The organism is Rhodococcus sp. NPDC004095 (genome assembly GCF_053604015.1).
In genome coordinates this window covers 1-57,671 of record NZ_JBSGGS010000006.1, presented here as the reverse complement: position 1 = coordinate 57,671, position 57,671 = coordinate 1, and the positions used below count along the sequence as shown (strand labels likewise).

General features: G+C 69.9%; 47 protein-coding genes (1 of these 47 running past the window's edge). 32 read left to right on the top strand and 15 right to left on the bottom strand.

Annotation, left to right across the window (positions count from 1 at the left end; all coding sequences use genetic code 11):
* Positions 1 to 1,525, bottom strand: partial view of an N-acetylmuramoyl-L-alanine amidase gene (locus ACWEPG_RS13300; protein WP_452594559.1) — the 5' portion only. It extends 596 nt beyond the left edge of the window; only the first 1,525 of its 2,121 coding nucleotides appear in the window; the start codon lies at positions 1,523 to 1,525; the stop codon falls past the left edge of the window.
* A gap of 244 nt (positions 1,526 to 1,769) precedes the next feature.
* On the opposite strand from ACWEPG_RS13300, the gene ACWEPG_RS13295 reads away from it, so the two are divergent.
* From ACWEPG_RS13295 to ACWEPG_RS13280, 4 genes are all read left to right on the top strand, one after another.
* Positions 1,770 to 3,296: a SpoIID/LytB domain-containing protein gene (locus ACWEPG_RS13295; RefSeq protein ID WP_452594558.1), complete on the top strand. Its 1,527-nt coding sequence runs from the start codon at positions 1,770 to 1,772 to the stop codon at positions 3,294 to 3,296.
* A gap of 70 nt (positions 3,297 to 3,366) precedes the next feature.
* Positions 3,367 to 4,353, top strand: a complete 987-nt coding sequence (locus tag ACWEPG_RS13290; protein WP_450112632.1) for an AraC family transcriptional regulator — start codon at positions 3,367 to 3,369, stop codon at positions 4,351 to 4,353.
* A 144-nt stretch (positions 4,354 to 4,497) separates the two neighbouring features.
* On the top strand, positions 4,498 to 5,694 hold the full coding sequence (locus tag ACWEPG_RS13285) for a serine hydrolase domain-containing protein (RefSeq protein WP_452594557.1): 1,197 nt from the start codon (positions 4,498 to 4,500) through the stop codon (positions 5,692 to 5,694).
* Positions 5,695 to 5,726: 32 nt separating this feature from the next.
* Positions 5,727 to 6,371, top strand: coding sequence for a TetR/AcrR family transcriptional regulator (locus ACWEPG_RS13280; protein ID WP_450112634.1), 645 nt, complete (start codon positions 5,727 to 5,729; stop codon positions 6,369 to 6,371).
* A 3-nt stretch (positions 6,372 to 6,374) separates the two neighbouring features.
* Here ACWEPG_RS13280 and ACWEPG_RS13275 read toward each other — a convergent pair whose 3' ends face one another.
* Positions 6,375 to 7,799 (bottom strand): lipase family protein, encoded by a 1,425-nt coding sequence (locus tag ACWEPG_RS13275; protein WP_452594556.1) that lies wholly within the window; start codon positions 7,797 to 7,799, stop codon positions 6,375 to 6,377.
* Positions 7,800 to 7,931: 132 nt separating this feature from the next.
* Between ACWEPG_RS13275 and ACWEPG_RS13270 the strand changes: the two genes are divergently transcribed.
* Both ACWEPG_RS13270 and ACWEPG_RS13265 read left to right on the top strand, forming a co-directional pair.
* A complete protein-coding gene (locus tag ACWEPG_RS13270; RefSeq protein ID WP_450112636.1) occupies positions 7,932 to 9,167 on the top strand; it encodes a cytochrome P450 in 1,236 nt (411 codons plus the stop codon).
* Positions 9,164 to 9,745, top strand: coding sequence for a TetR/AcrR family transcriptional regulator (locus tag ACWEPG_RS13265; RefSeq protein WP_450112637.1), 582 nt, complete (start codon positions 9,164 to 9,166; stop codon positions 9,743 to 9,745). The genes ACWEPG_RS13270 and ACWEPG_RS13265 overlap by 4 nt, the downstream gene beginning before the upstream one ends.
* On the opposite strand, the gene ACWEPG_RS13260 is transcribed toward ACWEPG_RS13265, so the two are convergent.
* A complete protein-coding gene (locus ACWEPG_RS13260; RefSeq protein WP_450112638.1) occupies positions 9,721 to 10,467 on the bottom strand; it encodes a VIT1/CCC1 transporter family protein in 747 nt (248 codons plus the stop codon). The genes ACWEPG_RS13265 and ACWEPG_RS13260 overlap by 25 nt on opposite strands.
* Positions 10,468 to 10,519: 52 nt before the next feature.
* Complete coding sequence (locus tag ACWEPG_RS13255; RefSeq protein WP_452594555.1) at positions 10,520 to 11,326, bottom strand: arylamine N-acetyltransferase family protein; 807 nt, start codon at positions 11,324 to 11,326, stop codon at positions 10,520 to 10,522.
* An 86-nt stretch (positions 11,327 to 11,412) separates the two neighbouring features.
* Between ACWEPG_RS13255 and ACWEPG_RS13250 the strand changes: the two genes are divergently transcribed.
* The 7 genes from ACWEPG_RS13250 (at position 11,413) to ACWEPG_RS13220 (ending at position 20,035) form a co-directional block, all read left to right on the top strand.
* On the top strand, positions 11,413 to 12,162 hold the full coding sequence (locus ACWEPG_RS13250; protein WP_450112640.1) for a TipAS antibiotic-recognition domain-containing protein: 750 nt from the start codon (positions 11,413 to 11,415) through the stop codon (positions 12,160 to 12,162).
* Positions 12,163 to 12,326: 164 nt separating this feature from the next.
* Positions 12,327 to 13,550 carry a UDP-galactopyranose mutase gene (glf, locus tag ACWEPG_RS13245; protein ID WP_450112641.1) on the top strand — a complete coding sequence of 408 codons (1,224 nt, stop codon included), beginning with the start codon at positions 12,327 to 12,329 and terminating at the stop codon, positions 13,548 to 13,550.
* The gene (locus ACWEPG_RS13240) at positions 13,547 to 15,466 is read left to right on the top strand and encodes a glycosyltransferase (RefSeq protein WP_450112642.1); all 1,920 of its coding nucleotides are present in this window, start codon (positions 13,547 to 13,549) and stop codon (positions 15,464 to 15,466) included. The genes glf and ACWEPG_RS13240 overlap by 4 nt, the downstream gene beginning before the upstream one ends.
* 28 nt (positions 15,467 to 15,494) lie before the next feature.
* Positions 15,495 to 15,965 (top strand): phosphatase PAP2 family protein, encoded by a 471-nt coding sequence (locus tag ACWEPG_RS13235; RefSeq protein WP_452594683.1) that lies wholly within the window; start codon positions 15,495 to 15,497, stop codon positions 15,963 to 15,965.
* Positions 15,962 to 16,867, top strand: coding sequence for a decaprenyl-phosphate phosphoribosyltransferase (locus ACWEPG_RS13230; protein ID WP_450112644.1), 906 nt, complete (start codon positions 15,962 to 15,964; stop codon positions 16,865 to 16,867). The genes ACWEPG_RS13235 and ACWEPG_RS13230 overlap by 4 nt, the downstream gene beginning before the upstream one ends.
* Positions 16,845 to 18,752, top strand: coding sequence for a flagellar motor control protein ZomB (gene zomB, locus ACWEPG_RS13225; protein WP_450112645.1), 1,908 nt, complete (start codon positions 16,845 to 16,847; stop codon positions 18,750 to 18,752). The genes ACWEPG_RS13230 and zomB overlap by 23 nt, the downstream gene beginning before the upstream one ends.
* 287 nt (positions 18,753 to 19,039) lie before the next feature.
* Positions 19,040 to 20,035: an alpha/beta hydrolase gene (locus ACWEPG_RS13220; RefSeq protein ID WP_450112646.1), complete on the top strand. Its 996-nt coding sequence runs from the start codon at positions 19,040 to 19,042 to the stop codon at positions 20,033 to 20,035.
* Positions 20,036 to 20,286: 251 nt separating this feature from the next.
* Here ACWEPG_RS13220 and ACWEPG_RS13215 read toward each other — a convergent pair whose 3' ends face one another.
* Positions 20,287 to 20,730 (bottom strand): hypothetical protein, encoded by a 444-nt coding sequence (locus tag ACWEPG_RS13215; protein WP_450134210.1) that lies wholly within the window; start codon positions 20,728 to 20,730, stop codon positions 20,287 to 20,289.
* On the opposite strand from ACWEPG_RS13215, the gene ACWEPG_RS13210 reads away from it, so the two are divergent.
* From ACWEPG_RS13210 to ACWEPG_RS13180, 7 genes are all read left to right on the top strand, one after another.
* Positions 20,624 to 22,405: an alpha/beta hydrolase-fold protein gene (locus tag ACWEPG_RS13210; RefSeq protein WP_452594682.1), complete on the top strand. Its 1,782-nt coding sequence runs from the start codon at positions 20,624 to 20,626 to the stop codon at positions 22,403 to 22,405. The genes ACWEPG_RS13215 and ACWEPG_RS13210 overlap by 107 nt on opposite strands.
* Before the next feature lie 150 nt (positions 22,406 to 22,555).
* Entirely contained in the window at positions 22,556 to 23,101 is a 546-nt protein-coding gene (locus ACWEPG_RS13205) for a DUF732 domain-containing protein (RefSeq protein WP_450116733.1), read from the top strand.
* Between the two features lie 3 nt (positions 23,102 to 23,104).
* Positions 23,105 to 24,070, top strand: a complete 966-nt coding sequence (locus tag ACWEPG_RS13200; protein ID WP_450116734.1) for a cutinase family protein — start codon at positions 23,105 to 23,107, stop codon at positions 24,068 to 24,070.
* Between the two features lie 103 nt (positions 24,071 to 24,173).
* Positions 24,174 to 25,166, top strand: a complete 993-nt coding sequence (locus ACWEPG_RS13195; protein ID WP_450116735.1) for an LLM class F420-dependent oxidoreductase — start codon at positions 24,174 to 24,176, stop codon at positions 25,164 to 25,166.
* 171 nt (positions 25,167 to 25,337) lie between these two features.
* The gene (gene fadD32 / locus ACWEPG_RS13190; protein WP_450116736.1) at positions 25,338 to 27,224 is read left to right on the top strand and encodes a long-chain-fatty-acid--AMP ligase FadD32; all 1,887 of its coding nucleotides are present in this window, start codon (positions 25,338 to 25,340) and stop codon (positions 27,222 to 27,224) included.
* A 68-nt stretch (positions 27,225 to 27,292) separates the two neighbouring features.
* On the top strand, positions 27,293 to 32,293 hold the full coding sequence (pks13, locus tag ACWEPG_RS13185) for a polyketide synthase Pks13 (protein ID WP_452594681.1): 5,001 nt from the start codon (positions 27,293 to 27,295) through the stop codon (positions 32,291 to 32,293).
* Positions 32,294 to 33,838 (top strand): acyl-CoA carboxylase subunit beta, encoded by a 1,545-nt coding sequence (locus tag ACWEPG_RS13180; protein ID WP_450116737.1) that lies wholly within the window; start codon positions 32,294 to 32,296, stop codon positions 33,836 to 33,838. It abuts the gene before it with no gap.
* A gap of 59 nt (positions 33,839 to 33,897) precedes the next feature.
* On the opposite strand, the gene ACWEPG_RS13175 is transcribed toward ACWEPG_RS13180, so the two are convergent.
* The 5 genes from ACWEPG_RS13175 to ACWEPG_RS13155 all read right to left on the bottom strand — a co-directional run bounded on the left by ACWEPG_RS13175 (position 33,898) and on the right by ACWEPG_RS13155 (position 44,507).
* Entirely contained in the window at positions 33,898 to 34,878 is a 981-nt protein-coding gene (locus tag ACWEPG_RS13175) for a hypothetical protein (RefSeq protein ID WP_452594554.1), read from the bottom strand.
* A 178-nt stretch (positions 34,879 to 35,056) separates the two neighbouring features.
* Positions 35,057 to 38,410, bottom strand: a complete 3,354-nt coding sequence (locus ACWEPG_RS13170) for an arabinosyltransferase domain-containing protein (protein WP_452594553.1) — start codon at positions 38,408 to 38,410, stop codon at positions 35,057 to 35,059.
* Positions 38,411 to 38,502: 92 nt separating this feature from the next.
* Positions 38,503 to 41,763 carry an arabinosyltransferase domain-containing protein gene (locus ACWEPG_RS13165; RefSeq protein ID WP_452594552.1) on the bottom strand — a complete coding sequence of 1,087 codons (3,261 nt, stop codon included), beginning with the start codon at positions 41,761 to 41,763 and terminating at the stop codon, positions 38,503 to 38,505.
* Positions 41,764 to 42,226: 463 nt separating this feature from the next.
* On the bottom strand, positions 42,227 to 44,005 hold the full coding sequence (locus ACWEPG_RS13160; RefSeq protein ID WP_450116741.1) for a glycosyl transferase: 1,779 nt from the start codon (positions 44,003 to 44,005) through the stop codon (positions 42,227 to 42,229).
* Between the two features lie 103 nt (positions 44,006 to 44,108).
* Positions 44,109 to 44,507 (bottom strand): DUF7144 family membrane protein, encoded by a 399-nt coding sequence (locus ACWEPG_RS13155; RefSeq protein WP_450116742.1) that lies wholly within the window; start codon positions 44,505 to 44,507, stop codon positions 44,109 to 44,111.
* A 198-nt stretch (positions 44,508 to 44,705) separates the two neighbouring features.
* Here ACWEPG_RS13155 and ACWEPG_RS13150 point away from each other — a divergent pair, with 198 nt between their 5' ends.
* The gene (locus ACWEPG_RS13150) at positions 44,706 to 44,888 is read left to right on the top strand and encodes a hypothetical protein (protein ID WP_452594551.1); all 183 of its coding nucleotides are present in this window, start codon (positions 44,706 to 44,708) and stop codon (positions 44,886 to 44,888) included.
* Between the two features lie 18 nt (positions 44,889 to 44,906).
* Here the strand turns inward: ACWEPG_RS13150 and ACWEPG_RS13145 are convergent, their stop codons facing one another.
* A complete protein-coding gene (locus ACWEPG_RS13145) occupies positions 44,907 to 45,176 on the bottom strand; it encodes a helix-turn-helix domain-containing protein (RefSeq protein WP_450116744.1) in 270 nt (89 codons plus the stop codon).
* 46 nt (positions 45,177 to 45,222) lie between these two features.
* Here ACWEPG_RS13145 and map point away from each other — a divergent pair, with 46 nt between their 5' ends.
* From map to ACWEPG_RS13130, 3 genes are all read left to right on the top strand, one after another.
* Complete coding sequence (gene map, locus ACWEPG_RS13140; protein WP_452594550.1) at positions 45,223 to 45,990, top strand: type I methionyl aminopeptidase; 768 nt, start codon at positions 45,223 to 45,225, stop codon at positions 45,988 to 45,990.
* 70 nt (positions 45,991 to 46,060) lie between these two features.
* Complete coding sequence (locus tag ACWEPG_RS13135; RefSeq protein WP_450116746.1) at positions 46,061 to 47,089, top strand: sigma-70 family RNA polymerase sigma factor; 1,029 nt, start codon at positions 46,061 to 46,063, stop codon at positions 47,087 to 47,089.
* Positions 47,086 to 47,676, top strand: coding sequence for a TIGR03086 family metal-binding protein (locus ACWEPG_RS13130; protein WP_450116747.1), 591 nt, complete (start codon positions 47,086 to 47,088; stop codon positions 47,674 to 47,676). The genes ACWEPG_RS13135 and ACWEPG_RS13130 overlap by 4 nt, the downstream gene beginning before the upstream one ends.
* Positions 47,677 to 47,689: 13 nt before the next feature.
* Here the strand turns inward: ACWEPG_RS13130 and ACWEPG_RS13125 are convergent, their stop codons facing one another.
* The gene (locus ACWEPG_RS13125; protein WP_450116748.1) at positions 47,690 to 48,241 is read right to left on the bottom strand and encodes a carboxymuconolactone decarboxylase family protein; all 552 of its coding nucleotides are present in this window, start codon (positions 48,239 to 48,241) and stop codon (positions 47,690 to 47,692) included.
* Positions 48,242 to 48,322: 81 nt separating this feature from the next.
* Between ACWEPG_RS13125 and ACWEPG_RS13120 the strand changes: the two genes are divergently transcribed.
* From ACWEPG_RS13120 to ACWEPG_RS13105, 4 genes are all read left to right on the top strand, one after another.
* Complete coding sequence (locus tag ACWEPG_RS13120) at positions 48,323 to 48,793, top strand: MarR family winged helix-turn-helix transcriptional regulator (protein WP_452594549.1); 471 nt, start codon at positions 48,323 to 48,325, stop codon at positions 48,791 to 48,793.
* Positions 48,794 to 48,913: 120 nt separating this feature from the next.
* Positions 48,914 to 49,345 carry a DoxX family protein gene (locus tag ACWEPG_RS13115; protein ID WP_450116750.1) on the top strand — a complete coding sequence of 144 codons (432 nt, stop codon included), beginning with the start codon at positions 48,914 to 48,916 and terminating at the stop codon, positions 49,343 to 49,345.
* 160 nt (positions 49,346 to 49,505) lie between these two features.
* The gene (locus ACWEPG_RS13110) at positions 49,506 to 49,706 is read left to right on the top strand and encodes a PspC domain-containing protein (protein WP_450116751.1); all 201 of its coding nucleotides are present in this window, start codon (positions 49,506 to 49,508) and stop codon (positions 49,704 to 49,706) included.
* A gap of 151 nt (positions 49,707 to 49,857) precedes the next feature.
* The gene (locus ACWEPG_RS13105) at positions 49,858 to 51,189 is read left to right on the top strand and encodes a lipase family protein (RefSeq protein WP_452594548.1); all 1,332 of its coding nucleotides are present in this window, start codon (positions 49,858 to 49,860) and stop codon (positions 51,187 to 51,189) included.
* Here ACWEPG_RS13105 and ACWEPG_RS13100 read toward each other — a convergent pair.
* Positions 51,135 to 51,935, bottom strand: coding sequence for an IclR family transcriptional regulator (locus ACWEPG_RS13100; RefSeq protein WP_450116753.1), 801 nt, complete (start codon positions 51,933 to 51,935; stop codon positions 51,135 to 51,137). The two genes, ACWEPG_RS13105 and ACWEPG_RS13100, sit on opposite strands and share 55 nt — an antisense overlap.
* A 116-nt stretch (positions 51,936 to 52,051) precedes the next feature.
* Between ACWEPG_RS13100 and ACWEPG_RS13095 the strand changes: the two genes are divergently transcribed.
* Positions 52,052 to 52,867 (top strand): SDR family NAD(P)-dependent oxidoreductase, encoded by an 816-nt coding sequence (locus ACWEPG_RS13095; protein ID WP_450116754.1) that lies wholly within the window; start codon positions 52,052 to 52,054, stop codon positions 52,865 to 52,867.
* A 24-nt stretch (positions 52,868 to 52,891) separates the two neighbouring features.
* Positions 52,892 to 53,815, top strand: a complete 924-nt coding sequence (locus ACWEPG_RS13090; protein ID WP_452594547.1) for an NAD-dependent epimerase/dehydratase family protein — start codon at positions 52,892 to 52,894, stop codon at positions 53,813 to 53,815.
* A gap of 73 nt (positions 53,816 to 53,888) precedes the next feature.
* On the opposite strand, the gene ACWEPG_RS13085 is transcribed toward ACWEPG_RS13090, so the two are convergent.
* Positions 53,889 to 55,730, bottom strand: a complete 1,842-nt coding sequence (locus ACWEPG_RS13085) for a galactan 5-O-arabinofuranosyltransferase (protein WP_450116760.1) — start codon at positions 55,728 to 55,730, stop codon at positions 53,889 to 53,891.
* A 113-nt stretch (positions 55,731 to 55,843) separates the two neighbouring features.
* On the bottom strand, positions 55,844 to 56,470 hold the full coding sequence (locus ACWEPG_RS13080; RefSeq protein ID WP_450116756.1) for a TetR/AcrR family transcriptional regulator: 627 nt from the start codon (positions 56,468 to 56,470) through the stop codon (positions 55,844 to 55,846).
* Between the two features lie 112 nt (positions 56,471 to 56,582).
* On the opposite strand from ACWEPG_RS13080, the gene ACWEPG_RS13075 reads away from it, so the two are divergent.
* The gene (locus ACWEPG_RS13075; protein ID WP_450116757.1) at positions 56,583 to 57,374 is read left to right on the top strand and encodes a 3'(2'),5'-bisphosphate nucleotidase CysQ; all 792 of its coding nucleotides are present in this window, start codon (positions 56,583 to 56,585) and stop codon (positions 57,372 to 57,374) included.
* Positions 57,371 to 57,671: phosphoadenosine phosphosulfate reductase domain-containing protein (locus tag ACWEPG_RS13070; protein ID WP_452594546.1), on the top strand; the 301-nt coding region annotated here is incomplete at its 3' end. The genes ACWEPG_RS13075 and ACWEPG_RS13070, both read left to right, overlap by 4 nt.

Here is a 57,671-nt window from a genome sequence, read left to right as displayed (position 1 = left end):
CCGCGGCGAGGATGCCGGAGCCGGCGGAGCCGCCGTCCGGGTTGGCCTTCGCGATGGCGCGGATCTGGTCCATCTTCGAGTAGGCCGCGTCGCCCGGGCAGCTGGTGTTGCCGACGTCGCGGTGCGCGAAGATGACCGGCAGGTCGATCGCCTGACCCTGCGGGACCGGCGTGAACTCGGTGCCCTCGGACCACATCGTGGTGTGACCCTGCGGGTCGAGGCCGGCCTTCGCCAGCCGCCAGCCGAGGAAGCGGCCGACGGAGTCGATCGTGGCCTGCGGCGGGGCCGTGGTCGAGAAGTCGCCCATCATCGCGATGCCGAAGGTGTTCTCGTTGAATCCGCCGGCGTGCGCGCCCTGCACGTTGCGGTCCAGGCCACCGGCCCGGCCCTCGAAGATCTGTCCGTACCTGTCGACCAGCACGTTGTAGCCGACGTCGCACCAGCCCAGCGTCTGCGCGTGGTACGCGTAGATCGACCGGACGATCTCCGCGGACTCGGCGCGGGTGTAGTCGTTGCTGCCCGCGGTGTGGTGCACGGTCGCGCCGCCGAGCATGTCGTCGTAGGTCGGTTCCTCGCAGCGCAGCGCCTCGTCGGCGCCCCACTGGGCGCGGGTGATCACGCTCGGCCCGTTACCGCCGAGCGGGGTCGCGATGTCGGACAGTGAGGCGTCCACGTTCCCGGAGCCGGGCGCGATCAGCACCGCGGTGACGGCGTCGGCAAGCTGCTGGGCCGGGTCCTGGCCACGCAGGGGAGTGCTGACCGCGGCGGGCGCGAACGCGACCGGATCCTTCGTCGGGTCCGTGGGGGTCAGCACATTGGGCAGCGTCTGGTCGGCGGAGCCGGTCGGCAGCGCGGCGACGGCCTGGGCGGCCTTCGTCACCAGCACCTGTACGGCGGTGGTGTTGCCGACGTACACGGGCTCGGTGCCGGTCTTGCCTGCCGGCGCCTGGTCGGTCTTGCCGGTGTCGAGCTGCTCGGTCGCGAACCACGGCCCCCACGAGCCGTCGGCCAGCTTCGCGCGCACCTTCGCCGCCGTCGTTCCCAGCTCGGACGTCAACGCGATCATGCTGAACGGGGTGTCGCGGACGATCTCCTTGACCGCGGTCCCGAGATCCTGCTCGGGGACGGCCGCCGGCGGTGCCGGGGTGACCGGCTCGGCGACGTCCGCGGGCGCCGACGGCAGCAGCTCGGTCGGAATCTTGATGGTCTCCGGGAGGGTGATCCCCTCGGGCAGGGGCAGGCCCTGCGGGATGGCGATCTCGGTCGGCAGCGGCAGCTTCTTCAGATCCGACAGGCGCAGATCGGGCAGGTCGAGCCCGGTCAGTTCCTTGATCGGGATGACGACGTCGGGGATCTGGGCGAGGCCGATCTCGGCGATCTGGGTTGGGATCGCGACCGGAGAGGAGTCGGCGGTCGAACGGATCCCGGAAGTGCTGGTCACGCCCCAAACCGCGAACGGGGCTGCGATGGCCACGGCGGCGACCGTCCCCAGGACGATCGACGACTTCGGTCGACGGTGCGGCAAAACGGCTCCCTCGGTTGCTACTGGCGTGTGCGGTCTGCGCCGGCCGTCAAGACGTTACGTCCGACTGTCTGGTGTTGCTGGTGTTACCAATGTGACAGATGTTGCCAATGCCGAGCACTCTTGCAACACTAGCCACAGATTACCTAAGCCTCAACTTTAGATTGAGACTTTGGTTGAGCCCGGCCGACGACCACTTCACGGTTCCGCGACCGGGTGATGACGCCGCCGACGAGGAGAGCAGAAGATGGCGAAGCTCCGTCGCACAGTGACCCTGCGAGGACGAAACCGAGGGGGCAGCAAGTCCCCGTTGCGGCGGGCACTCGCCCTCGGGGCCGTACCGGCGCTCGTCGCGGCCGGCGCGATCGGCGTCGTCACGGTCGGCTCCGGCGACCCCGAGGTGACCCCGGCGGTCGCGGCCGACACCCCGTTCACCCTGTCCGGCCACGGCCACGGCCACGGGCGCGGGATGGGGCAGTGGGGCGCCTACGGCTACGCCAGGAACGAGGGCTGGTCCGCCGAACGTATCGTCGGCCACTACTACGGCGGCACCGAACTTGGCGACGTCACGGACACGCGGATCGGTGTCCGGCTGGTCGGTCTCGACGGCCGGGTGCTCAGCGCGTTCTCCGACGCAGGCGCGCGGGTGGCCGGACAGAACGTGGAGCCCGGCCAGGCGGTGCACCTGACCGCGACCCCGGGCGGCGGCGCAGCGGTCGTCGTCACCCAAGGCTGCGACGGCGCCGTGGTGTGGCAGGCGGCCACCGACCACCCGTGGGTCGATCCGATCGACCTCGGCACCGACCGTCCCCCGAACGAGCATCTGAAACTGTGTGGCGGAGAAGCCTTCCGCGGATCGCTCGGCGTCGCGCTCGACGGTGCCGAGGGTCGGGTCCTCAACCACGTGGACCTCGAGGACTATCTGCTCGGCGTCGTGCCCGTCGAGTCGAAGGCCGAGTGGGCCGACACCGGCGGCAAGGAGGCACTGCGCGCGCAGGCGATTGCCGCCCGGTCCTACGCCGCCGCCGAACGCCGGTACCCCTACGCGGAGACCTGCGACACCCAGGACTGCCAGGTGTACGGCGGGTCGAGCAAGGAGGACCCCCGCACCACCGAGGCCGTCCGGACCACCGCGGGCAAGGTCGTCACGAAGAACGGCCAGCCGGTGTCGGCCGAATTCTCCTCCTCCACAGGTGGATACACCGCCGGTGGTGAGTTCGCCTCGGTCGAGGACATCGGCGACGCCCTCTCGCCCACCCACGACTGGACGCAGACCCTGACCGCCGGTGAGATCGGCAAGGCGTTCGGTGTCGGCGACCTGCACTCGATCGCAGTGGTCGGCCGCAACAACCTCGGCGCCGACGGCGGCCGGGTCACCGAACTGGAGGTCGTCGGGTCGGGTGGCACCGCTCGGGTGTCCGGCAAGGACGCGCGGACCAGGCTCGGCATCAAGTCCGACTGGTTCACCGTCACGGAGGGACTGGTCCCCGGTGCCGGACCGAGCCCCGCCCCCGGCCCGGAGTTGCAGGCCGAGCCCGCGCCGCAGGACGCGCCGGTCGCACCCACCGAGATCGAGAAGAAGTACGCCGAAATCGGCGGTGCGGCAGGACCTCTGGGCAAGCCGATCGGACCTGAAATGTCCATGCCGGATGAGAGCGGACGCTTCCGGATGTTCGAGGGCGGCGCCATCGTGTGGACCCAGACCCTCGGCGCGCAGGTCATCGACGCCAGTGTGGTGCTCTCGGAACTGCCCGGCACCGGTAGCGCCGGCTGACACGCGTGCCGGCGAGAGCCAGTACGGCCGAGGGTTTCCCTGCGCGGTCGGTCCCGCTAGCCTCGGGGGCATGCTGTCGGGACTCGACCCCCGCACCGCGGCGGAACGTGCCGTGGCGCCCATCGGCGACTGGGACGAGATCCGCCATTTCACCGACGCCGCGTACATGCCCTTCACGGTCCGGCCGACCGGGCGGGCGACGCCCGCTTCGCTGATGTACTCGGCGCAGGTGGGGGACATCACCCTCACTCACTTCAGCTACGGCGTCCCCGTGGATCTCGGGAACTTCGCGCCCGAGGCTGGGCGCATCCTCGTCCTGACCACGTTGCGTGGAGGCACACGGCACTGGGTGGACCGACGCAACTCGGTGGAAATCGGTGCGGGACAGTCGTTCGTCGCGGACTGCAGTCGCACCCGGTACCGGCTCGAGGCCGACGACGACCACCTGCAACTGAACCTCACCATTCCGCACGATCTGGTCGCCGACTTCGTGGTCCGCTGGTCGGGCCGGCCGGCCGACGATCGGTTGTGGACCCACAAGTGCGAGATCGGCGGCCCGACAAGTCCGTGGCCCTCGCTCATGCGGTACATGGTGGCGACACTCGCGTCCGCGCCGAGTCCGGTGCCGACCGGCCCGTTGGCGAAGAACCTGCAGGAACTGATCGTGACCCAACTCGTCACCGACTGGACCCGCGGCGCAGGAGTCTCACTCGCCGCGGATTCCGCGCGGTGCGGCCCCGGCTACGTGCGGCGTGCCGCGGCGTACATCGACGCGAACGCGCAATCGCTTCCGACGGTGGCCGACGTCGCGCGCGCGGCGGGCGTCGGCGTGCGCACTCTGTCCGGCGGATTTCGCGAGTATCTCGGCACCACACCGCGGGAGATGCTCCGAGACCGCCGCCTCGACGGGGTGCGCCGGGCACTGCTCGCCGATCCGCCGGCGACAGTGGTGTCGGCGGCCGGCGCGTGGGGCTACGTGAACATGGGCGTGTTCGCAGCCGCCTATCGGCACCGGTTCGGCGAGAACCCGTCGGACACCCTGCGCCGAGCGCACTGAGCCGGGGTGCGCCGGGCGGAGAGGATTCCGCCGCTCGCAGACGGGCGCTGCCGATCGCAGACGTGACCGCGGGCACAGCGGTTCTAGCGTGAGCCGGACATCACGGTCACGTCCGGACAAGGACGTTCCGACGAAGGGACAGACATGCTCACGTGCGATTCGCTCGACGCCGCCCTGCCGCCCCTCCTGGACGCGGTCACCAGTGGCGACATCACCGGCCGTGTACCGGGAGTCGTTGCCGCGGTCACCGATCGGGAGTCGACGCGGTTCACCTCCGCGGCCGGAGTGCAGTCATTATCCACCGGTACCCCGATGACGGCGGACACGGTGCTCGCGATGTTCTCGACCACGAAGGCGGTGGCGGGCACCAGTGTGCTCCAGTGCGTCGAGGAGGGGCTCGTCGATCTCGACGCCCCCGCGTCCACGTACGTGCCTGAGCTCGGCGCGGTCGAGGTGATCGACGGCTTCGACCACGAGGGACAGCCCGTCCTGAGGGCGCCGAAGCGCCAGATCACCACCCGAATGCTGTTGCTGCACACCGCCGGATTCGGCTACTCGTTCTTCGATGAGACCTATCACCGGCTGGCCGCCGAACACGGCCTGGTCAGTCCGATCGCCGCGACTCGGGCCGCGCTGCAGACCCCGCTGCTGTTCGATCCGGGCGACGGCTGGAGCTACGGAACCAACATCGACTGGGCGGGCAGGGTGGTCGAGGCGGTACGCGGCAAGCGGCTCGGTGAGGTGATGGCCGAGCGGATCTTCGCCCCACTCGGAATGCACGACACCGCATTCACCATGACCGCGGCGATGACCGGACGGCGTGCCTCGATCCACCAGCGAGGCTCGGACGGCGCACTCGAGCCGCTCGACGACATGGTGCTCCCACAGGATCCGGAGCAGCACATGGGCGGGCACGGCCTGTACTCGACGGTGGGCGACTACGCGAAGTTCCTGCGCATGTGGCTCAACGACGGCGACGGGCCCGGCGGCCGGGTGCTCCGGCCGGAGACGGTGCAGGCAGCGGTCCTGGACGGTCTGGGCGGCCGGAAGATCACCGCGTTCCGCGCGGTCGAGCCGGAGTACACCAATCCCGCGGAATTCTTTCCGGGGCAGTCGAAGTCGTGGTCCTACACCTTCATGGTCAACGACGAGCAGGCGCCCACCGGGCGTCCCGCGGGCGCACTCGGTTGGGCCGGGCTGGCCAATCTGTACTACTGGATCGATCGGACGAACGGTGTGGCCGGGATCTGGGGGACACAGATCCTGCCGTTCGCCGACGCGGTGTCCTTCGGCGGGTACCTCGACTTCGAGACGGCGGTCTACCGCACGCTGGTCGGGTGAACGTTCCGCCTGAGACGGTCTAGGCTCGCCTGGTGCATGCCGCGGACTCGAGTCGGAACTATGCCGGCCGGTCGCTCACCGAGCGCCGCGCCGAGCGGCGGGCCCGGTTCCTCGACGCGGCAATGACGGTGTTCGCCGAAAAGTCCTACGCGCACAGCACGATCAGCGACGTCTGCGCCGAGGCAGGGCTGTCCCGGCGGCAGTTCTACGAGGAGTTCTCCGGTCGCGAGGACGTCCTGGTCGCGCTGTACGACCAGATCCAGGCGGAGGCGGGCGCCGCGATCGCGGCCGCGTACGAGTCCGTCGAGTCGACGGATCTGTGGCAGGCCGCGTCGACGGTGATGACCGCGTACGTGACCACCATCGGGACCGACGCCCGCCGGGCCAAGATCGCGTTCGTCGAAGTGGTGGGAGTCAGCGAGCAGGTCGAGCGGCACCGGCTGGCCCAGCGGCGGGCGTGGGCGGCGATGTTCGAGACGCTGATCGGCGCGCTCGTCGGTTCCGAGGTCAGTCCGCCCGGCGGCTACGAGATGTCGGCAACCGCGTTCATCGGCGCGGTCAACGGCCTGGTGCACCAGTGGAGCATCACCGAGCCGCGGCCGCCGGTCACGGACCTCGTCGGCGTGCTGAGCACGATCCTGGTGGCGCTCGTCGGCGAACGCCACCGGGACCGGTGACCGTCAGCCCCCTGCTCCGACCGGCCTGCTCGGGGAATCGGCGCCGACGGGCTTTCCGAACAGCCCGGCGACGACCTCGCCGACCGCGGCTGTGAAGTTCGGCCACGCGGCCCGGTCGAGGGCCATGGACCCGACGTCGGTGGTCCGGCAGCCCGGCTCCACCGGCGCGCCGGCGAGGCGGTCGCGCATCCACAGCAGTGCGCTCGGCGCGGCGGTCGCCTCCAGCGAGAGGTGCTCGCTGAAGTGGTCGCGCGTGTACTGCACGCGCGCGGCCGGGTCCCGGCAGTAGTCGTCGACGAGGGTGTTCACCTGACCCACCGGGACGATCCAGTCGGGATTGGACTGGTAGACGTACATCGGCGCGGTCGGAACCGATCCGCCCATCCGGGTGCGGTCGATGACCGAGCGCACCACCGGCTCGTCGAGCGGGTCGCCGGGAACGTCGAGCATGCCCTTGTTGTTCGCGAACGGAACCAGCGCGGCGTGGTACGCCACGCACAGCGGATTCTTGGCGGCGGTCAACGCACGGCCGAGGGGGTTCATCCGCTCGTCGAGGAACTGCTGGAAGTCGGGGTACTCCCGGCCCAGGCCGAGCACCGCACCGAGGATCAGGCCGGCCGGCGCCGCGTTGTCGGCGTTGTTCAGCAGGGCCGACAGGTCGGCGGGGACACCACCCATGGCGACCCCGACGACGTTCAACTCGGGGGCGTAGCTCGGGTGAAGCTCGGCGGCGTGGCCGGTGGCGATCGCACCACCCGAGTAGCCCCACAGCCCGACCCGGGTGTCGTTACCGGGGAGCTCGAGCGGGGCGAACCGCTGCGCGGCCCGGACACCGTCGAGGGTCAGGCGGGCGCCGAGCGGGCCCGCGGCGTAGGCCGAGTTGGGTCCCTGGTAGTCGGGCACTGCCACGGTCCAGCCCTGCGCGAGCGCGGCTTGGGCGGAGAGGAACTCCGCCGGGATCACGGCAGACCCGGTGATCGGGGCCGGTACCGAACCCAGTTGCAGCGCATACGACGGTGCGCAGTATTGGGCGGTCGAGTCCTCGGCCATCTGGAAGGAAACCAGCCTTCCACCGTCCCGCGCCGGGCCGCGCGGTTTCAGCACGGTGGTGACGGCGGCGACCGGCTCACCCCGGGTGTCGGTCGAGCGGTACGACAGCTGCCAGGCGTCGACGTTGACCGGAACAACACTGAGGTTCGCGACGGTCACCGGTCGAACCGCGATGACCTCGCCCGGGGCGAGAGCCTCGTACGCGGCCCGCGGCGGCGCGTAGAAGCCGGGGTCGAGCTCCGGCGGGACCGGGAGTCCGGGGATCGGTGGCCACGCGGGCTCGGCGACCGCCGCCCCGGTGCCGAGAGCGACGGCGAGACCGGCCGCCGCCACCACCGCACACACCCGACCGAACCGTCCCCACCGCGTTTGCGCCACCGTTACCCCCACGTCTCAATGTGAGACCCATTCGTCTCACATAATGCTCGCAGAGGCTACCGATGTGACTCGGGCTGCACAATCCCCCTGTGCGGGCTTGACACATCCTTAAATGTGTCTCACTCTCGACACATGACGACGACTATGTCCGGCAAGGCGGCGTACGTACCGCCCTCGGGGGAGACCTGGCGCGACCCGTTCGGCATGTACGCGGCGCTGCGCGACCACGACCCGGTGCACCACGTGGTGCCCGCGTCGGCGCCGCACGACGACTACTGGGTGCTCACCCGGCACGCCGACGTGTTCGCCGCGGCCCGCGACCACGAGACCTTCTCGTCGGCGGACGGCCTGACCACCAGCTACGGCGAGCTCGACAAGATCGGCCTGCGCGACAATCCACCGCTGGTGATGCAGGATCCGCCGCAGCACACCGACTTCCGCAAACTCGTCGCCCGCGGCTTCACGCCGCGGCAGGTCGAGGCGGTCGAGCCGGCGGTGCGCGAGTTCGTCGTCGAGCGCCTCGAGGGATTGCGTGCGGCCGGTGAGGGCGACATCGTCACCGAACTGTTCAAGCCGCTGCCGAGCATGGTGGTCGCGCACTATCTCGGTGTGCCGGAGGCGGACCGGGGCCGGTTCGACGGCTGGACCGAGGCGATCGTCGCGGCCAATGCCACCGGCGATCCGCTCGAAGCGGCCAACGCGGTCGGCGAGCTGATGGCGTACTTCGGGGAGTTGATCGCCCGCAGGCACGCGGACGCAGCCGCAGGGGACCTCGGCGACGACACCATCTCGCACCTGGTGTCCGCCGGGATGGGCGCCGACGGCGACATGTCCGGGCTGCTGTCGATCCTGGGCTTCGCGTTCACCATGGTCACCGGCGGCAACGACACCACCACCGGCATGCTCGGCGGCTCGTCGGCGCTGCTCACCCTGCACCGCGACCAGCGGGCGCTGCTGCTCGAGGACCCGTCCCGAATCCCGGACGCCGTCGATGAACTGCTGCGGCTGACCTCGCCGGTGCAGGGGCTCGCCCGCACCACCACCCGCGACGTCGACCTGCACGGCGTCACCATCCCGGCCGGACGAAAGACCTTGCTGGTCTACGGTTCCGCGAACCGCGACCAGCGGATGTACGGGGACGACGCGGAGGAACTGAACGTGCTGCGTGCGCCGCGGCAGATCATGACCTTCAGCCACGGTGGGCACCACTGCCTCGGCGCCGCGGCCGCCCGGATGCAGGCCCGCGTCGCGCTCGAGGAACTCCTCGCCCGGTGCCCCGACTTCGAGGTCGACGTCGACGGAATCGTCTACGCCCCGGGCAATTACGTCCGCCGCCCGATGCACGTGCCGTTCCGGGTGCGCTCGTGACCTGGTTGCGGGACGAGAGGTCCGAGGCCGCCGCCGAGAAGATCCTCGACGCGGCCGCGGACCTGTTCGTGCAGCGCGGGGTCGCGACCACCGGGATGGGGGAGATCGCCAAGGCGGCGGGCTGCTCCCGGGCCACGCTGTACCGCTACTTCGACGGCCGGCAGGCCCTGCACCGGGCATTCGTGCACCGGGAGGCCCGGCGGGTCGGTGAGCGGGTCGTCGCCGACGTCGCGTCGATCGTCGACCCCGCGCAGCGAATCACCGAGGCGATCCTCGCCGCGGTCCGGAGGGTTCGCGAAACACCCACGCTCGCAGTGTGGTTCGCGGTCGGGGATGCCGGTATCGCCTCGGAGCTGGCGAGCACCTCCGAGGTGATCGAGGTGCTCGGGGTGACGTTCCTCGCCGACGCCGCACGCGGCGGTGTCGGCGAGCTGCCTCGGCAGGCGCGCTGGGTGGTGCGGGTGATCGTCTCGCTGCTCACCGTTCCCGGCCTCGACGCCGAGGACGAACGGGCGATGGTCGAACAGTTCGTGGTGCCGGCGCTCGTGCCGCGTCAGGCGAACGTGCCGAACGCCTGACCGATGGCGTAGGTCACGATCATCGCGAGGGCGCCGCCGATCACCACCCGCAGCACCGCCCGTCCGCGCCGCGCTCCGCCGAGCCGGGCGCTGAGGCTTCCGGTCAGCGCCAGGGCGACCAGGACCGCCGCGAACGTGACCGGAATGCGCACGGTCGCCGGGGTCGCGAGGATGGCGATCAGCGGCAGCAGCGCACCGATCGTGAACGACACCGCCGACGAACCCGCCGCCTGCCACGGATTGGTCAGCTCGTCCGGGTCGATGCCCAGCTCGGCGTCCGCGTGCGCGGCGAACGCGTCGTGCGCGGTCAGCTCCTCGGCGACCGTCCGCGCGGTGGCGGGGGACAGGCCCTTCGCCTCGTACAGGACCGTCAGCTCCTGCAGTTCGGCGTCGGGAACCTCACGCAGCTCGGCGCGCTCCTTCGCGAGCAGCGCCCGTTCGGTGTCACGCTGGGTGCTCACCGACACGTACTCGCCGAGTGCCATCGACACCGCACCCGCGGCCAGGCCGGCCATGCCTGCCGTGAAGATCGCGCCGCGGTCCACGGTCGCGGCCGCGACGCCGACCACGAGACCCGCTGTCGAGACGATGCCGTCGTTCGCGCCGAGCACGCCCGCCCGCAGCCAGTTCAGCTTCGCGTTCAGGCCCTGGCCGTGCGGTTCGGACGGGTGGCTAGGATCGGAGGGGTCGCCGTCGTTCGGTGTGTGCACTGAGGCGCTCATGCCGGAAACGCTATCGGCCTCAACCGAATCCGGCCAGCAATGTAAGGCTGGCCTACGGCAGTCGGTCGAACGCGGCGTCCAGCCCCGACAGCCCGGACGTGTCGATCAGCAGGTCCCGCTCGAGGACCTCGCGAAACTCCCCGGCGTCGGCGATCACTCGCCGCTCCGTCGCGCCGTCCGCGTGATGGACCGTCAGCCGACGGCCCGCGAGCGCGAACCGGCGGTCGGGGGTGGCGCGGGCTGCCATCAGCCCGGTGACGAACCGGGACTGCGGCCACGTCGACAGGTACCAGTTGGTCGGCTCGTAGTCGATCGGGTGCTGGGGGTGCAGGTCGAACCGGTAGGTGGTGCGCCACTCGTCTTCGACGCGTGCCTGCATCGCCCAGTCGCCGTCCAGGTCGACCAGCCGGAACGGCTCCAGTGGCGTCGGCTGCACGGTGTCCTGCTCGAGCCGGAGCGTCCCGGTCAGGGTCATGCCGCCGAACCCGGTGTCGATCACCCGCCGCTCGTCACCCAGATCCACGAGCAGGAGCATGTGGGTGCGGCCGGTGATCGCGTCGATGTCCGACCCCCACAGCACCCGCGCGGCGAGCGCAGTGACCGTGAAACCGAGATCGAGCAGCGCCGCCCGCAGTAGCAGGCCGTGCTCGAAGCAGTAGCCGCCGCGGCCACCGTCGACGAGCTTGGCCTGCAACGACGCCAGGTCCAACCGGTTCGGGGTGCCGAGGAACGGGTCGAGGTTCTCGAACGGGATCGTGCGGGTGTGGTGGGCCGCGATCGCGTCGAGCGTCGGGCGAGTGGGCGTCCGGGCGCCGTCGTAGCCGATCCGGGACAGGTACGCGTCGAGGTCGAAGGTCACGGCGGCCACGCTATGCGGCCCTGCGGCCGCGCGGGTGACGCAGCCGCCTTGACATTGACGCAGCGTCAACCTGCACGCTTGTCGACATGAACGAATGGTCGATCCAGGAGCTGGCCAAGGCGGCCGGCACCACCAGCCGCACCCTGCGGCATTACGGCGACCGCGGACTGCTGACGCCGAGCCGCATCGGTGCCAACGGGTACCGCTACTACGACCAGGACGCCCTGGTCCGGCTGCAACGGATCCTGCTGCTCCGGGAACTCGGGCTCGGGCTGGACGCGATCGGGGAGGTCCTCGCCGGGCAGCGGGACACCGCCGCCGCCCTGCGCACCCACCTGGAACTGCTCGAACGCGAACGCGAGCGACTCGGCCGCCAGATCGACTCGGTGCGCACCACCCTGCGCAAGACACGGAACGGAGAACCACTGATGGCGAACGAGATGTTCGACGGCTTCGACCACACGCAGTACAAGGAGGAGGTCGAGCAGCGGTGGGGCCGGCAGGCCTACGCCGACAGCGACCGCTGGTGGACGTCGATGTCTCCAGGGGAGCGCGGCGACTGGAAGGCCCTCGCCGAACGCCTCGGCGCGGACTGGACGGCGGCCGCCGCGTCGGGCGTCGCCCCCGACGGCCCGCAGGCGCAGGACCTGGCCCGCAGGCACGTCGAATGGCTGGCCGCGGTGCCCGGCACGCCCGGGTACGGCGGTGCCCCGGTCCGCGAGTACGTCCTCGGCCTCGCGGACATGTATGTCGAGGACGAGCGGTTCGCCGCCAACTACGGCGGCCGCGCCGGTGCCGAATTCGTCCGAAATGCCCTTCACGCATACATGCAGTAGGCGGATCGCCGTGCCGACGGCGCGTGACGCCCTGCGCCCGGTGCGTTTCTGGTGGTCCCGGCCACCAGAGGCACGCACGGGCGGCGCCGCGGCCGCACGCACGTGCGGCGCCGCCGCCGCACACACAGGCGGCGCCGCCGCCGGGTCCGATACCCTGGTTGCCCGTGACCTCCGTATCCCCAGGCTCCGCGACCCCCGGCCAATACGACCTGATCATCGTCGGGTCCGGATTCTTCGGACTCACCATCGCCGAACGGGCGGCGACACAGCTCGGCAAGCGTGTGCTCGTCCTCGATCGTCGGCACCACATCGGCGGCAACGCCTACTCGGAGGCCGAGCCGGAGACGGGTATCGAGGTCCACCAGTACGGGGCGCACCTGTTCCACACCTCGAACAAGCGGGTCTGGGACTACGTCAACCAGTTCACCGACTTCACCGGCTACCAGCACCGCGTCTTCGCGATGCACAAGGGGCAGGCGTACCAGTTCCCGATGGGCCTGGGTCTGGTGTCGCAGTTCTTCGGGAAGTACTTCACCCCGGACGAGGCGCGCGCGCTGATCGCCGAACAGTCCGCCGAGATCGACACGAAGGACGCGAACAACCTCGAGGAGAAGGCGATCTCGCTGATCGGCCGCCCCCTGTACGAGGCGTTCGTCCGGGACTACACCGCCAAGCAGTGGCAGACCGATCCGAAGAACCTGCCCGCGGGCAACATCACGCGGCTGCCGGTGCGGTACACCTTCGACAACCGGTACTTCAACGACACCTACGAGGGCCTGCCCGTCGACGGCTACACCGCGTGGCTGGAGAACATGGCGAAGGACTCGAACATCGAGGTGCGCCTGAACACGGACTGGTTCGACGTCCGTGACGAGCTGCGCGCCGCGAGCCCCGACGCCCCGGTCGTCTACACCGGCCCGCTGGACCGGTACTTCGACTACGCGGACGGCGAGCTGGGCTGGCGCACCCTCGACTTCGAGACCGAGGTGTTGCCGACCGGCGACTTCCAGGGCACCCCGGTGATGAACTACAACGACGCGGACGTCCCGTACACCCGCATCCACGAGTTCCGGCACTTCCACCCGGAGCGCACCACCTACCCGGCCGACAAGACGGTCATCATGCGCGAGTTCTCCCGGTTCGCCGAGTCCACCGACGAGCCGTACTACCCGATCAACACCCCCGAGGACCGGTCCAAGCTCGAGGCGTACCGGCTGCGGGCGAAGGCGGAGACCGAGAACTCGAAGGTGCTGTTCGGCGGCCGCCTCGGCACCTACCAGTACCTGGACATGCACATGGCCATCGCGAGCGCGCTGAGCATGTTCGACAACACGCTGCGCCCGCACCTCGAGTCGGGCGCGCCGCTCGCGGGCGGGACCGGCGAATGAGCTCGAAGAACCTGGTCGAACAGGACACCCTGTTCGACGACCACGGCCTGCTCGGCAAGGCGCTGCTGCAGCGGGTGATCCTCCCGCGTGCCGGGGAGCCGCTCGACGTGCGCACCCTCTACCTGGAGGAGTCGCCGACCAATGCCGGGCGGGCGCACTCGCTCTCGCGCACCGCACTGGCACTGGGCGCCGAGTCCGAGGTGTCGATGTGCAGTTACTTCAACGCGTTCCCAGCCAGCTACTGGCGCCGGTGGAGCGTGCTGACGTCGGTGGTGCTGCGACTGGAACTGTCCGGGCACGGCCGCGTCGACGTCTACCGCTCCAAGGCAGATTCCTCGCGTATCCACGTGCAGGGCAAGGAGTTCCGCGGTGACGCGCAGTCGGCGACCGTGGAGTTCGAGGTGGAGCTCGCGCCGTTCGAGGACGGCGGCTGGATCTGGTTCGACATCACCACCGACACCGAGGTCGAGCTCGTCGCCGCCGGCTGGTACGCCCCGATCGAGGCGCCCGGCGCCGGCCGCGTCGCCGTCGGCATCCCGACCTTCAACCGGCCCACCGACTGCGTCAAGGCGCTCACCGCGCTCGGTTCGGACCCGCTGGTGCTCGGTGTGATCGACGCCGTCATCATCCCGGACCAGGGCACCCGCAAGGTCCGCGACGAGCCCGGGTTCACCGAGGCCGCCGCCGTCCTGGGCGACCGCCTCGCGATCCACGACCAGGCCAACCTCGGCGGTTCCGGCGGCTACAGCCGCGTCATGTACGAGGCGCTGAAGACCACCGACTGCGAACACATCCTGTTCATGGACGACGACATCGAGATCGAGCCCGACTCGATCCTGCGGGCGCTGGCGATGTCCCGGTTCGCGAAGTCCCCGATGCTCGTCGGCGGGCAGATGCTCAACCTGCAGGAACGCAGTCACCTGCACACGATGGGCGAGGTCGTCGACCGCTCGATCTTCATGTGGTCCGCCGCCCCGAACGTCGAGTACGACCACGACTTCTCCAAGTACCCGCTCAGTGACCGGGAGAACTCGAAGCTGCTGCACCGGCGCATCGACGTCGACTTCAACGGCTGGTGGATGTGCATGATCCCGCGCGTCGTCGCGGAGGAGATCGGCCAGCCGCTGCCGCTGTTCATCAAGTGGGACGACGCCGAGTACGGCTTGCGGGCCCGCGCCGCCGGCTATCCGACGGTGACCATGCCCGGCGCCGCGATCTGGCACATGGCCTGGTCCGACAAGGACGACGCGATCGACTGGCAGGCGTACTTCCACCTGCGCAACCGGCTCGTGGTCGCCTCCCTGCACATGCCCGGCAACGGCCGCGGTCTGGTCGTGAACACGGTCAAGGCGACGCTCAAGCACCTGCTGTGCCTCGAGTACTCCACCGTCGCGATCCAGAACCAGGCGATCCGCGACTTCCTCGGCGGTCCGGAGCACATCTTCGACCTGCTGCCCACCGCCCTCGGCGAGGTCCACGCGATGCGCCGGGAGTACCCGGACGCCGTGGTGCTGCCGTCGTCGACGGATCTGCCGCTGCCGTCCGGTGCCGGCGTCGGCGCCGTCGGTGAGCCCGGCAACCCGCTCGCCAAGCTGGTTCGGCTCGGGAAGGGGCTGGTGCACAATGCGACTCCCGCGAACGACGAGCACCACGAGCGCCCACAGCTGAACGTGCCGACGCTCGACGCCCGCTGGTTCCTGCTCTCGCAGGTCGACGGCGTCACCGTCACCACCGCGGACGGGCGCGGCGTCGTCTACCGCAAGCGTGACCCCCGGCAGGCGTGGGGGCTGCTCAAGGAGGCCATGCGACTGCGTCGCGAACTGGCCCGCCGGTTCCCCGATCTCAAGCGCGAGTACGCCGCGGCGGTGCCGTCGCTGACCAGTAAGGAGAGGTGGGAGCGTGTCTTCGGCATCTGAGGTCAAGGTCCTCAACCAGGTGCAGTCCATGATCGGCGCGAACCCCGCCGTGATCAAGGCCGCGCGCGGGATGTCCCACTTCGGTGAGCACGCCCTCGGCTGGGTCGCGGTCGCCGGTGTCGGTGCCGCGCTCGACCGGCCCCGCCGCCGGCAGTGGGCGGGGGTCGCCGTCGGTGCGGTTGGCGCACACGCCGCGTCCATCGTGATCAAGCGGGTGGTCCGCCGGCCCCGGCCGAACGACCCGTCCGTGCAGGTCAACGTATCGACGCCGAGCAAGCTGAGCTTCCCGTCCTCCCACGCCACCTCGACGACCGCCGCCGCCGTGCTGCTCGGTCGGCTGACCGGGCTACCCTTGCCCGCGGTGCTCGTGCCCCCGATGCTGCTGTCGCGGCTCGTGCTGGGCGTGCACTACCCGACCGACGTGCTTGCCGGGTCCGCCCTGGGAGCAGCCTCGGCCGCAGCGCTGCTGCGCGCCGAGCGGAAGTTTGGAGAGAGATGAGCGAGCACCCGACCGAGGTCACTGCCGCCCCGAAGTCGCTGGCCGCGGGAATCGTCAAGGCGGTCCGCCCGCGCCAGTGGGTGAAGAACGTTCTGGTCCTCGCCGCACCACTGGCCGCGGGCTCGGTCACCGAGGCCGACGTCCTGCTGCCGGTCGCGCTGGCGTTCGTGGTGTTCTGCATGGCCGCATCGGGCATCTACCTCGTCAACGACGCGATGGACGTCGAGGCCGACCGCCAGCACCCCACCAAGCGGTTCCGGCCCATCGCGGCCGGGGTGCTGCCCGTCAACATGGCCTACGGCATGGCGGTCGTCCTGCTGGCCGGCTCGATCCTGCTGTCGTTCGTCGCCAACTGGCAGCTGGCGCTGGTCATGGCGGTCTACATCGTCATCCAGCTGGCCTACTGCTTCGGGCTCAAGCACCAGGCCGTGCTCGACATCTGCATCGTGTCCTCGGGCTTCCTGATCCGCGCGATCGCAGGTGGCGTGGCCGCCGAGATCCCGCTGTCGCAGTGGTTCCTGCTGATCATGGCGTTCGGCTCGCTGTTCATGGCCGCGGGCAAGCGATACGCCGAACTGCAGCTCGCCGAACGCACCGGCGCGAAGATCCGCAAGTCCCTCGAGTACTACACCGCCACCTACCTGCGGTTCGTCTGGACGCTCGCCGCGACCGCGGTGGTGATCTGCTACGGGCTGTGGGCCTTCGAGCGCGACCAGGCCACCGGGTCGAACTGGTTCGCCATCTCGATGATCCCGTTCACCGTCGCGATCCTGCGGTACGCCGTCGACATCGACGGCGGCGAGGCCGGTGAGCCGGAGGAGATCGCGCTGCACGACCGGGTACTGCAGTTCCTCGCGCTCGCGTGGATCGGAGTGGTGGGTGTCGCTGTCTACATCGCCTGACATCGGCCGCGCCGAGGAGCACGCGCCACCCGCCCACGACGAGTCGGAGACCGTCTCGGCGCCGGTGGCGCGGCTCGTCTATCTCGGCGGGGTCGTGATCACCGGTGCCCTGTTCTTCTGGGGTGCGTGGCAGCGCCGCTGGATCGCCGACGACGGGCTGATCGTGCTGCGCACCGTGCGCAACCTCCTTGCGGGCAACGGGCCGGTGTTCAACGCGGGTGAACGGGTCGAGGCGAACACCAGCACCCTGTGGACGTATCTGATCTACGCGTTCGGCTGGCTCACCCACATCCGGCTCGAATACGTCGTGCTGACGCTGGCGCTGGTGCTCTCGGTCGCGGCAGTGGTGCTGGCGATGGTCGGGACCGCCGCGCTGTGGCGGGGGCGGGGCCCGGCGAGCACCGCCGGGACGCTGCTGCTGCCCGCCGGGGCGCTCGCCTACATCGCGGTGCCTCCGGCCCGCGACTTCGCGACCTCCGGTCTGGAGAGCTGCCTGGTCATCTGCTGGATCGCGGTGCTGTGGCTGCTGATGGTGCAGTGGTCCCAGCGCGACCCGTCCCCCGGCCGGGTGCTGGTGCTCGCGTTCATCGCCGGGCTCGGGCCGCTGGTCCGACCCGAGATGGTCGTCCTGGCCGCCCTGGTGCTGCTGATGCTGTTCCTGACGCCCGGTACCTGGCGGATGCGCGCGTCGATCGTCGTGGTCGCCGGCGCGGTCCCGGTCGGGTACCAGATCTGGCGGATGGGCTACTACGGCCTGCCCTATCCGAACACCGCGGTGTCCAAGGACGCGGGCGGCGCCAAGTGGGCGCAGGGCCTGACCTACCTGTGGAACCTCGTCGGGCCGTACTGGCTGTGGTTGCCGCTGGCGATCGTCGGCGGCTACCTCGGGTGGCTTGCGTACCGGCGTTTCGGGCTCGGTCTGCCCGGCGACCGGGTCGGCGCGACCGGTCTCGCCCGCCTGCACACACCGTCGGCGGTGGTGCTGCTTTTCGTCGGGACGGGCCTGCTGCTCGGCATCTACTCGGTGCGGGTCGGTGGCGACTTCATGCACGGCCGGGTGCTGCTGCCGGTGCTGTTCTGTCTCATCCTGCCGATCGCCGTGCTGCCGGTGCGGGTGCCGCGGCGCGACCAGTGGGGCCGCACCCCGGCCACCGCACTGTTCGCGGCGGGTTCGCTGGCCTGGCTCGCGACGGTGGTGTGGGCGGTCGTTGCCTCGACCGCGCAGGGCATGCCGAACGGCACGGTCGTCGGAAAGTCGGGCATCGTCGACGAACGCAACTTCTATGTCCTCAACACCGGGCACGCTCACCCGATCCGGGCCGAGGACTACCTCGACTACCCGCGGATGCGGGCGATGGTCGAGACGATCAACAACACCCCCGACGGCGGACTGCTGCTGCCTGCCGCCTACTACACCTACTGGGATCTCGTCCCGCCGCCGGCGCCGATCCCCGAGGGAGGGGCCGGTCACACGGTGTTCTTCCTCAACCTCGGCATGACGAGCATGAACGTCGGGCTGGACGTGAAGGTCATCGACCAGATGGGTCTGGCGTACCCGCTGGCCGCGCACACCGAGCGCCTCGGGGACGGCCGGATCGGGCACGACAAGGCCCTCTATCCGGACTGGGTGGTCGCCGACACCGGCATGGTGGACGTCCACCCGTGGCTGCCCTGGTACCTCGACGAGAACTGGGTGGCACAGGCCCAGGTGGCGCTCACCTGTCCGGACACCCAGGAGTTGCTGGCGTCGTCGCGGGGCGAGCTGAACCGGCCGCTTTTCATCCGAAACTTCAAACGGGCGTTCCACTACGCCGGGTACCGCATCGACCGGGTTCCCGCCTACGAGATCCAGCGGTGCGGGCTGACCATGCCGCCGGAGCGGTAGGACAGCTCACATGGTGGCTACATCACGTTTGTGTAACGCTGGGCGACGGTCAGCGATGTTACTGACGTGTCCGCCTCGGTACCGAGCCTCGGATCAGACAGAAGATCGGGGGCCGAGGCACCGGTTGTCAGGCCACACGCGTTCGCATACAGTCCAGCGAGCGCAGTGTGACCTTGATCAGTTCCACTGTCGGTTCCGCGTGCGCGGGACCGACAGAGCCGTGGCCTAAGTGCCAGACTTCCGGGCCGCTTCGGCGGGCACCGCAGGAGAGAAAGAGAGCAGTATTCATGCGTATTGGCAGGTCGAGGTTCCAGAACCTCAAGCGACGCCTCCTCGGCCTTTCGGCCGCAGCGCTCGTGCTGCCCGTCACCGCTGGTATTGCGGGGACCGCCGTCGCCGGCGCCGCACCGATCACGCATCGCGCGCCGTCGGGTGGCTTCGAAGAGGTGATGGTTCCCTCCTCCATGGGCCCGATCAAGGTGCAGATTCAGTGGGCGGCCCGCGGTGGTGACGCCGCGCTGTACCTGCTCGACGGACTTCGGGCGCGTGACGACCGCAACGCGTGGACCTTCGAGACCAACGCTCTGCAGCAGTACGCCGGCGACAACGTCACCCTGGTGATGCCGGTCGGTGGCCAGTCCTCCTTCTACAGCGACTGGATCGCGCCGTCGAACTTCAACGGCCAGAAGAGCACCTACAAGTGGGAGACTTTCCTCACCGAGGAGCTCCCGGCCTACCTCGAGACCCGCGGCGTCTCGCGCTCCAACAACGGCGTGCTCGGCCTGTCGATGGGCGGCTCCGCGGCCCTGACGCTGGCGGCCTACCACCGTGACCAGTTCAAGTTCGCAGGCTCGCTGTCCGGGTACCTGAACATCTCGGCGCCCGGCATGCGCGAGGCGATCCGCGTCGCGATGCTCGACGCCGGCCGCTTCAACGTCGACTCGATGTGGGGCCCGCCGTGGAGCAAGGCGTGGCTGCGCAACGACCCGTTCGTGTTCGCCCCGCAGCTCAAGGGCCTGTCGCTGTACATCTCGTCGGCCAGCGGACTGCCCGGTGAGTACGACAACCCGCGCAAGCCGATCGACTACTACAACACCGCCAACGGCATGGGCCTCGAGGCCCTGGCCCTGGTCAACACCCGTGCCTTCCAGGCCCGGATGGCGACCCTCGGCATCCCGGCGACCTACAGCTTCCCGTCGAACGGCACCCACTCGTGGCCGTACTGGTCGGCGGAGCTCTTCAACGCCCGCACGCAGATCCTCGACACCTTGAACGCCTGGTGACCGGATCGCCCAGGCGATGACGACCCGGATGCCGCCCTGCGCGCCTTCTCGACGCTGCAGGGCGGCATCCGTCATTTGAAGGGCATGTAACAAACGGCACACGCCACCGCGCGTCACAGGCTTCACACCAGCCCAACGTGTACAAATGGGCACACGAGTGTTCAGGTGTCACATGGGCACGGGTGAGTCGGGGCAGGCCGACAGCCGCCGGGTTCCGCGGGACCGGGCCGACAGCAGAAAGAGAGTCACCGTCACATGCGACCAACATCGAGAAAGTTGGGGGTGCGTTTCGGGGGAAGTACCGGATCGCACGAGCGACGCCGCCGCGCGTTGGCGCTCGTGGCGGCGGCGCTCGTCCTCCCGACCGCAGCGGGCCTGACGACGGCCGCGGTCGCCTCCGCGGCACCGTCGACGACCACCCCGACCGCGACCACGACCACGCCTGCGGTCACCCCGGCCGCCGAGACGTTGGAGCCGGTCGAGAAGACGACCGCGGCGCCGACGACGACCTCGAAGGCGGTGGCCCCGACCACCACCACGGTCGCCCCGACCACCACGACGGTTGCGCCCACGACGACCACCACGACGGTGGCCCCGACGACCACGGTTGCGCCCGCGCCGCGGGTGATCTCCGCCCGGTCCGCGGCGGCGCCGTCCCGGTCGATCCCGGGTGTGTCGAAGGTCCAGTGGATCACCGACCGCCGCGTCGCGCTGTGGGTGGACTCCGCGGCGATGGGTGCACCGTTCCAGGTGCAGATCCTGCTGGCGCGGGACTGGAACGCAAAGCCCGACGCCACGTTCCCCGCGCTGTACCTGCTCGACGGTCTGCGTGCCCGCGATGACGAGAGCGGCTGGACCATCGAGACCGACGCCGCCAGCTTCTACGCCGACAAGAACGTCAACGTCGTCATGCCGGTCGGCGGCCAGTCCAGCTTCTACTCCGACTGGCTCGAGCCCGACAACGGCAAGTTCTACCAACTCGAGACGTTCCTGACCAAGGAACTGCCGTCGGTGCTGCAGAACAGCTTGCGCACCACCGAGACCCGCGGCGTCATCGGCCTGTCGATGGGCGGCACGTCGGCGATGTTCCTCACTGCCCGCAATCCCGGGTTCTTCAAGTTCGCGGGCTCGTTCTCCGGCTACCTGAGCACCACCTCGCTCGGCATGCCGCAGGCGCTGCAGTACGCGATGAACGACGCGGGCGGCTACAACGTCAACAAGATGTGGGGTCTGCCGACCAACCCGCTGTGGGCCGCGCACGACCCGTACATCCAGGCCGAGAAGCTCAAGGGCACCAGCCTGTACATCTCCAGCGGCAGTGGCATGGCCGGTCCGTACGACCAGCCGTCGGGCATCCCCGGGGTGTCCACGAACTACGCCGGCATGGGGCTCGAGATCCTGTCGCGGCTGACGTCGCAGTCGTTCGCCACCAAGCTGAACAAGCTGGGCATCCCCGCGCAGGTCAACTACCGGCCGTCCGGCACCCACTCGTGGCCGTACTGGCAGTTCGAGATGCACCAGGCGTGGCCGCAGGTGGCGAGCGCCCTCGGCGTCGACGCCAGCGCCCCGGCCTGCGGGGTCGGCGGGGCGATCGCGCCCGTCGCGAACGCGAACCCGTGGCTGAGCGGTTGCGTCACCGGTGAGTATCCCGTCGCAGGTGGAGTGGCCCAGGACTTCCGCAATGGCCGGATCTTCTTCTCCGGCAGCACCGGTGCACAGGTCGTGACCGGCATGATCGGTGGCGAGTACCAGGCGATGGGCGGTCCGTCCGGTCCGCTCGGCCTGCCGACGACCAGCGAGTTCGGTACCCCGGACGGTCGCGGTCGTGGCAACCACTTCCAGGCCGGTTCGATCTACTGGACCCCGCAGACCGGCGCGCACGCCGTCCGCGGCGCCATTCGGGACCTGTGGTCCTCGCAGGGCTGGGAGACCGGTCCGCTCGGCTACCCGGTCGGTGACGAGATCAACACGCCGAACAAGGACGGTGCGGTCCAGGGCTTCGAGATCGGAGCCATCTACTGGAGTCCGACCACCGGCGCCAACGGCGTCCAGGGTCTGATCATGAAGAAGTACGGCGAACTGGGCTACGAGAACGGCTGGCTCGGCTTCCCGAAGACCAGCGAGCAGGGTCCGATTCGCGACGGCGGCCGCTACAACGTGTTCGAGAACGGCAACATCTACTGGAGCCCGCTCAGCGGGGCCTGGTCGGTGAAGAACGGACCGATCTTCGACGCGTGGGGCAGCCAGGGCTGGGAGGGCGGCAGGCTCGGCTACCCGGTCGGTGACGAACGTCCCATCCCGGGCGGCACCCAGCAGGACTTCCAGTTCGGCAACATCACGCTGATCGGCGGAAAGGCCGAGATCCACTAGTGGGACGGCCGCGGGCGGGCCGGGTTCGCGCGGCGAACCCGGCCCGCCCGCGTCGGTACCCTCGATACCGATCACCCGGAATCTCCCGGCCGCGCTCGCCGACAACACCGTCGGCACGTCCCGCCGATCACCGCATAGGACTGTGACTACATGCTCGTTTCCTCCCGTACCCCGTTCGCCCGGGCGCTGGCCGTCGGCGCGTTCGCCGTCGTCACGGCCGGCGTGCTCGCCGGCTGCGGCAGCGACGACTCCACGGCGTCCAGCACACCGACCCTGACCACCGCGGCCGGATCGGGATCGCCGACGGTGCCTCCGCTGGCGACCGGCATCGAGGTGCCCGCCTACACGACGCCGTCGGTGGCGGCGACCGCGCCGCCGGAGACCCCCGAGGCGGTGCCGAGCGGTTTCCCCGGTCCCACCGAGGCGCCCGCGCTCGACGACCGCGGCCGCGCCTACCTGGAGGCGTTGAAGAAGGGCGGGGTGACCCCGGCCGACAACGGCGACATCGCCATCTCGACCGCGAACTACATCTGCGCCGCCAAGGCGAGCAACGTCGCCGACGAGGAGATCCTGGCGTACGTGACCGGTATGGCCGGAGTCGAGGCCGGGTTGTCCGGGGCGACGCCGTCCGAGGAGGACGCCGCCAAGGCCGCGCGTGTCTACATGGACGCCGCGCAGTCCACCTACTGCAAGTAACCGATGTCAGCCGCACGTAAGGCCCGAAGTCGCCTGCTGAGGATGCTGATCGTCCTGATCACCCTGCTGCTGGTGGCGTTGGTCGCGCTGGTGGCCTGGTACCTGCTCGCGGGCCGGGTCCCGAAGCCGCCGGTCACGCCGCCGGGGCCGGAGCGGCCCTCCGCGCAGCCCGCGAGCTGTCCCGACGTCCAGGTGATCGCGATTCCGGGCACCTGGGAGTCCAGCGCGACCGACGATCCGTTCAATCCGACCGCGAACCCGGCCTCGTTGATGCTCAACGTCACGAGGCCGCTGCAGGCCGAGTTCGGTGCCGAGCGCGCGCAGGTGTACACGGTGCCGTACGTGGCGCAGTTCTCGAATCCGATCGCGCTCCCGCCGGACGGTCAGACGTCGTACAACAAGAGTCGTGGCGAGGGCACCGTGAAGACCACCGAGGTGATGGCGGCGATGCACGCCGAGTGCCCGCTGACGAGCTACGTGCTGACCGGGTTCTCCCAGGGTGCGGTGATCGCCGGGGACGTCGCCGCGAGCATCGGCGCGGGCACCGGACCGGTCCCTGCGGACCAGGTGCTCGGGGTCGGCCTGATCGCCGACGGCCGCCGCGACCCTGCCGCTGGGCAGGGCGTCGGGCCGTCGGTCGCCGGTGTGGGCGCGGAACTCTCACTCGCCGGGATCAAGCTGCCCGGGATCACGATGACCGGGGCCAGGCCGGGCGGATTCGGGGCGCTGAACGACCGGGCGGTGCAGATCTGCGCGCCGTCGGACGGGATCTGCGACGCGCCCGGCGAGGCGTTCAAGCCGGGGAACTGGATGGCGAGCCTGTCCCGCCTCCTGGAGTACGTCAACAATCCTGTGCATGCGCTGTACAACAGCTTCGTGGTTGATGGAAACGGCACCACGGCGACTCAGTGGATGACAAACTGGACCGCCGACAAGGTGCGGTCCGCGCCCACCCCTGCTCATGAGTAGGGCCATCCCTGAGCACAAATAGGGGAGGGGTATGAGTAACAGATAGAGTGGCCAACCGGCCACCAGCCGTTTCAGCACCGCCATTTTTCAGGAGAAGTGATAGATGAGTTCCGCCGACGCACCCGCGCCGCGCAAGTTCCGGTTCGCAGCCGGAGGCGAGGGTAACGCCGAGGAGGGCGGGGCGCGGCGCTTCGTCAAACTGGCCCAGAAGGCCGAGGAACTCGGATACGACTCCTTCATGATCCCCGACCACCTGGGCAACCAGGTCGGTCCGATCGCGGCCCTCGGCGCCCTTGCCGTCGCCACCGACAAGATCAGGCTCGGAACGGCCGTGCTGGCCAACGGTTTTCGGCATCCCGCCATCCTCGCGAAGGACGCCGCGACCATCGACGTGCTGTCCGGTGGCCGGCTCGAACTCGGTGTCGGCGCGGGCTGGATGAAGGACGAGTTCGACAAGGCGGGGATCGAGTACGAGCGCCCCGGCGTCCGCATCGAGAAGCTCGAGGAGAGCCTGCAGATCCTGGACACGCTGCTGCGCGGTCAGGAGTGCACCTTCGAGGGCAAGCACTACCGGATCGACGGGCTGAAGGGCAGCCCGCGCCCCCGTCAGGGCCCCCGCCCGCCGATCGCGGTCGGTGGCGGCGGCCCGAAGATGCTGGCCCTCGCCGCCAAGTACGCCGACATCATCTCCGTGGCCTCGCCCAGCAGCAAGGAGGGCAAGATGCTGCTCTCCGGGATCACGATGGAGGCGACCGCCGAGCGGGTGGAGCGTATCCGCGAGGCCGCCGGTGACCGCTTCGGCGACATCGAGCTGAACTGGACGATCACGGCCATCATGCCGACCGACGACCGCGAGTCGATGGCGGAGATGGCGCTGGCCGCGATCGCCAACGGCTACCCGCCGAACATCGAGGCCGATGTCACGCTGACCGTGGAGGACATCTTGAACTCGCCCTATCTGGCGATTGGCACCTACGAGGAGATCGCCGACCAGATCAGGGCTGTTCGCGCCCGCACGTCGATGTCCTACGTCGGCATCTTTCCGACCCAGATGGAAGCATTCGCGCCGGTCATCGCCCAGCTGAAGGGGGAATGACCCGGCCGGGTCTGTAATATTCCGTTGGTTTGGGGTGCGTAGCAGATCGTTGTCGAAACGCGATCTGTGTATTGCCACTAGACATTGTTTGCATGATCCCTCGCGGGAGCAGGGACTGAAGCCCAGCTGTGCGCGATCTCGGCACGTGGGGCTTGCCTTGGAGGAGAAGGTATGAAGAACTTCGATGACTACATCGACGAGTCCGGCCAGATCACGCTGTCGCCGGGCAACACCCTCGTCGACTACGTCGAGCAGCACACTCGGGACAACGCCGACGAGCTGGCATACCGCTACATCGACTACTCCCGCGAACGCGACGGCGAGGTGCACGAGCTCACCTGGACCCAGTTCGGCATCCGGCTGCGCGCCGTCGCCGCCCGCCTGCAGCAGGTGACCAAGCCGGGCGACCGGGTGGCCATCCTCGCCCCGCAGGGGCTCGACTACGTCATCTCGTTCTTCGCCGCCATCCACGCCGGCACCATCGCGGTGCCGCTGTTCGACCCGGACGAGCCCGGGCACACGGACCGCCTGCACGCGGTGCTGGGCGACTGCGAGCCCGCCGCCATCCTCACCGCGACGGAGTCCGCCGCGGGCGTCCGCCAGCTGTTCCGGTCCCTGCCCGCTCCGCAGCGGCCCCGGATCATCGCCGTGGACGCCATCCCGGACACCGTCGGCGAGACCTGGGTCAATCCCAAGCCCGACCTCGACGACATCGCCTACCTGCAGTACACGTCCGGTTCCACCCGCACCCCTGCGGGTGTCGAGATCACCCACCGCGCCGTCGGCACCAACGCGGTGCAGATGGCGGACGCGATCGGGCTGAGCACCGAGTCCCGCGGCGTCACCTGGCTGCCGCTGTTCCACGACATGGGCCTGCTCACGGTGATCCTGCCCGCGCTGGGCGGCAAGTACATCACGATCATGAGCCCCCGCGCGTTCGTGCAGCGCCCGAACCGGTGGATCCGGGAGCTCGCCGCGGTCGCGGACGGGGCAGGCACCTTCGCCGCCGCCCCGAACTTCGCGTTCGAGCACGCCGCCGCGCGCGGACTGCCGAAGAACGGCGAGACCCTCGACCTGTCCAACGTGATCGGCCTGATCAACGGCAGCGAGCCGGTCACCACCTCGTCGATGCGCAAGTTCAACGAGGCGTTCGCGCCGTACGGACTGCCCAAGACCGCGATCAAGCCGTCCTACGGCATGGCGGAGGCGACCCTGTTCGTCTCGACCACCGACCAGGCCGACGAGGCCCGGGTCATCCACGTCGACCGGGACGAGCTCAACCAGGGCCGGATGGTCCAGGTCGCGCAGGACGCGCCGGGCGCGATCCCGCAGGTCTCCTGCGGACACGTCGCACGCAGCCAGTGGGCCGCGATCGTCGACCCGGAGACCGGTGCCGAGGTGCCCGACGAGCATGTCGGTGAGATCTGGCTGCACGGCAACAACATGGGTACCGGCTACTGGGGTCGTGCCGACGAGACCGAGCAGACCTTCCACAACAAGCTCACCGTGCGCCGGCCCGAGGGCAGCAAGGCCGACGGCACGCCCGCCGACGCGAACTGGATGCGCACCGGCGACTACGGCGTCTACGTCGACGGCGAGCTGTATATCACCGGCCGCGTCAAGGACCTGGTGATCGTCGACGGCCGCAACCACTACCCGCAGGACCTCGAGTACTCCGCACAGGAGGCGAGCACCGCACTGCGCCCCGGCTTCGTCGCGGCGTTCGCGGTCCCGGCGAACCAGCTGCCCGCGGAGGTCTTCGAGTTCGGCGCGGCCGGCCTGACCTACGACGCGGACGACTCGTCCGAGCAGCTCGTCGTGGTGGCCGAGCGCGCTCCCGGTGCCGGCAAGGCCGACCCGGTGCCGGTGGCCGACGCGGTGCGCGGTGCCATCTCCAGCCGGCACGGCGTCACCGCCCGCGACGTGCTGCTGGTCCCGGCCGGATCGATCCCGCGCACGTCCAGCGGCAAGATCGCGCGACGCGCCTGCAAGGCTGCGTACATCGAGGGCACCCTGCGCGGCGGCTACCAGCAGACCGCGTTCCCGGACAGCGTCTGAGTCCTGACCGCGTCCCCGACGAGACCTCCGACGACGAGTAGCGTGGTGCACTGATGGCTGAGACAGAGATGACGGTCGCGCAGCTGCGCGAATGGTTGCGCAACTGGGTTGCCGGGGTCACCGGGCAACCGGTCGAGCAGATTTCCGACGACCGCCCGATGGAGGAGTTCGGCCTGTCGTCCCGCGACGCGGTCGCCCTCTCCGGGGAGATCGAGGAGCTGCTCGGCATCACGCTCACCGCCACCGTGGCCTACCAGCACCCGACGATCGCGTCGCTGGCCACGCGGATCATCGAGGGCGAGCCGGACGCGCCGGAGGGTGTCGACGAGGCCGGGTACTACGCGCAGCGCGACACCTCGCAGTCGCACGACGTCGCGATCGTCGGCCTGGCCTCCCGGTTCCCCGGAACCGGCCACACCCCCGACGAGATGTGGCAGCTGCTGATCGAGGGCCGCAATGCGGTCACCGATCTGCCCGAGGGCCGCTGGTCCGAGTTCACGGCCGACCCGCAGATCGCGGACGCGATCGCGAAGGCCAACACCAAGGGCGGCTACCTCGACGACGTGAAGGGCTTCGACGCGGAGTTCTTCGCGATGTCGCCGCTCGAGGTCAAGAACGTCGACCCGCAGCAGCGGCTCGCGCTGGAACTGACGTGGGAGGCGCTCGAACACGCCCACATCCCGGCCAACGAGCTCAAGGGCGAGCAGGTCGGTGTGTTCATCGGCTCCTCGACCAACGACTACCAGTTGCTCGCCGTCAGCGACCCGGTGAACGCCCACCCGTACGCGCTGACCGGGACCTCGACGTCGATCGTGGCCAACCGGGTGTCGTACTTCTACGACTTCCGCGGCCCGTCCGTCGCCATGGACACCGCCTGCTCGTCGTCGCTGGTGGCCGTGCACCAGGCCGTCCGGTCGCTGCGCACCGGCGAATCGGACATCGCACTGGCCGGTGGCGTCAACATGCTGGTCGCCCCCGCCGCCACCCTCGGTTTCGACGAGACCGGTGTGCTCACCGAGGACGGCAGGATCAAGGCGTTCTCCTCCGACGCGAACGGCATCGTCCGCGCCGAGGGCGGCGGACTGGTCGTCCTCAAGCGCCTCGAGGACGCCGAACGCGACGGCGACACCATCCTGGCCGTGATCGCCGGTTCCGCCGTCAACCAGGACGGCCGCTCCAACGGCCTGGCCGCGCCGAACCCCGACGCGCAGGCCGACGTGCTGCGCAGCGCCTACCGCGACGCCGGCATCGCGCCGTCCGGCGTCGACTACATCGAGGCACACGGCACCGGTACCATCCTCGGCGACCCGATCGAGGCCGACGCCCTCGGCCGCGTCGTGGGCCGCGGCCGCGACGCCGACAAGCCGGCGCTGCTCGGCTCGGCGAAGACGAACTTCGGTCACCTCGAGTCCGCGGCCGGTGCCGCCGGCCTGATCAAGGTCGTGCTGGCGATGCAGGAGGACAAGCTCCCTCCGTCGCTGAACTACGCCGGACCGAACCCCTACATCGACTTCGACGGCACCCACCTGCGGGTGATCCCCGAGGCCACCGACTGGCCGCGCTACACCGGTCACGCCATCGCAGGCGTGTCCGGCTTCGGCTTCGGCGGCACCAACGCCCACGTCGTGGTGCGCGAGTACGCGCCCGCGAGTGATCTGGACCCCGATGCGGGTGAAAACGCACAGGCAGCGGAGTTGCTCGACGTCGAGGCCGAAGCCGAGGCCGTGCTGGCCGACGCCGCCGAGTCGATGGGCGTCGAACCGCTCCCGAGCCCGGCCGAGCGCCCGTCCGACGCAGAGCCGCTGCCCGTGCTGCTGCCCGTGTCCGCGTCGATGCCGTCGAGGCGCCGCCGCGCCGCATCCGACCTCGCGGACTGGCTCGAGACCGAGATCGGCAGCACCACCCCGCTCGACGACCTGGCCCGTACCCTGGCCAAGCGCAACCACGGCCGCTCCCGCGCCGTCGTGCTGGCCCGCACCCACGCCGAGGCGATCTCCGGGCTGCGTGCCGTCGCCGCGGGCAAGCCGGGCCCCGGCATCTTCTCCGCGGACGCCCCGGCCACGAAGGGCCCCGTGTGGGTGTTCTCCGGCTTCGGGTCGCAGCACCGCAAGATGGCCAAGCAGCTCTACACCAACAACCCGGTGTTCCGGGCCGCGATCGACCAGGTCGACGAGCTGATCGAGTTCGAGACCGGCTACAAGATGGCCGAGAAGTTCCTCGACGACTCGATCGACTACGACGTCGAGACCTCGCAGGTCGGCATCTTCGCGATTCAGATCGGCCTCGCCGCACTGCTGCGCCACCACGGCGCCCAGCCGGAGGCCGCCGTCGGCCACTCGATGGGCGAGGCCGCGGCCGCGTACGTCACCGGCGGACTCTCGCTCGAGGACGCCGTCCGCGTCATCACCGCCCGCTCCCGCCTGATGGGTGAGGCCGAGGCGACGCTGTCCGGCGACGACATCCGGCTGATGGCGCTCGTCGAGTACAGCGCTGCCGAGATCGAGGCAGTCCTCGGCGACTTCCCGCACCTCGAGGTCTGCGTGTACGCGGCGCCGACCCACACCGTCATCGGCGGTCCCCAGCCCGAGGTCGAGGCGATCGTCGCCCGCGCCGAGGCCGAGGAGAAGATGGGCCGGATCCTGCAGACGAAGGGTGCCAGCCACACCTCGCAGGTCGACCCGATCCTCGGCGAACTGGCCGCGGAACTGGCCGGCATCGAACCGCATCCGCTGACGGTCGGGCTGTACTCGTCGGTCGACAAGGAGACCTTCTACCGCGCCGGCCACGCCCCGCTCCACCCGGTCGAGTACTGGACGAAGGGCATGCGGCACAGCGTGTACTTCACCAACGCCGTGCGGATGGCCGTCGACGCCGGGCACACCACGTTCGTGGAGCTGGCGCCGAACCCGGCGACGCTGATGTCGGTGGCCGCCACGGTCTTCGACGCCGGGGTGCACGACGCCCAGCTGATCCCCACGCTCAAGCGCAAGGAGGACGAGGAGGTCGGCGTCCTCACCGCGCTGGCGCAGCTGTACGTGCACGGGCAGCCGGTCGATCTGCCGTCGCTGCTGCCTGCGGGCGGCTACGCGAACCCGCCGCGGACCGCGTTCCTGCGCAAGGAGCACTGGCTCGACGTGCAGGTCAGTGCGTCCGGCTCGGGGCGCCCGCCGGGTGCACACGTCTCGCTGCCCGACGGCAGGCACGTGTGGGAGGTGCCGGCGTCCGCCGTCACCGACCTGAACGCGCTCGTCACTTCCGCTGCCGCGCAGGTGCTTTCGGACGTCACGCTGACCGCCGTCATCGAGCGGGCGGAGCGGCCGACCACCGGTACCCTGACCACGACGCTCGCGCCGCACCCCGGTGGCGGTGCGCTGCAGGTGCACGCCAAGAACGGCGCGGACTTCGCCCTGCTGCTCGACGCGGTCGTCAGCTCCGGCGAGGCACTGCCCGAACCGGTCGTCGCGGCGCCGGCCGAGCGGGCCGGCTCACCGATGGAGGAACTGCCCGAGATCGTCGAATCCTTCGGCGACAAGTGGGATCCCAACGGCAGCCAGACCCTCGAGGATCGGCTGGCGCTGATCGTCGCCGAGTCGATGGGCTACGCGGTCGAGGACCTGCCCGCCGAGATCCCGCTCATCGAGCTGGGACTCGACTCGCTGATGGCGGTGCGGATCAAGAACCGGGTCGAGTACGAGTTCGACATCCCGCAGCTGCAGCTCACGGCGGTGAAGGACGCGAACCTGCGTGAGGTGGAGAAGTACCTCCGCTACGCGATCGAGAACCGCGAGGAGGTCGAGGCGCTCGCCGCGCAGCAGCGTGCCGAGAAGGAAGCGGCCGAGGCCGAGGAAGCCACCGCCGCACTCGATTCCGCGCTCGACGACGAGACCACCAGCCCGGTCGCGGAGGCCGAGGAGATCCTCGCCACTGAAACACCGGACGGCGCCGCCGTCGCCGCCCCGGCCGTCGGCGACGCGTCCGACGAGGACGTCAACGTCCCGCCGCGCGACGCCGCCGAGCGTCTGACGTTCGCCACCTGGGCGGTCGTGACCGGCAAGTCCGCGAAGGGCATCTTCAACATCCTCCCGGTGCTCGACGACGACACCGCGGAGAAGCTCTCGGCCCGCCTGACCGAGCGAGCGGGCGGCGAGGTCAGCTTCGACGACGTGCTCGACTGCGAGACCATCGAGCAGCTCGCCGAGAAGGTGCGACCGCACCTCGAGGACGAGGGCAAGATCGAGGGCCTGGTGCGCGTCCTGCGGGCCCGTCCCGAAGGGTCCTCCGCCGTACCGGTTTTCGTGTTCCACCCGGCCGGCGGCTCCACCGTCGCGTACGAACCGCTCCTGAAGCGGCTGCCCGAGGGCACCCCGATGTACGGCTTCGAACGCACAGAGGGCCCGATCGAGGTGCGCGCCCGCGAGTACCTGCCGCTGATCAAGGAGATCCAGGGTGACGGACCGTACGTGCTGTACGGCTGGTCGCTCGGCGGCGTCCTGTCCTACGCGGTGGCCAGGCTGCTGCGTGACGAGGGCAAGGACGTGCGGGTCGTCGGCCTGATCGACACGGTGATGGCCGGCGAGCAGGTCGAGGACACGCCCGAGGAGATCAAGAAGCGCTGGCAGCGGTACGCCGCGTTCGCGAAGAAGACGTACAACATCGACGCGCCGCTGCCGTACGACAAGCTCGCCGCCGCCGAGACCGACGAGGAGCAGATCAAGATCCTGATGGATCTGCTCAAGGTCAGCGGCGCGAAGATCCCCGGCGGCATCATCGAGCACCAGCGCACGTCGTGGCTGGACAACCGGGCGCTCCAGACCGCGAAGATCGACTCCTACGGCGGCGACGTCGTGCTGTACATGGCCGACAAGTACCACGACGACGCGATCGCGCTCGAACCCGCGTTCAGGACGCGTACACCCGACGGCGGCTGGGGAGACGCCGTCAAGAACCTGGAAGTCATCCACGTCGGCGGTGACCACATCCAGATCGTCGACGAACCGTACATCGCGAAGGTGGGGGCGGACCTGACCAAGAAGCTGGCCGCCATCGAGGCCGAGAACCGGAGTAACTGAGTGAGCACCACCACCGCGGAGAAGCTGGCCGAACTGCACGAGAAGCTCGAGCTCTCGAAGGCGCCGGGCAATCCGAGGGCCATCGAGAAGCGCAAGGCGAAGGGTCTGCCGACACCGCGCGAGCGCATCGACATGCTGCTCGATCCGGGAACGTTCATCGAGTTGGGGCAGCTGGCCCGCCAACCCGGCGACCCGGCCAACCCGTACGGCGACGGCGTCGTCACCGGACACGGTCTCGTCGACGGCCGCCCGGTCGCGGTGTTCGCGCACGACCAGACCGTCTTCGGTGGCGCCGCGGGCGAGATCTTCGGCCGTAAGGTCGCCGCCGTCAACGACTTTGCCGTCAAGATCGGCTGCCCCGTCGTCGGTATCAACGAGTCCGCCGGCGCGCGCATCCAGGACGCGGTGACGTCACTGGCCTGGTACGCCGAGATGGGTCGACGCCAGGAGCCGTTGTCGGGCCTGTGCCCGCAGATCTCGATCATCCTCGGGAAGTGCGCGGGCGGCGCCGTCTACGCGCCGATCAACACCGACGTCGTGATCGCCACCGAAGAGTCGTACATGTTCGTCACCGGACCGGACGTCATCAAGTCCGTCACCGGCGAGGACGTCAGCCTCGACGAACTGGGCGGCGCGCGGAACCAGGTGGAGTACGGCAACATTCACCATGTCGCGCCCGACGAGAAGGCCGCCTTCGAGTGGGCCCGCAAGTACCTGAGCTACATGCCGTCGAGCTGCACCGAGCAGCCGCCGATCATCAACCCGGGCCTGGAACCGGAGATCACCCCGGACGACATCGAGCTGGACACGTTCATGCCCGACGCCGACAACGCCGGCTACGACATGCACGACATCCTGCTGAAGATCTTCGACGACGGCGACTTCCACGAGGTCCGCAGTCAGATGGCGCAGAACGTCATCACCGGGTTCGCCCGCGTCGACGGACGTCCGGTCGGTGTCGTCGCGAACCAGCCGATGTACCTGTCCGGCGCCCTCGATGCCGCCGCGTCCGACAAGGCCGCGCACTTCGTGCGGGTCTGCGACGCCTACAACATCCCGCTGGTGTTCGTCGTCGACACCCCCGGCTTCCTGGTCGGTGTCGAGCAGGAGAAGATCGGCGTCATCAAGCGCGGCGGCCGGTTCCTGTTCGCCTACGTCGAGGCGACGGTCCCGAAGGTCACTGTCGTGGTGCGCAAGTCGTACGGTGGCGGCTACGCGGTGATGGGCTCCAAGCAGCTCGGCGCCGACGTCAACTTCGCCTGGCCGACCGCTCGCATCGCGGTCATGGGCGCCGAGGGTGCCGTGAACATCATCGGCCGCAGGCAGATCGAGGCCGCGGGCGACAACGCGGCGGCCGTGCGCCAGCAGTTGGTGAACTTCTACAACGAGCACGTCGCGACGCCGTACATCGCGGCCGAGCGCGGCTACATCGACGCCGTCATCGACCCGTCGACCACCCGCCTCGAGATCCGCAAGGCCCTGACCCTGCTCCGCGACAAGACGGTTTACCAGAACCCCCGCAAGCACCATCTGCTCCCGTTCTGAGTCGTCGGCGTCCTGAACGTCGGCCTCCCAGCGTGGGCGCAATGTCACATCGTGCGCGTTCAGTGCGCACGCTGTGACATTGCGCCAGCCGGGACGGCGATTACGTCAGGGCGGGGACGGGCGCGCGCCCGCCGGTACGCGGCCTCCAAGTCGGCAACCACCGTCCGAGGTTCGGTCCGCAGCTGTCGAGGCAGATGCGCGACGACAACGATCCCGTGTCGCTCCATCCGGGCGCGGCGACGCATCGTCTGTTCGTGCAGTGCCGGTGACAGGTGATGGGCAAGTGAGTCGATCTCCCAGGCCAGTGCGACCTCGTCGATCCAGCTGTCGGGGCGTGCGATCCATTCGCCGGCCCCGTCGATGACGTCGACGTTGTGCAGCATCGGGGGGAGCCCGGTTCCGGCGTACAGCTTCTGGGCCTCGATCTCCGCCACCGAGTGTGCGTCGCCCGCCAGCTCGCGGACGACCGCACGCGGGACGCCACTGCCGCGGTTCGCGCAATGCTCCAGCTCGCGTGCGAGGTCGTGGACGCTGACATCGCCACGTTGGACCACCGTGGTCAGCAGTGCGCGGCACGCAGTCGGGTTCGGCGTCCGGCGTGCGGCGTCCATGGCACACCGCGCGATCGGCGCCACCCGGAATCGGCCCCGGTGCACGGAATCGGGAAAGTACCAAGTGCGCTCGACTCTCACGTAGCCGACGTCCTTGCAATGTGTGGTCGCGGGAAGCAGCAGGAGTACATCGTTGTGGGAACCGAATCCGGTGAACCCGTGCAAGTCGAGGCCGGTGTGCGCCGAGAGCACACACTCGGATCCGCCGTAGACCTGTGCGGCGAGCCGTCGCTGCTGTGTTGTCGGCGCCCCGTTGTGGAGTAGGACGACGCCCGGCAGGATCCGCTGCCACGGTCCGGACGCTGCGCTGCGGCGCGTGATCGTGGACCTGGGTACACCGAGCGTCTCGAGCGTCCGGGCGCGAATTACGCCGTCCTGAGAGGCATTCCAGATCACCTGCAGGTCATCGGCCCACTGTCCGCGTTTCACCCTTCGAGGATGCGGGCAACGGCCGTCGCGGAACGGCCCTCATCGACGAACTGTGGATGATCCACAGATTCATCCACAGGTGCAGGGCCGACTACGTGGCTGGCGCAATGTCACATTATGTGCGCTCGGTGAGCACGATGTGACATTGCGCCCACCACGGTGGGGAGGCGGCTGACGGCTACTTGTAGACGCGCATCATGCCCGGGTTCCAGAAGCCGGAGCGGGTCACCTCGGTGGTGTCGATGGTGGCGGCGGTGGCGTCGGGGAAGTACGGGGTGTACCGCTCCAGCGCGCCCCAGTCGCGGCCCCAGTCGTCCTTCAGGTAGGTGGGGACGGTGGAGGCCTCGGCGAGCATCTCGGTCCAGCCGAGCGGGCCGCCGTTCTCCGCGGACTGCCAGGTGTCGGTGGAGCTGACGGCCAGCGGACGGTCCGGCAGGATGCGGAAGTTCGGCACCTCGGCGACGCCGTACTGGTGGTCGAACGGACGCTGGCACGGGAACTGCAGCCCGACCGCCCAGTCCAGCAGCACCGGCTGCTCGGACCCGATGTAGGTGTTCAGGGTCTGCAGCTTCGGTACGCGCGGCGGGGTGAACGCCAACCACTGGTCTCCGGAGAGGATGGGGTCGTTGGCGAGGATCCGGACGGCGTCGGTCTCGGCGGGCAGCTCGTCCAGCGGGATCCGCAGGTTCCGCCACGACGGGGCGGGACCGATGTCCTTGGGCAGGTAGTTGCCGAGGACGGTGACCGACCCGTCGGCCTCGCGGTGCCCGTACTCGAGGCGCAGCGACTGGCCGTAGGTGACTTCGCCGTCCTTGCTCTCGGACCAGATTCGGCCTGCGGCGGAGACGACCACCAGCGGGGCGTCCTCGCTGCGTGCGGGCAGCGCGTACCAGCTCGACGTCAGCAGCGCGGGCTCCTGCACCCCGGACTGGTAGCTGCCGAGCACCGGTGTGGAGGCGGGGTCGAGGCCGAACGGCAGCTTCACCGTCGAACCGTTGACGCCCCGCGCCCCGGTGCCGCCCTCGGTGCCTGCGCCGGCGCCGTTGACGAACGTCGCGCCGACCGACTGGTTGTCGGTGTTGGCCTGCCCCGGCTTGACCTCGGTGTAGTCGGCGGACAGGTCGGAGGGCACCCCGTTCGGTCCGAATCCGGTGGGGTTCACGCCGCCGAGCGGGTCGGCGACGGGGTTCTCGGGGTCGGCGATCGGCTGCAGGCGCCCTGCGTTCGCGTCGGCCTCGGTGAGCACGTCGTCGGCGAGACCGCAGGGGGAGCCGGTGACGGCGTCGATGTTCGACCGGGCCAGCGAGTACGCCGGGTACTGCGCGACGGCGCCCTTGACCAGCGAGAGCACCTCGAAGAGCACCATCAGGGCGGCGACGACGGTCAGCGGCATCGCGGCGAGCGCCTTGATGCGCCTGCCGCGGGTACCGGAGGCCTGGACCTCCTTGCCGATGAAGTCCTCACGGAAGTACTGCCAGGCGACGAGGACCACGGTCAGCAGGAACAGCGCGAGCAGGGCCGTGTTGACCTGGAACCCGGCGAGGGAGATGGTCTTGTCGAACCACGGGATGCCGTAGCTGGAGACGTACCACCAGCCGTTGATGCCGGAGAACGAGAACGCCAGCACCAGTAGCAGACCGGCCGCGAACATGGTGCGGTTGCGCCGCGACCGCAGCGCCGTCGCCGACACCGCGACCGCGGTCAGTGCGCCGAGGGATCCGGCGATGCCGGCGTACGCCCCGAAGTGGTGGGTCCACTTGGTGGGGTTGAACATCATGAAGAAGACGGTGCCGAACACGATGCCGAGCAGTCGCCACGACGGCCCGACTGCGGCGCCGGGCACCCGCTTCCGGCGCAGCAGCACGAACAGGGTGGTGAACAGGCACAGCACCATCACCAGGAACGCGAACCGGCGGGCGACGGATCCGTCGACGGTCTGCACGAACAGGTAGTAGTAGCGGAGGAACTCCTCGTACCAGTGCAGGTTCGGACCGATCAGGGTGCGCACCCGGGTGGCTTCCCGGACCGCGGCGTAGGTCTGGTCGGCGAAGACCGCGATCAACACGATCGCGCCGGAGGCGAGGAGCGGGGCGACCAGCGGCCAGGTGCCCACGCGGCGGTGCCTGCGGACGAGGATGCGGATCATCGGGCGGGCGCCGGCGAGCAGTGCGGCGACACACATCAGGCCGGTGGGGGCGGCGCCGAGCGAGAACGCGGCGATGATGACCGCGACCGCGGCGGGCAGCAGGCGACCGGTGGCGATGGCGCGTTCGACGGAGCACCAGGTCAGCAGGGCGCCGAGCGCGACGATCGGCTCGGGGCGCAGGCCGTTGTTGTAGGGCAGCCAGAAGGCGAGGAACACCAGCCCGCCGGTCCACACCGCGGCCTGGTTGAGGCGGACGGCGCGACCGAGGCGGGGGATCACCTCGCGGCTGATGACCAGCCAGCACAGGATGCCTGCGATCAGCGCGGGCAGCCGCATCCAGGGGCTGGCGGTGGAGACCTTCGCCATCGCGGCGAGCACGTCGTAGTACCACCCGAACGGCGCCTCGGGGACGCCGAACCAACGGAAGTAGTTGGCCATGTATCCGGAGTGCTCGGACACCCGGGCCATGCTGAGCAGGTAACCGTCGTCGGAGGTGTTGGCGCCGACGAAGTGCCACACCAGCAGGGTGCCGACGACGACGCCGTCGAGGGGACGCACCCGCCACCAGTGCGGCGGGAAGAAGCGCCGGGCGCGTCGTCCGTCGATGCCGTCCAGGCGGTGCAGTGCGACGAGCGAAACGATGGTCAGGAGCGCTGCCAGCACCATCGTCATCAGCTTCAGCACGGTCGGGCTGGACGAGAAGCGGGAGTCGATGTTCGCCGTCAGCGACAGGTCGCCGACGGCGGTGCCGTCCGTGTTAGCTGCGGCGTCATCCTGCAGGTCGGTGAACACGCCGACGATCTGCGGGCGCTCGTCCCCGGTGATGGTGCCGGTGACGGGCTGCCCGTCCACGGTCAGGCCGTCGAAGGTCGCGGTGGTGCCGGTGATGTCGGAGACGATGGTGATCGCCGAGCAGTTTCCGGCTTCGACGGCGTCGCGTGGCGCGGACGCGACCACGGCGTTGCGGTTGACGACGTCGACGCTGGATGCGGTCACCCGCACCAGCAGGGCATTCAGCGGGGCGCCGGTCCCGTCGGGCGGGGCGGTGCCGAGCAGCAGGCCACCGGAGGTGGGGAGGTCCCCGACCAGGCGGCACGGGATCGAGGCGGTCAGGTCGATCGGGACCTGCGCCATCAAAGGTGCGTCGACGCTGCCGATGGTGCCGTCCTGCGGCCAGTTCAGCGTGGCCGCGGTCTGCTTGACCGGCAGGAACGGGGTCGCCACGGCGAACACGAACCCGAGCAGACCCGCGACGATCGCGATCAGCCGGGCGGTCCGGTACTGGGTTCGCGGATCGGGCGAAGGTGCTGGCGCGGGCGCGGGCGCGGTGGCTGTCAGAGCGTCGGACACGGTTGTCGATGGTATGACAGCAACCTGAGTCGCCATCACAGCATCGACAATGCGACTTTTGCCGGGTTCCGTAATGTCACATCGGGGGTCACCAAGATCGCCGATGTGACATTACGGAATCTGTGGGCCTATCGGGCGGCGATCGGGCCCGGCGACCACAGCCCGGACCGCGTCACCGTCTCGGTGTCGACGGTGGCTGTGGTCGCGGACGGGTCCAGCGGCGTGTACCGCTCGAGCGAGCCCCAGTCCCTGGCCCAATCGTGGTTCAGGTAGCTGGGCATGGTCTGCGCGGCCAGCAGCAGGTTCACCCAGCCGAGCGGGCCGCCGCCGACCTTGTCCTGCCAGGCGTTGGTGGAGTCGGCGCCGACCCGGTCGGGCAGGATCCGGAACTCGGGCACCTCGGCGACGCCGTACCGGTGGTCGAACGGGCGCTGGCACGGGAAGGACAGGCCGACGGACCAGTCAAGCAGCACCGGGGCCTGTGAGCCGACGACGTCCTGGAGGGTCCGGGTCTGCGGGACCCGCGGCGGGGTGACCGCCAGCCACTGTTTCGGGGTGAGGTCGTGGTCGTCGGCGACGAGGCGGACCGCGTCGGCGTCGGCGGGAATCAGGTCCATCGGCACCCGCAGGTTCCGCCACGAGGGGGACGGGCCGATGTCGATCGGGGCGATCGCGCCGCCCACCTCGACGTCGCCGCCGGCGGTGCGGGTGCCGTACTCGACGCGGAGGTCCTGGCCGTAGGTGACGATGCCGTCGGGGTCGACGTACCGGATCCGGCCGGCGGCGGTGACCACCAGCAGGGGAGCGTCCGCATTGCGGGCAGGCAGTGCGTACCAGCCGCTGGTCAGGTGGGCGGGCTGGTCGCTGCCGGAACTGCCGAGGACCGGGGTGGTGGCGGGGTCCAGGCCGAACGGCAATGCGACCGAACTGCCGTTGACGCCCGTGGTCCCGGTGCCGCCGCCGGTCCCGGCCGAGGTGCCGGTGTCGGTGGTGGTGGAAGCGGTGTCGAGGGTGTTGGCGCCGCCGACCGCCTTGTTCTCCTCGTCAGCGGTCAGGTCGACGGGCACCCCGTTGGGGGTGAACCCGGTGTTCTCGCCGCCGCCGAGCGGGTCGGGGCCGGGGGTGAGCGGGGTCAGCATGCCCGCGTTGGCGTCGGGTTCGATCAGCACGTCGTTCGCGAGCGCGCAGGTGTCGCCCGTGAGGGTGTCGAGGTTGGAGCGGGCCACCGAGTACGCCGGGTACTGGGCGACCGCCGCCTTGGCCAGCGAGAGCACCTCGACCAGCACGATGAACGCCGCGGCGACGGTCAGCGGGGACGCGATCAGGGTGCGCAGCCCGGGCCGCACCGGTTCCTCCGGGCCGCGGTACGGCTCGCGCAGGTGCTGCCAGCCGGCGTAGAGCAACGTCAGGACGCTCAGCGCCAGGAACGCGGTCGAGAACGGTTTGCCGCTGATCGACGGGGCCTTGTCCCACCACGGGACGCCGTAGCTGGAGACGTACCACCAGCCGTTCGAGCCGGTGAACGCCAACGCGAGCAGGAACAGCACGCCCGACGCGAACAGGGCCCGGTTGCGGCGCGAGCGGGCGGTGGCGGCGGCGATCCCGACCGCGGTGACCGCGGCGATCGACCCGGCCAGGCCGGCGTACACGCCGAAGTGGTGGGTCCACTTGGTCGGCGTCGACATCATCAGCAGCAGCGAGACGAAGACGATGCCGAGGATGCGACGCGACGGGCCCGCCGCGGTACCGGGGATCCGCCCGCGGCCGCGCAGCAGCAGCATCGCGCACACGATCAGACACAGGATCATGGCGAACACGCCGAAGCGGCGGGCGAGGGAACCGTCGGGGGAGACGTTCAGCAATGCCTCGTACCGCTGGTACTCGCCGAACCAGGACACGTTCGGTCCGATGGCGGTGCGGACCTTGATCGCCTCGAGCACGCCCGCGAGGGTCTGGTCGGCGAAGATCGCGATCAGCACGACGGTGCCTGCCGCGAGGATCGGCGCGAGCAGCGCGGCCACGCCGACGACGCGGGCGCGGGCGACGACGAGCTGCACGAGCGGACGCAGGCTGACGATCAGCGCGGCGACGGCGATGACACCGGTCGGACCGGCGGCCAGGGAGAACGCCGCGATCAGCACGCCGACGGCGGCGGGCAGCATCCGGCCGGTGGCTATGGCCCGTTCGATCGAGCACCAGGTCAGCAGGGCGCCGAGGGCGATCACCGGTTCGGGGCGCAGGCCGTTGTCGAACGGCAGCCAGAACGAGAGGAACACCAGACCGGCGGTCCACACGGCGATCCGGTTGCGCCGCACCGCGCGACCGAGGCGGGGGATCACCTCGCGGCTGATCACCATCCAGCACAGGATCCCGGCGATCAGCGCGGGCAGCCGCATCCAGGTGCTGGCCGTGCCGATCTTCGCCATCGCGGCGAGGACGTCGTAGTACCAGCCGAACGGCGCCTCCGAGACGCCGAACCAGCGGTAGTAGTTGGCCATGTAGCCGGAGTGTTCGGACGCGCGGGCCATGGTCAGCAGGTAGCCGTCGTCGGAGGTGTTGGCGCCGATGAAGTGCCAGACGATCAGGGTGCCGACCACGACGGCGTCGACGCCGGTGAACCGCAGCCAGTGCCGCGGCAGGAAGCGGCGGGCGCGGCGGCCGTCGGTCAGGTCGAGGCGGTGCAACGCGGCCAGCGACAGCAGCGTTGCGAGCACCCCGACGATCATCGCGAGGACCTTGAACGCGGTCGGGCTGGACGAGAACCGGGAGTCGAGGTCGGCGCGGACCTCGAGGCCGGCCGGCGCGGGTCCCTGCAGGTCGGTGAAGAGGCCGACCATCTGGGGTCGCTCGTCGCCGGTGAGTTCGGCGGTGACCGGGGCCCGGCCGTCGGCGGCCTCGAGCCCGGCGAACGTCGCGGTGGTGAGCTCGGCGTCGGAGTGCACCACGAGGGCGGTGCAGCCGGTCATGTCGGCGAGCGGGGCGGCGATCAGCCGGCCGCCGCGCAGGACCACCGAGACGGTGCGGTCGGCGTCCGACCCGACGGTGACGGCCAGCCCGGCCGCGTCGGCGTCGGGGGCGTCCTTCGGGATGGTGGACACGACGGTGCCGACGTCGCCTGGCACGTCCGCGAGCACGGGGCAGGGGATGTGGATGTCGAGGGTCAGCGGTTCGTAGCCGACGAGCGGCGCCTCGACGCCGGTGAGGGTGCCGTTCTGCGGCCACGACACGCTGGCGGCCTGCTGCGAGACCGGAAGCAGCGGGGTCGCGACCGCGAGGAGGAAGCCGAGCAGTCCGGCGACGACGGCGATCAGGCGCGTGGTGCGGGAGGCGCGATGATCGGGGACCGGCTGGGACGTGAGGGCGGCGGGGGCGTCGGACTCGGCGGGCACAAGGACCGATCGTATGGGATGGATTTCGGTGCATCGGCGAGCCCGGCGCCCCCGCGGACCCGGCCTGTCGAACCTTCGCGCACAGACGCCGCCGCCGGTGGTGCGGGAGGGCCGCACCACCGGCGGTGATCCCGGGCCGGGGCGATCGTTGCGAGGGAGCGGTTCCCGACCCGATGGGTTCAGGACTCGAAGTGGAAACCTCCTCCGCCCTCACCACCGGCGCCGCCGCCGGCTTCGCTACCGAAGCTCGGGCCGAGCATCGACGCGATCAGCGAGAACATGGTCGTAAACGACATGAGCGCTCCTGGTATCCGTGGACCGGCACCGGTCGGTGCCCTGCCGTCATTCGACCCGGCGAGGGCGGTATCCGGTGCCGATTCGCGGGCGGTTAGGGGACGGTTGGGGGCGAGTCGGACATCCCCGATCCCCTAGTCGATCCCCCTGTCCGGCGGGCCGCTCGGCGTCAGGCCCGGACCAGGGCCCGCACGTCCCACACCCACACGTCGTCGGCGCGGTGCCCGGGGTCGCGGAGCAGTTCCTGCACGGTCACGCGCAGGGCACGTTCGTTGCCGCCGTGCGGCAGCACCACCACGTCGGCCCGCCAGAACTGCAGGTCGGTGACGGCCTGCGCGCGCATCGCGTCGGTGACGTTCGGGACCGTCCCGGTCTGCTGCACCTGCCCGAGCAGTTGCGCGGTGGGCCGGTCGTCCGGCCCGTACTTGGCCTTCTTGTCGGGGCCGACCGGTCCGACGAAGTAGCCGCCGGCGAGCGGGAATCCAAAGTCGGCCTCGACCTGCCAGCTCAGGGCCCGGGCGTCCTCGGGGCGGGGCAGGGGGACGGTGACGACCGAGCCGTTCCCGACGTACTGGCGCCAACCGCCGTCGCCGAAGAACTGCGGTGCCGCGGCGCGTTGGACCGCGTTCAGCGGCAACGGGGTCAGCGGGAGCAGCGCCACCACGAGCGCCACGGTCCAGGGGATCAGCGTGGCCCGTTCCCGCCGGGCCCGGTCGACGGCCAGTGCCAGCAGCAGTGCGATCGCCGGGATCGCGCCCATCGCGAAGCGGGTCTCGAGCACCGACTCGAACAGTGGCAGCCGTTCGAGCCACGACCACGGCAGGTCGACGCCCGTCCGGTCGCGTCCGACGGTCAGTTCGGCGCCGAGCGAGAGCACGCACATCAGGGCGACGGTGACGGCGGCGGCGCGCGCGACGACGACCCGGCGCAGCCACACCGCGGCGGCGAGGGTGACGACCAGCAGTGGCCACCCGAAGTAGGCGTTCTCCTCGGTGCCGTTGATCGCGACGTCCTGGCCTGGCGTGACGTGTCCACCGACGGACTGCCGCGGGAACTGCAGCAGTGCCTTGAGGTCGTTGCCCATCGGGCCGTGGTCGATGAACCGGTAGCTCTGCGGGCCGAAGAACTGCCACCACAGTGGGCCCGCGGTCAGCAGCAGCGCGATCAGCGCGGCGAGCAGCAGCGGTTTCGCGGCGTTGCGGACGGCCGGGACGATCAGTCGCGGGCGGAACGCGAAGTACGCGGCGGTGAACACCCCGAAGGTCACCGCGGTGATCAGCAGCGGTTCCTCGCCGAGCGCGATCTGCATCGCGACCAGCAGGCCCAGCCAGCAGGCGGTGCGCATGCCCGCGCCGCGGGACAGCCGGATCACGCACCCGAGGATCACCGGAAGCAGTGGCAGGACCACGAAGTTCGGGTGCCCGTTGGCGTGGGAGATCATCGCAGGCGCGAACCCGCAGATCAGACCGCCGACGGTCGCGGCGATCCGGGACACCTCCGCGTACCGGCGCAGGAACCAGTACCAGGCGTACGAGGTGGACGCGAGCCCGACCGTGAGGACCAGCGTCCAGGTGACGGTCGGCCCGAACACCAGGGTGATGGGGGCGAGCGGGACGCTGACCCCGAACATCGCCGTGTTGGCCATCAGGTTCACGCCCTGCGGATAGTTCTGCAGAACCGAGCCGAGTGGGTTGTCGAGGTGGGTGATGGAGCGGGCGGCGAGCGCGAAGAACCACTCCCACATCCGCTGGTCCTGGCCGCTGCCGGTCAGGTACCCGGACGCCGGCAGGCGCCACTGGTTCCACATGACGTACACCGCGAGTGCGGCGAATCCGCCCGCGACCAGCACGTCGGGACGTGCCGGACGCAGCCGTCGGCGTGCGGGCGCGGTCGCGGTCCCGGGGTGAGGGTCCGCGACCGTCGAGGGTGCGTCCGCTGGTACTGCCATTCACCATTCCCGTCGATCGGTCCGGTCGGGTTGCCGACCGGTCACGGTACCGACCGACGCTGGGAATCGCCTGCGGGTGGAAGCGCGGGGGTGGTTTCCGCCGTCAGACCCGCACCGGGCGCCAGGTGGAGACTGCCCAGATCACCACGATGTCGATGGCGATGATGAGGATCGACCACCACGGGTAGTACGGGATCCACAGGAAGTTGGCGATGATGGAGATCGCGGCGACCACGATCGCGGCGACCCGCGCCCACGTCGCCCCGGTGAACAGTGCGAGGCCGACCAGCGCGACGATCGCGCCAAGCACGATGTGCACCCATCCCCACGTGGTCAGATCGAACTTGTAGACGTAGTCGATGCCGACCACGAACATTTCGTCCTCGGCGACCGCGGCTATGCCCTGGAGGACCTGGATGACGCCCACTGTCACCAGGAGAATGGCCGCCCCGATCGAGGTGCCTGTCGCAACTTCCTGCTTGACCGACGAGTCCGCGGCCATGGCTGTCCCCTTTCGTGCAAGAGGTTCGTCACGCTGTCCGGTGCGCCCATTGTCCGCCGATCCGTACACCGTCAGGGGCCGTTTCCGGAATCGGGTACCTGGTCGTTATCAATTGGGTAGGGCACACCTCTGCCGCACCTCCTACTACGCGATCCGAAGCGCCAGGGAGTGGGCGGACGGTCGCCTCGACGGAGGTCGGTGCCGGATGACGCCGACGCCCACCGCTTCGACGGCGGCACCGATCATGCGCTGGAACCGGTCAACCTGCACGTGTGGGGGCAGGTGTCGGCCGCGCTCGCCGGACGCTGCGACGGCGAGTTCGTCGACGACCGCGACGGGGCGTTCACCGCCGAGCAGACGCTCTTCCCGAACGGACGCTGATCCTGCCGTTCCGTCTGGTCACGACGCGATGTCGCGCGCGGACGGTGGGTCGGCGAGGGCGTCGGCGACCCGGTCCAGGGACAGGTCGAGGACCCGGGCGAGGGCGGAGACGGTGAAGAACGCGGGCGTCGCGATCCGGCCGGTCTCGATCTTGCGCAGGGTTTCGACGGAGATGCCGGCCTCGGCGGCGACGTCGACCATGCTGGCCGGACCGCGCGCCGAGCGCAGCAGTTCGCCGAGTCGTCGGCCCCGTTCGATCTCCTCCGCCGTCAGCGGCACGCGCACCATGTGCCTATAGTAATACCGGTATTGTTATTCGTATCGGGAGGTTGCAGTGGTCGAGTTGAAGTCGCCGGGAGAGATCGCCGCCATGCGCGAGGCGGGGAGGGTCGTCGCCTCGGCACTCGCCGCCGCCCGCGCCGTCGCTGCGGTCGGCGTGAGCCTGCGCGAGCTCGACGACGCCGCGGCCGCGGTCATCTCCGATGCCGGGGCGCGGCCGGCGTTCCTCGGCTACCGGCCGGAGTGGGCGCCGAGCCGGTTCCCCGGCGTGGTGTGTGTGAGCGTCAACGACGCCGTCGTGCACGGGATCCCGACGGACGCGCGGCTCGCCGACGGTGACCTCGTCAGCCTCGACTGCGGGGCGTACCTCGACGGATGGTGCGGCGACTCGGCGATCAGCTTCGTGGTGGGCGCCGCCGACCCGGAGGACCTGGGCCTGATCGCGGACACGGAGACGGCGCTCGAACGAGGGATCTCCGCGGCGCTCGCCGGTAATCGGATCGGCGACATCGCCGCCGCGATCGGCTCGTACGCCCGCGCCCGCGGTCGTGGGCTGCTCGCGGACCACGGCGGCCACGGCATCGGCCGCGCCATGCACGAGGATCCGGACGTGCCGAACGAGGGACGCGCCGGTCGCGGCATGCGGCTGCGTCCCGGGCTGGTGCTCGCGATCGAACCCATGCTCATCGACGGCGGCACCGACGACTATCGGCACGACCCAGACGGGTGGACGCTGCGCACCTTCAGCGGTTCGCGGGCGGCGCACTGCGAGCACACCGTCGCGGTCACCGAGGACGGACCGGTGGTGCTGACCGCGGCCTGACTCGCTGCGATGAGTTTTGCCGCGCCCGCGGGTCTGTACTCCGACGACCGATCACGGAAGGGTGGGGCGCATGACTGAGGCGCATGGTGCAGTTCGGGACGAGTTCACTCCGCAGGCGGAGCAGTACCGGCGGGAGCTGCTCGCGCACTGTTACCGGATGTCGGGATCCGTGCACGAGGCGGAGGACCTGGTGCAGGAGACCTACCTCAAGGCGTGGCGCGCCTACGACAAGTTCGAGGGACGCTCCTCGCTGCGTACCTGGCTGTACCGGATCGCGACGACCACCTGTTTGACCGCGCTGGAGTCGAAGGGCCGGCGGCCGTTGCCGACCGGGCTCGGCGCACCGAGTTCCGACCCGGTCGACGACCTCGTCACCCGCGAGGAGGTGCCGTGGCTCGAACCGATCCCGGACGAGATGCTCGGGGTCGCCGCGTCCGATCCGGCCACGGTCGCGACCTCACGTGAGAGCCTGCGGCTGGCGCTGATCGCGTCGCTGCAGTTCCTGCCGCCCAAGCAGCGGGCGGTGCTGATCCTGCGGGAGGTGCTGGCCTGGCCGGCTGCCGATGTCGCGGAACTGCTCGACACCAGCACCGCCGCCGTCAACAGTGCGCTGCAGCGGGCCCGGGCGCAGATCGCGCAGGCATCCCCGACCGAGGACGCGGTCGTCGAGCCCGTGGAGCCCGAGCAGCGCGCGCTGCTCGACAAGTACATGGCCGCGTTCGAGAACTACGACATGGCCGCGCTGACGGAGCTGTTCACCCAGGACGCGGTGTGGGAGATGCCGCCGTTCGTCGGCTGGTACCAGGGTCCGGCGGCGATCCGCAGCCTCATCGAGAACAACTGTCCCGCAAGCGGTGCCGGCGACATGCGGCTGGTGCCGACGGTGTCGAACGGGCAGCCGGCGTTCGGTCTGTACATGCGCGGCGAGGACGGGGTGCACCGCGCCTTCCAACTGCAGGTGGTCTCGCTCGGGCCGTCCGGCATCGGGCACGTGACGGTGTTCTTCGACCTGTCGCTGTTCGCGAAGTTCGGGTTGCCGGACACGCTGCCCGGTAGCGCCGGGGAGACGCTGCCCTCGATCTCGAATCCGGCGACATGACGGCCGGGCAGATCGCCCGACCGCTCGCGGACCCGGTCGTGCTGCTCGAGTGCGCGGTTCGGTACACGGAGGGAAGCCTGGCGCTGGTGAGGGCGTCCGATCTGTCGCGTCCGACCCCGTGCTCGGAGTGGAACCTGCGGGATCTGTTGGGGCACATGAACGAGTCGCTCGTGGTCCTCGAGGAGGCGGTGCTGGACCGGGCGGTCGTGCTGTATCCCGCCGCCGCGCCCGACATCTCGGCCGATCCCGTTGCCGCGCTGCAGCATCGGGCCTGCCGGATGGTGAGGTCATGGGCACGGTCGAGGGATCGTGGTGACATCCGGGTCGGTGGCGCCCCCCTGTCCTCCGATTTCGCCGCCGCGGCGGGGGCGCTGGAGGTCGCGGTGCACGGGTGGGATGTCGCGCAGGCGGTCGGAAGGCACCGGCCGTTCCCTCCCGAGCTGGCCCTCGAACTTCATTCCTGCGCAGACATTTTCGTGACCGATGCGGACCGGCCCGCGCGCTTCGCCGCACCGGTCCCGGTGCCGCCGTGGGCGGGACCGGGGGAGCGGCTGGTCGCCCGGCTCGGCCGCGTCGGAGACCGCTGACGCCGCGGCCGGGTCAGGCGGCGCCGTCCCAGGCGAACGGGATGAGCGCCGCGTCCAGCGGTGCGTCCGTCATCCGGTTGGCGAAGGTGGACAGGGTGAAGGTGCCGACGCCGAGCACCACCTCGAGCGCGTTGCGGCTGGTGAAGCCGTGGGAGAGAAACGCGCTCGTCTGTGCGTCGGGGACGGCGCCGTTGGTGTCGAGCACCGCGACGGTGAACGTCCGCAGTGCCTCGAGGCGCGGCTCGTGCAGGGCGGAGCCGGAGCGGAGGGCGGCGATCACCTCGGTTGGCGTGCCGCTGCGCGCGAGGGCCGCGGAGTGCATCGCGACGCACACGTGGCATTCGTTGCGGGTCGCAATCGTGAGTACGACCACCTCGCGTTCGAGCGGGGTGAGGGTGCTCTTCTCGAACAGGGCGTTCGACCGGGTGAATGCCTGCAGTAGTTCCGGTGACTCGGCCATCAGCGCGACGGGTGCGGGCAGGTACCCGAAATTGTCCGCGATCGTCTTGATGACGGGGCGGGCGGCGGCGGGGGCGGTCTCGAGGTCGTGCGCGTGGAATGTCACGGGGAGCTCCTCCGGGTAGCATCGACAACATGGTTGTCCAAACAGTAAACCTGGTTGTCGATATCGCGCAAGGGTTGCGCCATGCCTGAGCGGGAACGTCCGGGCTTCGAGCTGCCCTTCCTGCTGTTCGCCGGATTCCGGGCCATCGTGGACGAGACGCATCGGCGGCTGGCCGAGCAGGGTCATCCGAACCTTCGGCCCGCGCACGGATTCGCCATGCAGGCCGTCGGCCTCGACGGGGTGAGTGCCAGTGAACTGGGGCGACGGCTCGGCGTCTCCAAGCAGGCGGCCGGCAAGACCGTCGACCGGCTCGAGGCTCTGGGATATGTTGCACGACAGCCGGATCCGTCCGATGCGCGCGCCAAGCTGGTGGTGCTGACCGAACGTGGGGTCGACAGCCTGCGTCGGTCGGCCGAGATCTTCGAGCAACTGCGGGCGGACTGGGCCTCGGTGATCGGCGCGGACAGGGTGCGCCAACTCGAGGACGATCTGGGTGCCGTCACCGCCGGGCAGGGTTTCCGGCTGGACGCGCAGGCGTGGTTCGGCGGATAGCGCCCTCCGGCGATGAGTTTCGGGGCGGGTTCCGGTCTACCTGGGCAACGGCTTCACGCATCCCGCGCGGAGCGCCCGGCGGCGGTGCCGTCGATGCCACACCGAACCGAGGAGTCAGCCATGACCGCCACCCCGATCACCGTCGCCACCCCGGCCGCCGCGACCCGTGCGGTGTCGCCGAGGGCGCGCATCGCCGGACTCGTCGTCACCGCACTGGTGGTGGCGTTCCTGCTGTTCGACGCCGTCATCCACCTCGCGAACATCGCGCCGGTTCGCGACTCGATGGTCGAGTACGGCTTCCCCGACTACGCGCCGTACGTGATGGGCATCGTGATGCTGGTGTGCCTGGCGCTGTACCTGCTCCCGGTGACGTCGATCCTCGGTGCGGTGCTGCTCACCGGCTACCTCGGTGGCGCGGTGGCCTGCAACATCCTCACCGAGCAGCCGCTGCTGAGCACGATCCTGTCCCCGGTCTACGTCGGAATCCTGGTGTGGGGCGGGCTGTTCCTGCGCGACGCGGAGGTCCGGCGGATCATGCCGCTGCGCCGCTGACGCCGACCACCTCCCGGCTGAAGGTCACCTTCGTGCGGATCGGCCGCACGAAGGTGACCTTCAGCCATTCGGCCCGGGGATGGGTGGGGGTGAAAGATCAGGGTTCGGATCAGGGCGTCACCCGATGTGCCGACCCGCCGCCGAACGGCAGGCTGAACGCATGACATTCGACAGCAACGCTCCCAAGACCTTCGCTCGCTCCTCGTCGCAGCGCATGCTCGGCGGCGTGTGCGGCGGCATCGCCGAGTACTTCGGCATCGACGCCAACCTGGTTCGTGCCGGCGCGCTGATCGCCGCCTTCGCCACCGGCGGCACCGCGGTGCTCGTGTACCTCGCCCTGTGGATGCTGCTGCCCGCCTGAAATCCCCGCCTCCGGGAACCCCCTTGTCTGGGTGTGGGCGGGACACCGCCCGTTTGTTACTCTCCGGTAGCTCAAGTGTGACGGGCGCGACAACGCGGTGATCGCATCGTGGCCCTCACAACCGGAATCTCAGGCACAGGGGGAGAACGCGATGGTGACGACGTGTGAAGGGGGACGCCGGCACCGGCGGTTGCGGCGGCTTCGCCCCGTCGCGGTGGCAGCGGTGATCGCCTGCCTGGGCAGTGCGGTCGGCGCGTTCGGCGGCACGGCCTCGGCCGAGCCGGTGAGCGGCTTCTACCTCCCCCCGGACCGGTTCGACACCACCCCGGGCGCGGTGATCAAGGAGCAGCCGTTGCCCGTGTTCGCGACCGTCCCCAGCGCCGACGGCGGCTGGCCGGCCGCGGGTAGGCAGGTCCTGTACACCTCACGCAAGCAGGACGGGTCGCCGGTCGCCGTGAGCGGCACGTACCTCGACGCCACCCACCCGTGGCAGGGCCCCGGCGAGCGCCCCACGGTCGTGATCGCACCGGGCACCGCGGGCCAGGGCGACCACTGCGCCATGTCCGCCGCCTTCGCCACCGGTGTGTACGCCGACCCGGGCAAGCTCTCGATGTCCGCGAACCAGGAAGCGATCGCTGCCGCCGCGTGGACGGCCGCCGGCGCGCGGGTGTTCGTCACCGACCACATCGGACTCGGCACGCCGGGCATCCACACCTACGTCAACCGGGTCGAGGCGGCCCACGGCGTCCTGGACGCGGCCCGCGCCGCCACCAACCTCGCTGGTGATCCGAACGCGCCGGTGGTGTTCTGGGGTTACTCCCAGGGTGGCGGCGCCACCGCCGCCGCGGCCGAGTTGCAGCCGAGCTACGCGCCGGAACTCAACCTCAAGGGCACCTGGGCCGGCGGTCCGACCGCGGACCTCGTGCAGGTGCTCGCCCAGGTCGACGGCGCGCTGATCGGCGGTGTCATCGCCTTCGCGATCAACGGTTTCGTCGACCGCAATCCCGAGCTGGCACCGTTCGTCGACCAGATCCTCAACCCGCAGGGTCGTGCACTGCTCAGCGAACTTGCCGACGCCTGCATCGCCGACGTCATCTTCAAGCATCCGTTCCTGCGCACCGACACCCTCACCGTCGACGGGCGGCCGGTCCTCGACCACATGCGGGAGATCCCGGAGATCGTCGCGGTGCTCGACGAGCAGCGGATCGGGCGGCTGGCCCCGACGACCCCCGTCCTGATCACCAGCGGCCTCAACGACGACACCGTCCCGTACGGGCAGGCGCGACAGCTCGCCGCCGACTGGTGCGATCAGGGCGCGACGGTCACCTTCCGCACCAACGGATTGCCGCCGATCCTGCCGGGAGCGACGCTGCCCAACCACTTCGGCCCGCTGCTGATCGACGGCTACGGCACGAACAACGCCATCACCTATCTGTTCGACCGGCTGGCCGACAAGCCGCTGGCCGGCTGCTCCTTCGACTGAGTCGACTGCGGCGCCTGTGCGCGCTTCTGGTGGCCGGAGCCACTGGAAGCGCGCACAGGCGCGAAGCGCCGCCAGATCTGGGCGGCCGCGGTCTGCGCGGACAGCAGGACCTGCTTGTCGTCGATCTTCGCGGCCGGACCGAAGACGGAGAGGGCGGCAGCGGATTCCGCACGGTCGACCGGACCGATCGGTATCGCAACGCAGCTGAACCCCTTCAGGCACTTCTCCCGCCCGTACGCGATCCGCAACTCGCGCACCCGGTGGACATCCGGTGACTCCTCGGGTGTGGAACCGGCAACGGCGAGCAGCGCCGTGCCGATGGTCGACGACCGTGCGGGAAGCCGGCCGCCGACGTGTGAGCGGACGCTGGGGGTGAACTCCCCGCCGACCTTCTCGAGGTAGACCACCTCCGGTCCGTCGAGCACGCCCAGGTGCACGATGCACCCGGTCCGGTGGTGCAGCCAGTGCAGGCTGGGCAGCGCGGCGCGGCGTAGCGAGTTCTGCTGCGCGGCGACGGCCCCCAACTCGATCATGCGCATGCCCAGCTGGTAGTCCATTCCGTGCCTGTGTACCCAGCGCAGCGCGACCAGCTGCTCCAACGCACGATGAACCGACGTTCGGGGGAGCCCCGTGGCGGCGACGATCTGCGACAGGTTCAGCCGGCCACCGCCGGTGAACGCGTCGAGGATCAGGGCCGCGCGCTGCAGAGTCCCGGTCGGGCCCTCGTCAGACGTGTGCGGTGGCATCGGTTCCTCCTCGCCTCGTCGGTGGGTTGGTGCATCGCACCGCGCAGACGCCGATTCTTCCGCACACCGGAAACGGGCCTGTCGGCTGCAACGCGGGTTGCGCTGTACTGGCGTTCATGCCCAACCTCATGGCTTTCACTCCGGGTGCGATGTTGACCGACCGTCGCGCCGTGGTCACCGGCGGTGCCCAGGGTATCGGTGCCGCGATCGCGCGGTCCTTCGCCGCGCACGGCGCCGACGTGCTCGTGGCCGATGTCGAACCGCTCGGTCCGCTCGAGTTCGACCCGTCCGCGGGCGGCTCGATCGCCGCGGTCGAATGGGACGTCCGTGCGACGCCGTGCCCGCCCGAAGTCGTCGACCATCGCCCGGACGTGCTGGTCAACAATGTGGGTCACTACCTGCAGCCCCCGCACACCTTCGCCACCAACGCGCCGTCGCTGTGGGACGAGCTGCACGAGATCAATTTCGCCCATGTCCTGCGCCTGACGCAGGCACTGCTGCCGGGCATGACCGAGCGGGGAGGCGGCTCGATCATCAACCTCACGACCGTCGAGGCGCACCGGGCGATCCCCGGGCACAGCGTGTACTCCGCGTACAAGGCCGCGCTGACGCAGTTCACGAGGTCGCTGGCCGCGGAGGTGGGCCCGTCAGGCATCCGGGTCAACGCGATCGCGCCGGACCTCGTCGAGTCGGTCCAGGTGCCCTACACGTCGCTCGTCCCCGAGGAGGATCGCGAACTGTGGCCGACGTGGTCGCCGCTCGGCGGTCCGGGGCAGCCCGAGGACGTCGCCGGCGTAGCGCTCTTCCTCGCCTCCGACCTGTCGCGGTTCGTTACCGGCGGCACCATCCACGTCGACGGTGGCACGCACTCGTCCGGTGGCTGGGTCCCGCGTCGCTCCGGCGGCTGGACGAACCGTCCCCGCAATCCCTGATCCACCTCAACCGAAAGACACACCATGAAGATCCTGGTCATCGGCGGCACCGGCATGATCGGTGCACACACCGCCCTCCTGCTGCGCGAACACGGCGACGACGTCACCGTGGCCGGGCGCGGCCCGATCCCCGACGATTCACTGGTCGCCGACTTCCCGCTGCTGGCGGGCGATTACACGGTGCCGTCGTTCACCCGTGAGGAGTTGTCGGGGTTCGACGCCGTCGTCTTCGCGGCCGGTCAGGACCCGCGCCACCGGACCGCCGCCGACAGCGACGACGACAAGTTCTGGGCGTCGACGCAGAGCGTCGGTGTTCCGCGCTTCGCGGAGCTCGTCAAGCAGGCCGGTGTGGGCCGCTTCGTGCAGGTCGGCAGCTACTACCATCAGCTGCGTCCCGACATCGCGACCACCAATCCCTATGTGGCGGCACGGAAGGCCGCGGACGATGGTGCCCGCGCGCTCGCCGACGACTCGTTCACGGTCTGCACCCTCAATCCGCCCTCGATCATCGGCGTCGTGCCGGGAGCCTCGACCCGACGCTACCGGCGGATGGTCTCGTGGGCCGCGGGACGCGAGCCGGGCATTCCCGATTTCGCTCCCGTCGGCGGCACCAACTACATGTCGGCGCGCTCGCTCGCGCAGGCGGTCCACGGTGCCGTGCACGGCGGCGAATCCGGTAAGGCGTACCTCGTCGGCGACGAGAACCTGGAGTACCGGCAGTTCTTCCAGCTGATGGTCGACGCGGCCGGCGGCGACCGGGAGATCGCCGCGCGGAACGAGGAGCACCCGCTGCTCTCGGACGCCGCGATCGTCCAGGGGCGGGGCAACACACTGGCGTACGAACCGGACGCCGACGAGACGCGGCTGCTCGGCTACGACCGGGGCGACTGCGCACGTGCCGTCGGAGAACTCGTCGAGGCGGTCATGGCGGCCGCGCCACGCGACTGACGGATCAGGCGTTACGCACCTGTGCGCGCTTTTGAAGCGGGGACCACCAAAAGCGCGCACGGGCGCGAAGCGCTTACGTGCGGGTGACGACGGTGAACGGGCCGACGTCGGTGGTGGTGAAGCGGGGGTCGTCGAACAGCGACTTCGGGAAGCTCACGGTGTAGCGCTTGACGTTCGGGTCGTTCGGGTAGACGTCCTGGGCGAGGCGGAGGGTGTAGGCGTCGTCGCTGGACCGGAACACGAAGACGTCCGGTGCCCGCCAGGGGGATTCGTCCATCGCGGCGATCAGGGCGTCGGGGGAGTCGGACTCGGCCCAGCGCGCGATCGCGGCGGCCCGCTCGTCGAACTGGGCCAGCGGGTTCGCGTAGTGCGACGTCAGCGCCTGGAACCCGAAGTACGGGTAGAAGGACAGGAAGCTGGTGTCGGCGGTGAGGACGACGGTGTCCGACCGCGCTCCCGGCCGCTGGGCCAGGATCGTCTCGTCCACCTGCCCGTAGTACGCGGCCGCGCCCGGCGGACGCTGGTCGGCGCGCACGCCGTCGCCGTCGGTGTCGGTGTACGCGGTGTTGATTTCCGGCGCCAGGTGGTGCGGGATGGACTGCGCGAACGCCACCGCGCCCAGTGCGCCGACCGCGATCGCCGCGGCCTTCATCCGCGGGTTGTCACTGCTTGCGAGCAGGATCCAGCGGGTGAAGTCGACAAATCCGAAAACGCCTGCCGCGCCGAGCAACACCAGCAGCACCGGCTCCAGCCGGAACGAGAGCAGCGTGGTCCCGGCCGCGGTGAACGCCATCGACAGCAGCGACCACAGGTACACCGCGACCACCCCGATGCCGAGGGACTGCGCCCGGCGTGAGGAGGACGCGCGGCCGACCAGCCAGACCGTGCCCAGGAGGCACAGCAGGCCGACGAGGGAGGCATCGAACATCGGCAGCGGCAGCGTGGACCCGGACTCGGGCAGGTAGTGGGTGGCGGTGCCGGACCCGGCGAGCGAATGCGTGCGCAGTGCCAGTAGGAACGGCGTCCACACGATCAGCGCGACCAGCCCCGCGATCACCGCGATCACGGCGAGTCGCCGGACCGGATCCCATGCCGCGCGGATCCCGTTCGCGCGCACCGCGAATCCTGCCGCGATCACTGCCATGAGGACCACCGCGAACGCCGCGTAGCCGAGGTAGAGGGTGTAGAACGTCGCGGCCAGTCCGAGGAACAGACCCGTTCCGAGCACCGCCCCCCAGCCTCCGCCGCGGACGTTCCCGGGCCGGTACAGGCCACCCCACGCCAGTACCAGCACCGGCGGCAGCAGGACGACGAGCACGGCGCTGTACGCCTCGGGCGAGGCGTAGGCGAGGGTGAGTGCCGTCGTCGCCGCCGTCGCGAGCACGGCGAGGTCGGCGCGAATCAGTTTGGACCACAACACGAGCGCCACGACGGCGGCGACCGCGATCGAGGCGATTGCATACGGTTTGAACGTCTCCCACCCGGCCATGCCGAGGAGATTGGCGACCCGTCCGCCGACCCAGAACCAGCCGGCCGGGTAGAAGGACGGCAGGTCCGCGTACGTCATGTCGTCGAGGCGGGCGGTGTCCGTCATTCGGGTCAGGAACTCGGTGCGGAACTCCTGATCCACGGAGACGCCGTGCAGGTACAGCTTGGTTGCGGCCAGCGGCATGCCGAGGGTGACGGTGACGAATCCGGAAATCCCAACCCACGACGCCAGCTTCGCGACCCTTGGGGCGCGGCCGGCCCGGAGGAACCACACCGACAGTGCGAGCAGTGCCAGGGCGGCCACCTGCCCGACCGTGGTCAGCGCGCGGGTGACATTGGAGGAGTTGAACGCCGGCCAGTCGACGACGGAGAACGCGACGAGGCCGACGGCGGCGACGACCGCTGCGACGACAACGGCCAGCACCATCTCGACGAGTGTTCCGACTGCGCGGCGGGTGGGCTGGACGAGGTCGGGCGGGGTGGTGCTGGCGGTCGTCGTCACGAATCCGGAGTCTAGGCGCTACGGCGGCGCCGCCTCCGTCAGGTGGACGGCTCGGTTCGCGTGATCGCGCGGGTGATTGCCGCCGCCGAGAACGAGACGAGCTCGGACTGGTCGAGGTGAGCCGCCCAGTTGTTGGCGATGGTGGCTGCCACCCCCTGCAGTCCGGACAGCAGGAACGGAAGGACCCTCTCGTCGTCGAGCAGGATCCGCCCCTCCTCCTCGGCGGCCTCGGTCACCGCGCGCAGGACTTCCGCGTCGTAGAGGGCGGCCACTCGGTGGACCTCGTGGAGCGACTCGCGATCCGAGTCGGCGTTGCCCTCGGCGTCACGCCAGATCGCGGACATGCGCCCGACCCGGCCCCACCGCCGGGCCGAATCGTCGATGATGGCGACGAGTAGCGCCGTGACCCCGCCGTCTCGTGGCAGTGCGGCGACGCGTTCCGTCGACTCCACGATGGCCTCGTCGAGTAGCGCCATGAAGATGTCCTGCTTGTCCGCGAAGTACTGGTAGATGAGGCCGGTGCTCGTGCCGGCGCGTTTGGCGACCGAACGGATCGTCAACGCCGAGTAGCCGCCCTCCGCCAGCAGCGCCGCGGCGGCGTCCAGCGTTCGGCGTCGCCGAGCTTCGGCGTCGCCGTAGATCGACCCTGCGTTCGATTCGCTCACCGAATCACCGTACCGATCGGCTCGGGGGGTCGGGCACCGAACGTCCGACCAAGAATGAACATTGTTCGATCTAGTATTGAACAATGTTCATTCTGTGGCTACAGTCACTCGCATGACCACTAGTTCCGTGACCCCGACCACATCCGATTCCGGGACCGGGCAGCATCCTGACGGCCGCGCCGCAGCCGAAATCGCCACGGAGGCAGGGCGACTTCTCCTCGCGCACCGGGCGGGGCTGGCCGAGCCGGGTGTGGACCCGGCACAGGTCAAGGCCGCCGGAGACCGGCTGAGCCACGAGTTCATCGTCGCCGCGCTCGCGGAGCGCTTCCCGGACGACGCGGTGCTCTCCGAGGAGGGCGCCGACGACCTGGCCCGCCTCGACGCCGATCGGATCTGGATCGTCGACCCTCTCGACGGCACCCGAGAGTTCGGGGAAATGGGACGCACCGACTGGGCCGTGCACGTCGCGCTCGTCGAACACGGACGGCTGACGGTCGGCGCCGTCGCCATGCCCGCACTCGGTGTCACGTATTCGACCGGCGACACGCCGATCCCGCCGAGCCCCTTGGTCGGGGCGCCGAAGGTGGTGGTCAGCCGCACCCGCCGGCCGGAACCGGTAATGGCGATGGCTGCCGCCCTGGGCGCAGAACTGGTCGAGATGGGTTCCGCCGGTGCGAAGGCGATGGCAGTGGTCCGCGGCGACGTGGACATCTACGCCCACGCCGGTGGTCAGTACGAGTGGGACTCGGCGGCTCCGGCCGCCGTGGCCCGTGCTGCGGGACTGCATGTTTCGCGAATCGACGGTTCCGAACCCGTCTACAACCAGGAGAACCCCTGGTTGCCCGATCTGTTGATCTGCCGCCCGGAGTTGGCCGGCAAGGCATTGGAGGTACTTGCGCGATGACACGTGCACTGACCCACCTCGAGAGACTCGAGGCCGAGAGCATCCACATCATGCGGGAGGCCGTCGCGGGGAGCGAGAACCCCGTGATGCTGTACTCGGTCGGCAAGGACAGCGCGGTGATGCTGCACCTGGCCCGCAAGGCGTTCTTCCCGTCCCGGTTGCCGTTCCCGCTGCTGCACGTCGACACGACGTGGAAGTTCCAGGAGATGTACAAGCTGCGTGACGAGTCCGCTGCCGCAGGGGATTTCGATCTGCTGGTGTACCAGAACCCGGAGTGCGTGGAGAAGGGGATCAATC

What these genes read in the sequence shown, in the direction of transcription:
- ACWEPG_RS13295 (WP_452594558.1), top strand. Translation starts at nt 1,770, where the DNA reads ATGGCGAAGCTCCGTCGCACAGTGACCCTGCGAGGACGAAACCGAGGG.
- ACWEPG_RS13290 (WP_450112632.1), top strand. Translation starts at nt 3,367, where the DNA reads ATGCTGTCGGGACTCGACCCCCGCACCGCGGCGGAACGTGCCGTGGCG.
- ACWEPG_RS13285 (WP_452594557.1), top strand. Translation starts at nt 4,498, where the DNA reads ATGCTCACGTGCGATTCGCTCGACGCCGCCCTGCCGCCCCTCCTGGAC.
- ACWEPG_RS13270 (WP_450112636.1), top strand. Translation starts at nt 7,932, where the DNA reads ATGACGACGACTATGTCCGGCAAGGCGGCGTACGTACCGCCCTCGGGG.
- ACWEPG_RS13260 (WP_450112638.1), bottom strand. Translation starts at nt 10,467, where the DNA reads ATGAGCGCCTCAGTGCACACACCGAACGACGGCGACCCCTCCGATCCT.
- ACWEPG_RS13250 (WP_450112640.1), top strand. Translation starts at nt 11,413, where the DNA reads ATGAACGAATGGTCGATCCAGGAGCTGGCCAAGGCGGCCGGCACCACC.
- ACWEPG_RS13240 (WP_450112642.1), top strand. Translation starts at nt 13,547, where the DNA reads ATGAGCTCGAAGAACCTGGTCGAACAGGACACCCTGTTCGACGACCAC.
- ACWEPG_RS13235 (WP_452594683.1), top strand. Translation starts at nt 15,495, where the DNA reads ATGATCGGCGCGAACCCCGCCGTGATCAAGGCCGCGCGCGGGATGTCC.
- ACWEPG_RS13230 (WP_450112644.1), top strand. Translation starts at nt 15,962, where the DNA reads ATGAGCGAGCACCCGACCGAGGTCACTGCCGCCCCGAAGTCGCTGGCC.
- ACWEPG_RS13220 (WP_450112646.1), top strand. Translation starts at nt 19,040, where the DNA reads ATGCGTATTGGCAGGTCGAGGTTCCAGAACCTCAAGCGACGCCTCCTC.
- ACWEPG_RS13205 (WP_450116733.1), top strand. Translation starts at nt 22,556, where the DNA reads ATGCTCGTTTCCTCCCGTACCCCGTTCGCCCGGGCGCTGGCCGTCGGC.
- ACWEPG_RS13200 (WP_450116734.1), top strand. Translation starts at nt 23,105, where the DNA reads ATGTCAGCCGCACGTAAGGCCCGAAGTCGCCTGCTGAGGATGCTGATC.
- ACWEPG_RS13195 (WP_450116735.1), top strand. Translation starts at nt 24,174, where the DNA reads ATGAGTTCCGCCGACGCACCCGCGCCGCGCAAGTTCCGGTTCGCAGCC.
- fadD32 (WP_450116736.1), top strand. Translation starts at nt 25,338, where the DNA reads ATGAAGAACTTCGATGACTACATCGACGAGTCCGGCCAGATCACGCTG.
- pks13 (WP_452594681.1), top strand. Translation starts at nt 27,293, where the DNA reads ATGACGGTCGCGCAGCTGCGCGAATGGTTGCGCAACTGGGTTGCCGGG.
- ACWEPG_RS13170 (WP_452594553.1), bottom strand. Translation starts at nt 38,410, where the DNA reads ATGGCGACTCAGGTTGCTGTCATACCATCGACAACCGTGTCCGACGCT.
- ACWEPG_RS13160 (WP_450116741.1), bottom strand. Translation starts at nt 44,005, where the DNA reads ATGGCAGTACCAGCGGACGCACCCTCGACGGTCGCGGACCCTCACCCC.
- ACWEPG_RS13155 (WP_450116742.1), bottom strand. Translation starts at nt 44,507, where the DNA reads ATGGCCGCGGACTCGTCGGTCAAGCAGGAAGTTGCGACAGGCACCTCG.
- ACWEPG_RS13145 (WP_450116744.1), bottom strand. Translation starts at nt 45,176, where the DNA reads ATGGTGCGCGTGCCGCTGACGGCGGAGGAGATCGAACGGGGCCGACGA.
- ACWEPG_RS13135 (WP_450116746.1), top strand. Translation starts at nt 46,061, where the DNA reads ATGACTGAGGCGCATGGTGCAGTTCGGGACGAGTTCACTCCGCAGGCG.
- ACWEPG_RS13130 (WP_450116747.1), top strand. Translation starts at nt 47,086, where the DNA reads ATGACGGCCGGGCAGATCGCCCGACCGCTCGCGGACCCGGTCGTGCTG.
- ACWEPG_RS13120 (WP_452594549.1), top strand. Translation starts at nt 48,323, where the DNA reads ATGCCTGAGCGGGAACGTCCGGGCTTCGAGCTGCCCTTCCTGCTGTTC.
- ACWEPG_RS13115 (WP_450116750.1), top strand. Translation starts at nt 48,914, where the DNA reads ATGACCGCCACCCCGATCACCGTCGCCACCCCGGCCGCCGCGACCCGT.
- ACWEPG_RS13110 (WP_450116751.1), top strand. Translation starts at nt 49,506, where the DNA reads ATGACATTCGACAGCAACGCTCCCAAGACCTTCGCTCGCTCCTCGTCG.
- ACWEPG_RS13105 (WP_452594548.1), top strand. Translation starts at nt 49,858, where the DNA reads ATGGTGACGACGTGTGAAGGGGGACGCCGGCACCGGCGGTTGCGGCGG.
- ACWEPG_RS13100 (WP_450116753.1), bottom strand. Translation starts at nt 51,935, where the DNA reads ATGCCACCGCACACGTCTGACGAGGGCCCGACCGGGACTCTGCAGCGC.
- ACWEPG_RS13095 (WP_450116754.1), top strand. Translation starts at nt 52,052, where the DNA reads ATGCCCAACCTCATGGCTTTCACTCCGGGTGCGATGTTGACCGACCGT.
- ACWEPG_RS13090 (WP_452594547.1), top strand. Translation starts at nt 52,892, where the DNA reads ATGAAGATCCTGGTCATCGGCGGCACCGGCATGATCGGTGCACACACC.
- ACWEPG_RS13085 (WP_450116760.1), bottom strand. Translation starts at nt 55,730, where the DNA reads ATGGTGCTGGCCGTTGTCGTCGCAGCGGTCGTCGCCGCCGTCGGCCTC.
- ACWEPG_RS13075 (WP_450116757.1), top strand. Translation starts at nt 56,583, where the DNA reads ATGACCACTAGTTCCGTGACCCCGACCACATCCGATTCCGGGACCGGG.